Origin of the sequence: Streptomyces sp. NPDC014656, from assembly GCF_043084305.1 — a bacterium.
GTDB lineage: Bacteria > Actinomycetota > Actinomycetes > Streptomycetales > Streptomycetaceae > Streptomyces.
Window position 1 is genome coordinate 1 of sequence record NZ_JBIBZN010000021.1, and the last position, 55,409, is coordinate 55,409.

The 55,409-nt window shown below is 72.6% G+C and carries 53 protein-coding genes and 1 pseudogene (1 of these 54 running past the window's edge); 31 read left to right on the forward strand and 23 right to left on the reverse strand.

The annotated features are described in order from the left end of the window. The first annotated feature begins 418 nt into the window (after window positions 1-418). The 6 genes from ACF1ED_RS33435 to ACF1ED_RS33460 all read left to right on the forward strand — a co-directional run bounded on the left by ACF1ED_RS33435 (window position 419) and on the right by ACF1ED_RS33460 (window position 9,687). Entirely contained in the window at window positions 419-1,540 is a 1,122-nt protein-coding gene (locus ACF1ED_RS33435; protein ID WP_391766979.1) for a DNA alkylation repair protein, read from the forward strand. After that, entirely contained in the window at window positions 1,537-5,700 is a 4,164-nt protein-coding gene (locus tag ACF1ED_RS33440; protein ID WP_391766981.1) for an aminotransferase class I/II-fold pyridoxal phosphate-dependent enzyme, read from the forward strand. Before ACF1ED_RS33435 ends, ACF1ED_RS33440 begins: the two co-directional genes overlap by 4 nt. A 102-nt stretch (window positions 5,701-5,802) precedes the next feature. Further along, window positions 5,803-6,105, forward strand: a complete 303-nt coding sequence (locus tag ACF1ED_RS33445; RefSeq protein WP_355967335.1) for a hypothetical protein — start codon at window positions 5,803-5,805, stop codon at window positions 6,103-6,105. After that, window positions 6,102-7,271, forward strand: a complete 1,170-nt coding sequence (locus ACF1ED_RS33450; protein WP_391766983.1) for a class II histone deacetylase — start codon at window positions 6,102-6,104, stop codon at window positions 7,269-7,271. Before ACF1ED_RS33445 ends, ACF1ED_RS33450 begins: the two co-directional genes overlap by 4 nt. After that, complete coding sequence (locus tag ACF1ED_RS33455; protein ID WP_391766985.1) at window positions 7,268-8,098, forward strand: thioesterase II family protein; 831 nt, start codon at window positions 7,268-7,270, stop codon at window positions 8,096-8,098. The genes ACF1ED_RS33450 and ACF1ED_RS33455 overlap by 4 nt, the downstream gene beginning before the upstream one ends. Continuing rightward, window positions 8,095-9,687 carry an MFS transporter gene (locus ACF1ED_RS33460; RefSeq protein ID WP_391766987.1) on the forward strand — a complete coding sequence of 531 codons (1,593 nt, stop codon included), beginning with the start codon at window positions 8,095-8,097 and terminating at the stop codon, window positions 9,685-9,687. The genes ACF1ED_RS33455 and ACF1ED_RS33460 overlap by 4 nt, the downstream gene beginning before the upstream one ends. Before the next feature lie 68 nt (window positions 9,688-9,755). On the opposite strand, the gene ACF1ED_RS33465 is transcribed toward ACF1ED_RS33460, so the two are convergent. After that, entirely contained in the window at window positions 9,756-10,196 is a 441-nt protein-coding gene (locus ACF1ED_RS33465) for a VOC family protein (protein ID WP_391766989.1), read from the reverse strand. Between the two features lie 207 nt (window positions 10,197-10,403). On the opposite strand from ACF1ED_RS33465, the gene ACF1ED_RS33470 reads away from it, so the two are divergent. Then, complete coding sequence (locus ACF1ED_RS33470) at window positions 10,404-10,730, forward strand: VOC family protein (RefSeq protein WP_391766991.1); 327 nt, start codon at window positions 10,404-10,406, stop codon at window positions 10,728-10,730. Between the two features lie 19 nt (window positions 10,731-10,749). Here ACF1ED_RS33470 and ACF1ED_RS33475 read toward each other — a convergent pair whose 3' ends face one another. From ACF1ED_RS33475 to ACF1ED_RS33485, 3 genes are all read right to left on the reverse strand, one after another. Further along, window positions 10,750-11,340, reverse strand: coding sequence for a TetR/AcrR family transcriptional regulator (locus tag ACF1ED_RS33475; RefSeq protein ID WP_391767177.1), 591 nt, complete (start codon window positions 11,338-11,340; stop codon window positions 10,750-10,752). A gap of 994 nt (window positions 11,341-12,334) precedes the next feature. Further along, window positions 12,335-12,940, reverse strand: a complete 606-nt coding sequence (locus tag ACF1ED_RS33480; protein ID WP_391766993.1) for a TetR/AcrR family transcriptional regulator — start codon at window positions 12,938-12,940, stop codon at window positions 12,335-12,337. 69 nt (window positions 12,941-13,009) lie between these two features. Next, window positions 13,010-13,351 carry a hypothetical protein gene (locus ACF1ED_RS33485; RefSeq protein WP_391767185.1) on the reverse strand — a complete coding sequence of 114 codons (342 nt, stop codon included), beginning with the start codon at window positions 13,349-13,351 and terminating at the stop codon, window positions 13,010-13,012. Between ACF1ED_RS33485 and ACF1ED_RS33490 the strand changes: the two genes are divergently transcribed. Then, window positions 13,286-13,435, forward strand: a complete 150-nt coding sequence (locus tag ACF1ED_RS33490; protein ID WP_391767179.1) for a hypothetical protein — start codon at window positions 13,286-13,288, stop codon at window positions 13,433-13,435. The two genes, ACF1ED_RS33485 and ACF1ED_RS33490, sit on opposite strands and share 66 nt — an antisense overlap. A 163-nt stretch (window positions 13,436-13,598) precedes the next feature. Here the strand turns inward: ACF1ED_RS33490 and ACF1ED_RS33495 are convergent, their stop codons facing one another. The 4 genes from ACF1ED_RS33495 to ACF1ED_RS33510 form a co-directional block, all read right to left on the reverse strand. After that, window positions 13,599-15,197, reverse strand: a complete 1,599-nt coding sequence (locus ACF1ED_RS33495; RefSeq protein ID WP_391766995.1) for a succinic semialdehyde dehydrogenase — start codon at window positions 15,195-15,197, stop codon at window positions 13,599-13,601. A 24-nt stretch (window positions 15,198-15,221) separates the two neighbouring features. Further along, window positions 15,222-16,142, reverse strand: a complete 921-nt coding sequence (locus ACF1ED_RS33500) for an acetoacetate decarboxylase family protein (RefSeq protein ID WP_391766997.1) — start codon at window positions 16,140-16,142, stop codon at window positions 15,222-15,224. Window positions 16,143-17,140: 998 nt separating this feature from the next. Beyond that, on the reverse strand, window positions 17,141-18,388 hold the full coding sequence (locus ACF1ED_RS33505) for an NADH:flavin oxidoreductase/NADH oxidase family protein (RefSeq protein ID WP_391766999.1): 1,248 nt from the start codon (window positions 18,386-18,388) through the stop codon (window positions 17,141-17,143). Window positions 18,389-18,612: 224 nt separating this feature from the next. After that, a complete protein-coding gene (locus ACF1ED_RS33510) occupies window positions 18,613-19,587 on the reverse strand; it encodes an alpha/beta hydrolase (protein WP_391767001.1) in 975 nt (324 codons plus the stop codon). Between the two features lie 322 nt (window positions 19,588-19,909). On the opposite strand from ACF1ED_RS33510, the pseudogene ACF1ED_RS33515 reads away from it, so the two are divergent. Then, window positions 19,910-20,147, forward strand: a pseudogene (locus ACF1ED_RS33515) (DUF3533 domain-containing protein); the annotation flags it as partial. Window positions 20,148-20,230: 83 nt separating this feature from the next. Here the strand turns inward: ACF1ED_RS33515 and ACF1ED_RS33520 are convergent. Beyond that, window positions 20,231-20,833: a TetR family transcriptional regulator gene (locus ACF1ED_RS33520; RefSeq protein WP_391767003.1), complete on the reverse strand. Its 603-nt coding sequence runs from the start codon at window positions 20,831-20,833 to the stop codon at window positions 20,231-20,233. A gap of 209 nt (window positions 20,834-21,042) precedes the next feature. Between ACF1ED_RS33520 and ACF1ED_RS33525 the strand changes: the two genes are divergently transcribed. The 3 genes from ACF1ED_RS33525 to ACF1ED_RS33535 are packed head-to-tail and all read left to right on the forward strand — an operon-like array spanning window position 21,043 to window position 23,781. After that, window positions 21,043-21,759: a type 1 glutamine amidotransferase domain-containing protein gene (locus tag ACF1ED_RS33525; protein ID WP_391767005.1), complete on the forward strand. Its 717-nt coding sequence runs from the start codon at window positions 21,043-21,045 to the stop codon at window positions 21,757-21,759. Window positions 21,760-21,811: 52 nt separating this feature from the next. After that, window positions 21,812-23,245: an aldehyde dehydrogenase family protein gene (locus tag ACF1ED_RS33530; protein WP_391767007.1), complete on the forward strand. Its 1,434-nt coding sequence runs from the start codon at window positions 21,812-21,814 to the stop codon at window positions 23,243-23,245. Next, window positions 23,242-23,781 (forward strand): saccharopine dehydrogenase NADP-binding domain-containing protein, encoded by a 540-nt coding sequence (locus ACF1ED_RS33535; protein WP_391767009.1) that lies wholly within the window; start codon window positions 23,242-23,244, stop codon window positions 23,779-23,781. The genes ACF1ED_RS33530 and ACF1ED_RS33535 overlap by 4 nt, the downstream gene beginning before the upstream one ends. On the opposite strand, the gene ACF1ED_RS33540 is transcribed toward ACF1ED_RS33535, so the two are convergent. Further along, complete coding sequence (locus ACF1ED_RS33540; protein ID WP_391767011.1) at window positions 23,774-23,932, reverse strand: hypothetical protein; 159 nt, start codon at window positions 23,930-23,932, stop codon at window positions 23,774-23,776. The two genes, ACF1ED_RS33535 and ACF1ED_RS33540, sit on opposite strands and share 8 nt — an antisense overlap. A 228-nt stretch (window positions 23,933-24,160) precedes the next feature. Here ACF1ED_RS33540 and ACF1ED_RS33545 point away from each other — a divergent pair, with 228 nt between their 5' ends. Genes ACF1ED_RS33545 through ACF1ED_RS33560 form a run of 4 tightly spaced genes read left to right on the forward strand, consistent with a single transcriptional unit; the run spans window position 24,161 to window position 26,276 of the window. After that, window positions 24,161-24,760, forward strand: coding sequence for a sulfite oxidase-like oxidoreductase (locus tag ACF1ED_RS33545; RefSeq protein WP_391767013.1), 600 nt, complete (start codon window positions 24,161-24,163; stop codon window positions 24,758-24,760). After that, window positions 24,760-25,479 carry a ferredoxin reductase gene (locus ACF1ED_RS33550; protein ID WP_391767015.1) on the forward strand — a complete coding sequence of 240 codons (720 nt, stop codon included), beginning with the start codon at window positions 24,760-24,762 and terminating at the stop codon, window positions 25,477-25,479. Before ACF1ED_RS33545 ends, ACF1ED_RS33550 begins: the two co-directional genes overlap by 1 nt. 32 nt (window positions 25,480-25,511) lie before the next feature. After that, window positions 25,512-25,796: a DUF6510 family protein gene (locus ACF1ED_RS33555; RefSeq protein WP_391767017.1), complete on the forward strand. Its 285-nt coding sequence runs from the start codon at window positions 25,512-25,514 to the stop codon at window positions 25,794-25,796. A 27-nt stretch (window positions 25,797-25,823) separates the two neighbouring features. Continuing rightward, window positions 25,824-26,276, forward strand: a complete 453-nt coding sequence (locus ACF1ED_RS33560; protein WP_391767018.1) for a DUF5709 domain-containing protein — start codon at window positions 25,824-25,826, stop codon at window positions 26,274-26,276. 18 nt (window positions 26,277-26,294) lie between these two features. On the opposite strand, the gene ACF1ED_RS33565 is transcribed toward ACF1ED_RS33560, so the two are convergent. The 5 genes from ACF1ED_RS33565 to ACF1ED_RS33585 all read right to left on the reverse strand — a co-directional run bounded on the left by ACF1ED_RS33565 (window position 26,295) and on the right by ACF1ED_RS33585 (window position 31,817). Then, the gene (locus ACF1ED_RS33565) at window positions 26,295-26,729 is read right to left on the reverse strand and encodes a hypothetical protein (RefSeq protein WP_391767020.1); all 435 of its coding nucleotides are present in this window, start codon (window positions 26,727-26,729) and stop codon (window positions 26,295-26,297) included. Window positions 26,730-27,002: 273 nt separating this feature from the next. Then, entirely contained in the window at window positions 27,003-28,106 is a 1,104-nt protein-coding gene (locus tag ACF1ED_RS33570) for a phosphotransferase family protein (protein ID WP_391767022.1), read from the reverse strand. Beyond that, entirely contained in the window at window positions 28,103-29,341 is a 1,239-nt protein-coding gene (locus tag ACF1ED_RS33575; protein ID WP_391767024.1) for an acyl-CoA dehydrogenase family protein, read from the reverse strand. The genes ACF1ED_RS33570 and ACF1ED_RS33575 overlap by 4 nt, the downstream gene beginning before the upstream one ends. 28 nt (window positions 29,342-29,369) lie before the next feature. Continuing rightward, on the reverse strand, window positions 29,370-30,137 hold the full coding sequence (locus ACF1ED_RS33580; RefSeq protein ID WP_391767026.1) for an SDR family oxidoreductase: 768 nt from the start codon (window positions 30,135-30,137) through the stop codon (window positions 29,370-29,372). Window positions 30,138-30,140: 3 nt separating this feature from the next. Then, entirely contained in the window at window positions 30,141-31,817 is a 1,677-nt protein-coding gene (locus ACF1ED_RS33585) for a class I adenylate-forming enzyme family protein (RefSeq protein ID WP_391767028.1), read from the reverse strand. A gap of 187 nt (window positions 31,818-32,004) precedes the next feature. On the opposite strand from ACF1ED_RS33585, the gene ACF1ED_RS33590 reads away from it, so the two are divergent. Then, on the forward strand, window positions 32,005-32,631 hold the full coding sequence (locus tag ACF1ED_RS33590; protein WP_391767030.1) for a TetR/AcrR family transcriptional regulator: 627 nt from the start codon (window positions 32,005-32,007) through the stop codon (window positions 32,629-32,631). Between the two features lie 189 nt (window positions 32,632-32,820). Here ACF1ED_RS33590 and ACF1ED_RS33595 read toward each other — a convergent pair whose 3' ends face one another. Further along, the gene (locus ACF1ED_RS33595; RefSeq protein WP_391767035.1) at window positions 32,821-34,008 is read right to left on the reverse strand and encodes a PucR family transcriptional regulator; all 1,188 of its coding nucleotides are present in this window, start codon (window positions 34,006-34,008) and stop codon (window positions 32,821-32,823) included. 146 nt (window positions 34,009-34,154) lie between these two features. On the opposite strand from ACF1ED_RS33595, the gene ACF1ED_RS33600 reads away from it, so the two are divergent. The 7 genes from ACF1ED_RS33600 to ACF1ED_RS33630 all read left to right on the forward strand — a co-directional run bounded on the left by ACF1ED_RS33600 (window position 34,155) and on the right by ACF1ED_RS33630 (window position 43,360). Beyond that, a complete protein-coding gene (locus tag ACF1ED_RS33600) occupies window positions 34,155-35,642 on the forward strand; it encodes a long-chain fatty acid--CoA ligase (protein ID WP_391767037.1) in 1,488 nt (495 codons plus the stop codon). Between the two features lie 416 nt (window positions 35,643-36,058). After that, window positions 36,059-37,021 (forward strand): NAD(P)H-quinone oxidoreductase, encoded by a 963-nt coding sequence (locus tag ACF1ED_RS33605; protein ID WP_391767038.1) that lies wholly within the window; start codon window positions 36,059-36,061, stop codon window positions 37,019-37,021. Between the two features lie 827 nt (window positions 37,022-37,848). Beyond that, the gene (locus tag ACF1ED_RS33610; RefSeq protein ID WP_391767040.1) at window positions 37,849-39,048 is read left to right on the forward strand and encodes a S8 family peptidase; all 1,200 of its coding nucleotides are present in this window, start codon (window positions 37,849-37,851) and stop codon (window positions 39,046-39,048) included. 89 nt (window positions 39,049-39,137) lie between these two features. Further along, the gene (locus ACF1ED_RS33615) at window positions 39,138-39,929 is read left to right on the forward strand and encodes a YqjF family protein (RefSeq protein WP_391767042.1); all 792 of its coding nucleotides are present in this window, start codon (window positions 39,138-39,140) and stop codon (window positions 39,927-39,929) included. Window positions 39,930-40,051: 122 nt separating this feature from the next. Further along, window positions 40,052-41,134, forward strand: a complete 1,083-nt coding sequence (locus tag ACF1ED_RS33620; protein ID WP_391767044.1) for a sugar ABC transporter substrate-binding protein — start codon at window positions 40,052-40,054, stop codon at window positions 41,132-41,134. A 106-nt stretch (window positions 41,135-41,240) separates the two neighbouring features. Next, window positions 41,241-42,068, forward strand: coding sequence for an ATP-binding cassette domain-containing protein (locus ACF1ED_RS33625; RefSeq protein ID WP_391767046.1), 828 nt, complete (start codon window positions 41,241-41,243; stop codon window positions 42,066-42,068). Next, on the forward strand, window positions 42,065-43,360 hold the full coding sequence (locus ACF1ED_RS33630; protein WP_391767048.1) for a sugar ABC transporter permease: 1,296 nt from the start codon (window positions 42,065-42,067) through the stop codon (window positions 43,358-43,360). Before ACF1ED_RS33625 ends, ACF1ED_RS33630 begins: the two co-directional genes overlap by 4 nt. 206 nt (window positions 43,361-43,566) lie before the next feature. Here the strand turns inward: ACF1ED_RS33630 and ACF1ED_RS33635 are convergent, their stop codons facing one another. Continuing rightward, a complete protein-coding gene (locus ACF1ED_RS33635) occupies window positions 43,567-43,833 on the reverse strand; it encodes a hypothetical protein (RefSeq protein ID WP_391767050.1) in 267 nt (88 codons plus the stop codon). A gap of 78 nt (window positions 43,834-43,911) precedes the next feature. On the opposite strand from ACF1ED_RS33635, the gene ACF1ED_RS33640 reads away from it, so the two are divergent. Further along, entirely contained in the window at window positions 43,912-44,544 is a 633-nt protein-coding gene (locus ACF1ED_RS33640; protein WP_391767052.1) for a hypothetical protein, read from the forward strand. A 31-nt stretch (window positions 44,545-44,575) separates the two neighbouring features. Here the strand turns inward: ACF1ED_RS33640 and ACF1ED_RS33645 are convergent, their stop codons facing one another. Beyond that, window positions 44,576-44,848 carry a hypothetical protein gene (locus tag ACF1ED_RS33645; RefSeq protein WP_391767054.1) on the reverse strand — a complete coding sequence of 91 codons (273 nt, stop codon included), beginning with the start codon at window positions 44,846-44,848 and terminating at the stop codon, window positions 44,576-44,578. A gap of 232 nt (window positions 44,849-45,080) precedes the next feature. Between ACF1ED_RS33645 and ACF1ED_RS33650 the strand changes: the two genes are divergently transcribed. Further along, window positions 45,081-45,380 carry a DUF1876 domain-containing protein gene (locus ACF1ED_RS33650; protein ID WP_391767056.1) on the forward strand — a complete coding sequence of 100 codons (300 nt, stop codon included), beginning with the start codon at window positions 45,081-45,083 and terminating at the stop codon, window positions 45,378-45,380. Between the two features lie 85 nt (window positions 45,381-45,465). Here the strand turns inward: ACF1ED_RS33650 and ACF1ED_RS33655 are convergent, their stop codons facing one another. Continuing rightward, a complete protein-coding gene (locus ACF1ED_RS33655) occupies window positions 45,466-46,062 on the reverse strand; it encodes a CBS domain-containing protein (RefSeq protein ID WP_391767058.1) in 597 nt (198 codons plus the stop codon). A 188-nt stretch (window positions 46,063-46,250) separates the two neighbouring features. Between ACF1ED_RS33655 and ACF1ED_RS33660 the strand changes: the two genes are divergently transcribed. Further along, window positions 46,251-47,528: a YncE family protein gene (locus ACF1ED_RS33660; RefSeq protein WP_391767060.1), complete on the forward strand. Its 1,278-nt coding sequence runs from the start codon at window positions 46,251-46,253 to the stop codon at window positions 47,526-47,528. 103 nt (window positions 47,529-47,631) lie between these two features. Here ACF1ED_RS33660 and ACF1ED_RS33665 read toward each other — a convergent pair whose 3' ends face one another. Together ACF1ED_RS33665 and ACF1ED_RS33670 are read right to left on the reverse strand one after the other, a co-directional pair. Then, window positions 47,632-49,707, reverse strand: a complete 2,076-nt coding sequence (locus tag ACF1ED_RS33665; protein WP_391767062.1) for a discoidin domain-containing protein — start codon at window positions 49,705-49,707, stop codon at window positions 47,632-47,634. A gap of 133 nt (window positions 49,708-49,840) precedes the next feature. Then, window positions 49,841-50,434 carry a TetR/AcrR family transcriptional regulator gene (locus ACF1ED_RS33670; protein WP_391767064.1) on the reverse strand — a complete coding sequence of 198 codons (594 nt, stop codon included), beginning with the start codon at window positions 50,432-50,434 and terminating at the stop codon, window positions 49,841-49,843. A gap of 406 nt (window positions 50,435-50,840) precedes the next feature. On the opposite strand from ACF1ED_RS33670, the gene ACF1ED_RS33675 reads away from it, so the two are divergent. Then, a complete protein-coding gene (locus ACF1ED_RS33675) occupies window positions 50,841-51,596 on the forward strand; it encodes a DUF4352 domain-containing protein (RefSeq protein ID WP_391767066.1) in 756 nt (251 codons plus the stop codon). A gap of 207 nt (window positions 51,597-51,803) precedes the next feature. After that, complete coding sequence (locus ACF1ED_RS33680; protein WP_391767068.1) at window positions 51,804-53,207, forward strand: hypothetical protein; 1,404 nt, start codon at window positions 51,804-51,806, stop codon at window positions 53,205-53,207. A 23-nt stretch (window positions 53,208-53,230) separates the two neighbouring features. On the opposite strand, the gene ACF1ED_RS33685 is transcribed toward ACF1ED_RS33680, so the two are convergent. Then, on the reverse strand, window positions 53,231-53,419 hold the full coding sequence (locus ACF1ED_RS33685; protein ID WP_391767070.1) for a DUF397 domain-containing protein: 189 nt from the start codon (window positions 53,417-53,419) through the stop codon (window positions 53,231-53,233). Next, a complete protein-coding gene (locus ACF1ED_RS33690) occupies window positions 53,416-54,282 on the reverse strand; it encodes a helix-turn-helix domain-containing protein (RefSeq protein WP_391767072.1) in 867 nt (288 codons plus the stop codon). The genes ACF1ED_RS33685 and ACF1ED_RS33690 overlap by 4 nt, the downstream gene beginning before the upstream one ends. Window positions 54,283-54,481: 199 nt before the next feature. On the opposite strand from ACF1ED_RS33690, the gene ACF1ED_RS33695 reads away from it, so the two are divergent. Continuing rightward, the gene (locus ACF1ED_RS33695; RefSeq protein WP_391767074.1) at window positions 54,482-54,886 is read left to right on the forward strand and encodes an ATP-binding protein; all 405 of its coding nucleotides are present in this window, start codon (window positions 54,482-54,484) and stop codon (window positions 54,884-54,886) included. A 154-nt stretch (window positions 54,887-55,040) separates the two neighbouring features. Then, on the forward strand, window positions 55,041-55,409 hold the start of the coding sequence (locus tag ACF1ED_RS33700; protein ID WP_391767076.1) for a hypothetical protein. 876 nt of this gene lie beyond the right edge of the window; the window shows 369 of its 1,245 coding nt (coding positions 1-369); it begins with the start codon at window positions 55,041-55,043; its stop codon lies off the right edge, out of view.

A 55,409-nucleotide genomic window follows, 5' to 3' on the forward strand; every position in this document is an offset into this window, starting at 1 on the left:
TTGACGTCGTTGGCGCGTGCGTCGTGGCGGGGTGTTGAGCCGTCGTTGTGGTTGTCGACGTTGCGGCGTGGGCGGGTGGATCAGGCGGAGGTGTATGCGGCTGTGGCGGCGTATGCGGGTTCGGGTGCGGGTTCGGTGGACTGGGCTGGTGTGCATGCCGGCAAGGGCCATCGCACGATGACCCTCCCCACCTACCCCTTCCGCCGGCAGAGGTACTGGATCTCCCCGAACCCGAACGCGAACCCGAACGCACCCCAGCCCCCGATACCGACCCCGCCCCCGCCTTCGACCCCCGCCCGACCCTCGACCTCGACCCAACCCTTCCGTTCGGCCTCGGCCCCGACCCCATCCACCCCCGACCCCACTCTTCCGAACAACGTGCAACACCCGCACCACACGAACGAGAGGCACCAGCACCATGGCTAGCGAGTACGGACTGAAGCGTCATTTCAACGGTGAAGCGGCCCGCCTCATCGGCGGCAAGATCCGAGCCGTCCACCCCGGTTTCGACGTGGAGGACTACGCGGCCGAGACCGAGAAGCGCATCCCCGGACTGGAGCTGAAGGACCGGGTCCTGGTCCTCGCCGAAGGCCTGCGGACGCGGCTCCCCGAGGACTACACGAAGGCCGTGCCGATCCTCCTCGCCATCCTCGAGGACGAACTCTCCGAGGGCGAAGGCATGTTCAACAGCAGCTGGTTCCTCATGCCGGTGGCCCGCTACGTCGAGGAGTACGGCCTCGACCACCCCGAGCTGTCCCTCGACGCCATCGAGGAGATCACCAAGCGGCACACCGGCGAGTACGCCATCCGGCCCTACCTCGAACAGCACTACGAGCTGACGATGGAGAAGGTGGCCGGCTGGGCGGTCAGCCCCAGCCACAACGTGCGTCGGCTGGCCACCGAGGGCGTCCGCCCCCGGCTGCCCTGGCATCGCACGCTGGCCTTCTTCGTCAAGGACCCGCAGCCGGTCCTGGAGGTCCTCGAACCGCTGCGCAGCGACCCGTCCGAGTACGTACGGAAGTCCGTCGCCAACAACCTCAACGACATCTCCAAGGACCACCCCGAGGTCGCGCTCGCCACGGCGCTGCGCTGGCTGGAGGAGAGCCCCACTCCCGAGACCCGGTGGATCGTCAAGCACGCTCTGCGGACCCTCGTGAAGAAGGGCGACCAGCAGGCCCTGGGCCTGCTCGGGGCGACCGGCGGCGAGCACGTGCTGGTACCCCGGCTGCGGATCACCCCGGACGCGGTGACCGTCGGCGACACCCTCGTCATCGACTTCGACATCGAGAACACCGACGACCGACGGCACAGCATCGCCGTCGACTACGTGGTGCACCACGTCCGCAAGAACGGGCGCAGCATCCCCAAGGTCTTCAAGCTGACCACGCTCGAACTCGGCCCCGGCGAGAAGCGGACGCTGGAGAAGTCCCACCCCATCAGGGAGGTCCAGACGCGCGTGTACTACTCCGGCGAACATGCCGTCGACATCCAGGTGAACGGCCTCGTGCGGGCCACAGGAACCTTCGGGTTGCGTACGTGAGCGCCCGTCGGATCACCCTCAGGGCCGCCGATCCGCTGGTCGCCGACCACCGGATCGGCGGTGTCCCGGTCGTTCCCGCCGCCGCCCAGATCGACGCACTGCTCTCCGCCTGCGCCGCCGACCTGCCCGACCGGGTCTGGCAGCTGGAGCAGATCGCGTTCAAGACGCCACTGGCCGTCCCCGGCGCCGAGGCCGCCATCGAGGTGGCGGCGGCGGGGGAGGGCCGGCAGGCGGTCCGTTCCCTGCCGTCGGCGCCCGGTGCGGAGCCGGTCGAGCACAGCGTCGCCCGGGTGTCGAGCACCCCCTTGCCGCCGCCTCGCTACGTCGACGTGGCCGAGCTCGGGGCGGGCTGCGCACAGCAGGTTCCGCCGGCGGACATGGCCGCGTGGCGGGACGCGAGCGGCATCTCGTACGGGCCCGCCTACCGGGTCGTCCGGTCGGCGCACCGGGGCCCCGGTCGCATGCTGCTGATGCTCCGGGCCGAGGACAGGCCGGACGGCGGCGCGGTGCCCCCGTTCGTACCGCCACCGCTGCTCGACAGCGTCTTCCAGGCGCTCGGCATGCTCGACGACGGCTCGGCCGGCATGTGCCTGCCCTGGTACGTCGGTCGACTGGTGGCCCGCCGCCGGATCTCCGGTACGGTCTTCGCCCTGGTCGAGAGGGACGAGGCCGCCGACACCGGCGGCGCCGTCCGCGGCCGGGCCGTGGTCTGCAGCCAGCAGGGGGAGACACTCCTGGAACTGGACCGGATCACCCTCAAGGCCGCGGCCCCGGCGGCACCCGCCCCGGCCGGAGACACCGCCACCGCGCCCGTCCCGGCGCCCCGACCGGGCTCCCTCCCCGTGGCGCCTGTGGCGTCGGTGGCGCCTGGAGGGTCCGCGGTGTCCGCCCCGTCCTCGGCGCTCGCCGAAGGCGAACAGGCCGGGTCCGGGCGGACACGGGAGGCGTCCGGACGAGCGGTCCCGACGGTCGAGGCCCTCGTCTGGCGCGAGACGGCCCAGGGACCCGCCCGCCCCGACCCGGCGGCCGGTGCCGGGACGGCCGCCGGTACCGGCGGCCCGGCGGCCGGTGCCGAGCGCACCGTCCTGCTGGTGGCGGCACACGCGCCCCGTGAGACCGGGGGCCACCGCGTCCTCCACCTGACGCCCGAGCGGCTCGTCGACGAGGGCCTCGCCGCCCTGCCGGACGGCACCGTCCCCCAGGACGTCGTCTACGTGGCCCCCGACGGCCCGGCGGACGACGCGGCGGCGGCGACCAAGGCCCTCCAGGACGTCTTCGCGCTGGTCCGCCGGCTCGCCGCCCGCCCGCCCGTGCCCGACCTCCTGATCGTCACCGGCACCGCGCACGCGGTGACGGACGGGGACGAGGTCGACCCCTTCATGACGGCCCTGTGGGGCCTCGGCCGCACCCTGCGCACGGAGCACCCGCGCACCAGGGTCCGCCTGGCCGACCTGGGCCCCGGCCCGGACCGGGCCGGGGGAGCGGAGGACGTCGACGGGGCCTCGCTCTGGGAGGCGCTGCGCCGGAACGGCACGGAGCTCGCCCTCAGGAACGGCACCTGGTACGAGCCCTTCCTGCTGACGGCACCGCCGGCCCCCGCAAGCGAAGTGCGGTACCGGGGCGGCCGCTTCCTGATCACCGGCGGTATGGGCGGCATCGGCTTACGCGTGGCGGAGTTCCTCGCGGACGAGGGCTGCGCCCGGCTGACCCTGGTCGGGCGGACCGTACCCGCACGGGGCGAGGTGCGAGAGCGCCTCGACCGGCTCGCCGAGCGCTGCGACCTCCAGGTCGTCGCCGCGGACGTCCGATCCCTGGGGGAGTCGCTGTCCGGTCCCTTCGACGGGGTGTTCCACGCGGCGGGGGTGCTCCGCGACGGACTCGCCCGGAGCCTCATGCCCGACCGGGTGGACGCCGTCCTCGGTCCCAAGGTGGGCGGTGCGCACGCCCTCGCCGAGCTCGTCTCGGGCGGTGAACACCCCGCCTTCGTCGTCCTGTTCTCCTCGATCGCGGCCGTCCGGGCCAACCTCGGCCAGAGCGCCTACGCCGCGGCCAACGGCTACCTGGACGGCTACGCCGCCCGCAGACGGGCCGAGGGCCTCCCCTGGTACAGCCTCGGCTGGGGCCTGTGGACGGTCGGTATGGGCGAGAGCATCGCGCCCAGGGCTGCCGCGCACGGCGTCGCCGCGCTCACCGAGGACGACGGCATCGCACTGCTCCACACGGCCCTGGGCCGCCCACCCGCGCACTACGTACTCTCCGCCGCGAATGCGAAGGACGCATCCATGACTGCTGTCACGCCCGACGCCGGCCTCTGGCCGTCGCTCACCCTCGCCCTCGGCAAGGTCCTGCACCTCGACTCGGTCTCCGCCGAGGACGACCTGCTGGAGCTGGGCCTCGACTCCATGATGGCCGTCGAACTCGCGGCCTCGCTGGCCGCCGACGGGCTCGACGTGGACCCGATGGCGTTCTTCGAGCACACCCGGGTCGGCACGCTCCTCACGCACTTGGAGTCCCTCCCGCGCGCCGCCGTCCAGGCGCCGTCCCCGCCCGCACCCGCGCTCCGCGAGTCGCCCCACGCGGCCCCCGCCACTCCCGCCTCCCCGGCCCCGGCGACCGCCGTACGGGCGCAGGGTCGGCCGCCCGCACCGGAGCCGGATCCCGCCCGGGCCGCCAATGGCTTCGTGCCCGACTGGGACCGCTTCCGCCAGACGGAGCCCGCCCCGGCGGCCCCCGCGGCCCCGGCCTCCGCGCCCGCCCGCCCGCTGTCCCCGCACCCGCACGCGGGCCCCGCCATATCCTCCGTCCCCGCCATATCCTCCGTCCCCGTCACCCGGCCCCACCCCGCGGCCGTGCCCCACTACGCCGCCGCCCCCCACCCCGCCGTCACGCCCGCCCCCGGCACGAAGCCCCCCGCCGGGGCCCGCGTTCCCCGCCGCACCCTGCCCGGCCGGCTGGCCGACGCCCCGCAGGGCACCTTCCTCGACCGCCGTATCGACGCGCTGTCGGGCGACGACCGCGGGATCGTCGCGAGGGGCGAGTACTTCTACGAGCCCGTGATCGAGGAGGCGTCGGGCTCCCGCATCAAGTTCGACGGCCGCTGGTTCCTGAACTTCGCCTCGTACAGCTACCTCGGGCTGATCGGCCACCCGTACATCGACGACCAGGCGCTGCGCGCCGTCGAGCAGCACGGGACCGGCGCCCACGGCGTACGACTGCTGGCCGGCACCCTGCACCTGCACCGCGAGCTGGAGCTGGCCCTCGCCCGCTTCCTCGGCGCGGAGGACGCCATCGTGTTCTCCAGCGGCTACATGGCGAACGTGGCCACGGTCGGCGCCCTCGTCGGTCCGGGCGACACCGTGATCGGCGACGTCTACAACCACGCCAGCATCCTGGACGGGTACCGGCTGTCCAACGCCAAGGTCGTCACCTACGCCCACAACGACCTCGCCGACCTCGAACGCGCCCTGCGCAAGGCGGGGGACGGCGGGCGCCTGGTCGTCACCGACGCCGTGTTCAGCATGGACGGCGACGTGGCCGACCTGCCCGGCATCCTGGAGCTGTGCGAGCGGTACGACGCCCCTCTGATGGTCGACGAGGCGCACAGCCTCGGCGTGCTGGGCGACACCGGGCGCGGCATCACCGAGCACTTCGGCATCGACCCGGACCGCGTCCACGTCAAGATGGGCACGCTCTCCAAGACCGTCCCGAGTGCCGGTGGCTACGTCGCCGGCTCCCGCGACCTGATCTTCGCGCTGAAGAACAACGCGCGGGGCTGGATGTTCTCCGCAGCGGCCACGCCCGCCCAGGTGGCCGCCGCCAAGGCCGCCGTCGAGGTGATGGCCGCCGCGCCGTCCCTGCCGCGTGAGCTGCGAGCCAGGACCACCCGGTACCGGGACCAGTTGCACGCCCTGGGCTTCGACACGCTCGCCAGCGAGACACCCGTCGTGCCCCTGATCTGCTCCAGCGCCGACCAGGCCGTGGAGATGGCGCGGCTCTGCCAGCTGGACGGGCTCTTCGTCCAGCCGATCGTGTACCCGGCCGTGCCGCGGACCCTTCCCCGGCTGCGGACCATCGTCAACCTCAGCCACACCGAAGCCGACCTGGACGCGGCAGTCGTCACGCTCGAGAAGGCCGGCCGCGCCTGCGGCCTCGTCCACTGACCGACCACACCCGCGCGGCACCGTTCCCCGGCACGGGGGCCCCCGCGCACCCGCACCGACCGACGTACCGACCGATGCACCGCGAGCAAGGGGGATCAGACCATGACCGACACCACGGCGTTCTTCGGAGCGGTTCTGAAGACCATCGCCTCGACCCGCAACCACGACAGCGACCCGGCGGCGTTCGCGTCCGGAGTGGCGGAGCCGGCGGCGCGCATCCGCGCGCTGGAGAAGGAGATCGGCGAGAGGGGACTGACCCCCGCCGAGGCCGAGGAGATCCTCCGTCTGCTGGAGACGACGCTGCGCACCAAGCGCACACCCGACGAGGAGCGCGAGTACTACCTCCAGTACATCGAGAAGGTGTCCGGCGTCAGCCGCGCCTCGCTGGGAGTGTCCGGCTGGTGAGCGGCTCCCGACTCGCGTGGTTCAGCCACGAGATCTGCTTCTGGCACGACCCCGGCGCCGGCTCGGGATACGTACCGGTCGGGCCCGGCGTCGAACCGCTGCGGCAGTTCGCGGTCGACCCCGACCTGCGGCGTGCCGAGGGCCTGGTCAAGGCGACCGGGGTGATGGACCACTACACGGCCCACACCCCGGCGCCCGCCACCGACGAGGAACTGCTCCTCGTCCATGTCCCCGGCCACATCGACCGGGTCGAGGCCGCCTCGGCAGCCGGCGCCGGAGACGCGGGCGTGTACGCCCACGTCAATTACCACAGCGCGCGGGCGGCCAGGCTCGCCGCCGGTGCCTGTGTCCAGGCCGCGACAGGAGTCCTGGACGGCAGGTTCGACCGGGCCTACTGCCTGGTGCGCCCGCCCGGCCACCACGCCGAGCCCGACCGGGCGATGGCGCTGTGTCTCTACAACAACCTGGCGGTGGCGGCCCGCGCGGCGCGGCGCCACGGGGCGCGGCGGGTGCTGATCCTCGACTGGGACGTGCACCACGGCAACGGCATCCAGCGCACCTTCTACGAGGACCCCGACGTCCTGTACGTCTCCGTCCACCAGGACGGGCTGTTTCCCGCCGCGTCCGGTCTCGTCATGGAGACCGGCTCCGGCGAGGGCACGGGCAGCACGCTCAACGTGCCGCTGCCGGCCGGGTCGGGCCACGGCGCCTACCTCGCGGTCATGGAACGGATCGTGGAGCCGGCGGCCCGCGCCTTCGGCCCGGACCTGATCCTGGTCGCGGCGGGCGTGGACGCGGGAGGCCACGACCCCATGGGCCGGATGATGTGCACCAGCCGGACCTTCCACGCCATGGCCTCGGCCATGGTCCGGCTCGCCGACGAACTGACGGGCGGCCGGGTCGTGTTCGCCCACGAGGGCGGCTACTCGGCGTGGTACCAGCCGATGCTGGTGCTCGGCACGGCAACCGGGATCGCCGGTCTGCCGACGCCCGAGGACCCGTTCCTGCACTCCCTGGAGCACCTTCCGGGGCAGCGCCTCCAGCGCCACCAGGAGCGGGTGATCCTGCACCTGGAGAAGCACCACCCGCTGCTGGCCGGCGGCCCGCCGGCCGGACTGCCCGTGACTGCCGGACACGCCGTGTCCGGGGACGCGGGGACCGGATGACCGGCTGGTGGATGAAGGTGGGCGGCGGTGCCCGCCGTACCGCCGGGAGTGGCCCGGGGTACGCGTCCCGGGTCCGCCCGCGGTTCCGGGTGGTGGCGCTCCCGCACGCCGGGGGGTGGCCCTCCGCCTTCCGCTCCTGGTGGCAGGTGCTGCCGGAGGACGTCGAGTGCGTCGTGGCCCAGCTGCCCGGCCGGGGCGCGCGCATCGGTGAGCCGCCCGTGAACCGGGTGGAGCCGATGGTCGAGGCCCTGGCCGGCGAACTCGCCGAGCTGGAACCGCTGCCCTACGCGGTCGTCGGGCACAGCTTCGGCAGCGTGCTCGGCTTCGAGCTCACCCGCGCGATGGAGTCCAAGGGCCTGCCTCCGGTCCGTCTCGCGGTATCGGCGCGGCAGCCGCCGTGCTTCCCCAGCGAGCCGCCCTTCGCCCACCTCGGAACCGACGAGGAGCTGCTGACGCACCTGACGGACATAGGAGGGATGTCTCCGGGGGTGAGGGACCGCGCCGACCTGATCGGTCCGTCGCTCCGGGCGATCCGCGCCGACCTGGAGGCCATGGAGACCTACCGGCGTCCCCGGTCCGGGGTCGCCTCTCCGATCCTCGCCCTCGGAGCCGTCGACGACCCGGTGGTGATCGGCGACCGGATGCACCTGTGGTCGCTGGAGACCTCCGGGGCCTTCGAGTACCGCACCTTCACCGGAGGCCACTTCTACCTCTACACCCCTGCCCACGCGGCCGCCGTCACGGCGCTTCTGCTGCCCGCCCCGACCCCGCCGCTTCAGGCGGCGCCCCTCATGCCTCTGCCCGGTGTCCGCGCCGGGCAGCGATGAGTACGTCCCCGAAAGGAACACCGTTGACCACCGACGTCGACACCCCCGCACAGGCAACGCCACGTGAGTGGCTGGGTCTGGCAGTGCTGGCACTGCCGACCCTGCTCCTCTCCATCGACGTGAGCGTGCTGCACCTCGCCGTTCCACACATCAGCGCGGCCCTGGACCCCTCCGCCTCCCAGATGCTGTGGATCATCGACATCTACGGCTTCCTGATCGCCGGCTTCCTGGTGACCATGGGAACCCTGGGAGACCGCATCGGCCGCCGCAAGCTGCTGCTGATCGGCGCGGCCGCGTTCGGCCTCGCCTCGCTGGCGGCCGTGTTCGCCGACGGCCCGGTCTCCCTGATCGTGGCGCGGGCGGCGATGGGCCTCGCCGGAGCCACGCTGATGCCCTCCACCCTGGCCCTGATCATCAACATGTTCCAGGACGCGCGGCAGCGCGGTGTGGCCATCGCGGTCTGGGTCACGATGTTCTCCGTGGGCATCGCGCTCGGCCCGGTGGTGGGCGGTGCCATGCTGGAGTACTTCTGGTGGGGTTCGGTCTTCCTGCTGGGCGTGCCGATCATGGCGCTGCTCCTGGTGGCCGGTCCGATGCTGCTGCCGGAGTACCGTGACGAGGAGGCCGGGAGCCTCGACCTGACGAGCGTGGCCCTGTCGCTCGCCGCCATTCTGCCGGTGATCTACGGCCTCAAGGAGATCGCCAACGACGGGTTCGGTGCGGTGCCCGCCGCCGCCCTCGTCGTGGGCCTCGTCGTCGGTGTGCTCTTCGTCCGCCGCCAGCGGACCCTGGAGAACCCGCTGATGGACCTGGCGCTGTTCAGGACCGCCACTTTCCGCACCGCGCTGGTGACGCTGCTGCTCAGCATGCTGGTGGCGGGCGGCACGTACCTGATGGTGACCCAGTTCCTGCAGCTCGTCGGCGGGCTGAGCCCGATGAAGGCGGGCCTGTACCTGCTGCCGGCGGCGTTCGCGCTGATCGTCACCGCGGTGGTGTCCCCGATGGCGGCGAGCCGCTTCCGGCCCGCGTACGTGGTCGCGGTCGGCCTGCTCGTCTCGGCGGTCGGCCACCTGATGCTGAGCATGGCCGACAGCACCTCGGGCATCGCCCAGGTGGTGACCGGATTCGCCTTCGTGTACGCCGGTGGCGGCCCGCTGATCGCACTGGGCACGGACATCGTGGTCGGGGCCGCCCCGCCGGAGCGGGCCGGCGGGGCCGCGGCCCTCTCGGAGACGAGCACCGAGCTCGGCATGGCGCTGGGCGTCGCGATCCTCGGCAGCCTCGGCGCCGCCCTCTACCACGCGGGCGTCAAGGTGCCGGAGGGTGCGCCGGACCACGCCGGTGACACGCTGGCCGGGGCGGTCGACGCCGCGCGAGGCCTGTCCGCCGAGGCGGCCTCCGGGCTGCTGGCCTCCGCGCGTGAGGCGTTCACCGACGGCCTGAACGTCATCGGCGGCCTCGGGGCCGCTGTCGCGGTCGCCTCCGCCGTGCTGGTGGCCGCCGTCGTGAAGCTGCCTGCCACGGGTGGTCAGGCCGACGGGTCGGACGGCGCGGCGGAAGCGGCGCCGGTCGTGGGCGCGGAGAAGTGACGGCACGTCCCGCCCCGTAAGGGCGGCCCGAGTTCGGCCCGCGTCCCTGCTGGACGCGGGCCGAACTGTCATGCCCCGGTGCTGGAGCCGGCGGCGTACGCGGCGGCGTAGTCGGCCGTGGGAGGGATGGGCGTGATGACGTCCACCAGGACGCCGTCGGGGGCGGCCACGATGAAGTGGCGCTGTCCGAAGTCCTCGCTCCGCAGCTCCAGAGCGACCCGGAGCCCGGCGCGCCGCACCAGCCGCTCGTACTTGGCGTCCACGTCCGTCACCTCGAAGTTGAGGATGAGGCCACCGGCCGGACGGCGGTGGCCCTCGGGAATCGTGGGGTGGTCGGCGGATACCAGCGCCAGTTCGTGGAACGGCGGTTCGGGCCGGCGCAGGCTGACGTACCAGTCACTCGTATAGGTCGTCTCGAAGCCGAAGTGCGTGCGGTAGAAGGCCACGGCCTCTTCGAGGAGTTCGGTGCAGATCACCGGATAGAAGCTGGTCAGGGTCGAGGAGGTCATCGTGGCACCGTTCCGATCGAGAGATGCGTCCGTTCGGTTCCTCAACGATCCTCGCTCCCCGGCGTCACGCCAGGGCGTGTCCTGGGCGCCGCCCGCTCGTTGCCCTCTTAAGGGCGCGTTGACATACCTGCGGTACGCCCTTAGCGTCATTTGACCTACCGTTGGTATGTGAGCGGAGTCGTCTCGATGATAACCAGCCTGTGTCCGGTGATCTGCACGTCGCGCATGGACCAGACCCGCAGCTTCTACGGAAGGCTCTTCGGGCTCACCGTCGCCCGCGCGACCCCCTGGTACACCGCGCTGGCCCGGACGGGGGAGCGGCGCCCCACGCTCGCCCTCCTCGACCACACCCACCCCGCCCTGCCCGAGGCGTTCCGCACCCCGATGCGCGCGGTCCGGATCGCCCTCGACGTGGAGGACCGCCCCGGACTGTGGGAGAGCCTCGCCGCCGACGGAGCCGTACGGGGCGGAGACCCGCGGCGCGGTTCCCTCGTCGACCCCAACGGCGTCCGGATCGACGTCCAGGTGGTCTGACCCGCGACCCGGCCGGCCGTCACTTCGCCCGCAACGCCTCCAGGAGCCGCGTCAGCGCGAGCCGGGTGGCCTCGAGGTCGGCGGAGTCCTCCGACGAGGCCAGCCACAACGCGGCCTCGTTCATCGCTCCGGAGAGCAGATGTGTCAGCGGCGCCGCGGGCTGCGCCGGGATGACGCCCTCGGCGATCAGGGTGTCGAGGGCGTCGGCGAGGTGCCGGCCCGAGGTGGCCGCGGTCATCGCCCGCCAGCTCGGCCAGCCGAGCACGGCCGGTCCGTCCACCAGCATGACGCGCTGGACCGAAGGATTCGTGGTGGCGTCGAGGAACGCCTGGCAGCCCGAGGCGAGTTGGCTCCAGGAGTCCTCCTCGGCGTCCGCCGTCGCCGCGACGTACGCGGCCACCTCCTCCTGGACCTCTTCCAGCACGGCCTGGAAGAGGGCGCTCTTGCTTTCGAAGTGGTGGTAGAGCGCACCCTTGGTCACACCGGCCGCCTCGACGACCTGCGACAGGTTGACGGCCGCGTACCCGTGCGTCGAGAAGAGCCGTCGGCTCTCGCTCAGCAGGGTGTGCCGCGTCTGCTCGCGCTGCAGCGCCCGGACCCCACTTCCCATCATGCCCCCTGTTTCCCGCCTGACTAGCCGAAAGCTTGCCCATACGGTACTTCGTGACCCTGCGGGGAGGCAGATGGCTACGCGGGGTGGGACCGGCCGGGCGGCAGGAACTCATCGGCCGCGCGCGGTGGACCCCCGGGAAACGCCCGAGGCTGCAGCCGATCGGGTCAGCGCGACGGCCCATCGCCCCCGACAGCCGACGACCCTGGAGCCTGACGTCCGGACTCGGCCCCGGACCGTGTGCGTGGCTGCCTTCCGAACACGTCGGCGTGAGGTTGGAAAAGCTCGCTTTCAAGACCTACAGGCATCTGATGCCCGGGGCGATCGGAAGCGCAGCCAAGATCTTGGACATGGGGCCGGCGGCGCAGTCCGGCGCCGAGCGGCGCCTGTCGGGGCGTGAGGACCTGCGCCCGTCGGGGCGGCAGCAGGGAGCGGTCGGCGGGGGACCGGACGGCACACAGCCGGCGCGCACTCCGCTGGTCCGCAGGACGCCTGTCGTTCGGCTCGGCCCCGGCGCTCCACGGCCGACCCCTTGCCCACATCCTCCCCTCGACGCCCTCGGTGCCGTGGGGACCTGGCGTCGGACGAGCACGGTCGCAGACGAGCGTGGTCCCCCGCCGGTAGGCCCGTAGAGGCCGTCAGGCGCTGATGGCCGACCCGGCGGGCTCTCGTCCTCGGCCGGTTGTGCGTCGTCGTGCCAACTCCTGGGCGCGGGAGGTCGACGCCGTCGGTCGGGGCCACGGACGGCTCGCCGATGAGGGCCGGGTGGAGGTGACCGGAGCGGCCGGCACGGTCCGTACTCTTCGCGCCCGGCTCGCGGTCGTGGTCTGCACCGGCACGGAACCCGCCCTCCCGCCGGCCGAAGGGTTCGGCCGCGGACGTGACGCCGTCGTGTTCACCTTGGCCGGCCTGATCGCCGCGCCGACGCCGGACGCTCACCTACCGGTGAGGCCGTCCCCTCGGTCGTCGACACCGGGATTCCCGTCCCCCGCCGTCAGCCGGTCGCCATGGCCGACTGGACGGCGGGCGAGGCGGTGAACAGGGCGAAGACGGAGGCGCGGACCTGCTGGGCGACGGCCTCGGGGGTCGAGGCGTCGAGCTTGCCGTCGAGGTGGAGGAAGGCCAGGCCGTGGACGAGCGCCCACACCGTGGTCGCCAGGGCCTCGGTGTCACCGGTGCCGGGAAAGGCGTCCCGGACGATGCCCCGGACGTACGCGGAGATGGCCTCCGTGGCGGCGACGCGTTCCTCGCTGGTCGGGTCACAGGGCTCGGCGAACATGGCGCGGAACATCGCGGGGTGGTCGAGCGCGAACCGGACGTAGGCGACGGCGACGGCCGCCAGGTCGGCCGGCGCCGCCGGGGCGGGGTGGGCCGCCGACAGGTCCTCGGCGAGCTCCCGGTACCCCTCGGCCGCGACGGCGGAGACGAGCGCCTCGCGGTCGGCGTAGTGCCGGTAGGGAGCCGTGGCCGAGACGCCCGCACGCCGTGCCACCGCGCGCAGCGACAGGCCCGCGCTGCCGTCTTCCTCCAGCAGTTCCCGTGCCGCCCGCAGGCAGGCGGCCCGCAGGTCACCGTGATGGTACGTGCTGTTCTGTGACATGGGTCACTCTCGCTCTCCTGATGTGTCCACCGCTTATGTCGCGATTCTTATGTGAACGGTGCATACATCCTAAGCGATCGAAAGGGAAGAGGGAACCGGCGTGATCAGTGAGCTGTTCTCGCTGCTGCTGCTGCGCTCCGGGCAGGTGCTGAAGAACCGGATCGCGAAGGCCGCGAAGTCCGGCGGCGGGGTGGTCCGGATGCAGATCGACCACCCCGGCCGACAGGTCGCCTCCGCCGTGCCGGGTGTCGTGTGGGGGTCACCGGCATCGGCGTCAGCCTGGGCAAGCACGGCAGCCGCTTCGGCCGTCCGACGGCCATGACCCCGCGGCAGGTCGACGACACCGTGACCCGGTTCGCCGTCACCGCCCACCGTGCCGAGGAAGCCGGTTTCGACGGGGTGGAGATCCACGCGCCCACGGCTGCCTCCTGTCGCAGTTCCTTTCCCCTCCATCGCGTCTGGCTGACCACGACGAGGCGGACGGAGCGGGCGTGAGCCCCGGACCGGACCGTCCGGGGCTTCGGGCCGCGCACGTGATTCCTGGTGAGGGCGGTCCGCGGAACGCGGCTCGGACCGGTCCGTCCGTGGCGGGTGGGGCGACGGCGGACCGGCCGGAGCTCGTGTGCCCGGGCGGCGGCACGGCCGGGGCGATCGCCGTTCAGCGCATGCCGATCGCCTTCATGACCTTGAGCGCCCCGGTCAGCAGGCCGGCCCAGTTCTCGGGGGTGATGCCCTTCGGCGGGTAGAAGCCCTGGAGGCGCTGGTGGGCCACGGTCTGTGCTTCGGTGTACTTGAGGAGGCCCTCGGCTCCGTGGCGGCGGCCGAGGCCGGAGTCGCCCATGCCGCCCATGGGGGCGTCGATGCTGCCCCAGGCGGCGGCGAAGGCCTCGTTGACGTTGACCGTGCCGGCGTGCACGCGGGCGGCGACGGCCCTGCCGCGGGCGCCGTCGCCCGACCAGACGCTGGCGTTGAGGCCGTAGGCCGTGGCGTTCGCCCGGGAGACCGCCTCGTCCACGTCGCGGTAGGAGTGGACGGACACGACCGGGCCGAAGGTCTCGTGGTCGTACACCGTCATGTCGGGGGTGACGTCGGTGAGGACGGTCGGCTCGTGGAACAGCGGTCCGAGGTCGGGGCGGGCCTTGCCGCCGGCGAGGACGGTGGCGCCCTTGGCGACGGCGTCGCCGACGTGCTCGGTGACGGTCTTGAGCTGCGACGGGGTGGTGAGGCTGCCGACGTCGACGCTGTAGTCGTAGGCGGCTCCGATCTTCAGCTTCTTGGTCCGTGCCACGAACGCGGCGACGAACTCGTCGCGGATGGACTCGGCCACGTAGAGGCGCTCGATGGAGACGCACAGCTGGCCGGCGGACGGGAAGCAGGCGTTGACGGCGCCCTCGGCGGCCTTCTCGACGTCGGCGTCGTCCAGGACGATCATGGCGTTCTTGCCGCCGAGTTCGAGGGATGCGCCGATGAGGCGCCGGCCGGCGTCGGCGGCGATCTGGCGTCCGGTGGCGGTGGAGCCGGTGAACATCATGTAGTTCGCGTTGTCCATCAGGGCGTCCCCGATGGAGCTGCCCCGGCCGATGACCATCTGCCAGACGTCGGCCGGCAGCCCCGCCTCGTACATGAGGTCCATGGACCACAGGGCGGTCAGGGCGGTCTGGGTGTCGGGCTTCTGCACGACGGCGTTGCCGGCCATCAGCGCCGCGATGGTGTCGCTGGCCGCCATGCTCAGCGGGTAGTTCCACGGTGAGATGACGGTGACGACGCCCTTGGGGTGGCGCAGTTCGGTGGTGTGGGTGAGCAGGGGGATCGCGCCGCGGCGCCGCTTGGGGCCGAGGTACTTGCCGGCGTTGCGGGCGTAGTAGCGGGAGACGATGCCGATGTCGACGACTTCGAGGTGGGCGTCGCGGCGGGTCTTGCCGTTCTCGGCCTGCATCAGGTCCAGCGCCTGCTCCTGCCGGGCCAGGACGAGGTCGTGGTAGCGCAGCAGGATCCGCTCGCGCTCCGCGATCGGCGTGGCGGCCCAGGACTTCTGCGCGACGCGGGCCCGTCCGAACGCGGCCTCGACGTCCTCGGGGGTGGAGACCGGGAGGTCGGCCAGGGGGACGCCGGTGTAGGGGGCGTGGGTGGTGACGCGGGCGGCGTCCGGGGCGGCCGAGACGCGCGCGGTCAGCTGCTTCAGCAGGGCCGGGGTGAGGGACGCGGGCAGAGCCAGGCTGCGGGCGGCCGCGGGGCGGCCGGCGTGTTCGGTGACCATGACGGGACTCCTTGCTGCTCGCTGCTACTTGTTCCGGCTCTTGACCGAGGTGGGGACCGGCATGTGGAGGGCGGCCTGGCCCTCGGTCATGACGTCGAACTGGATGGTCCGCTTCGGCTTGAGCGAGCGCAGGTCGTCGGACATGCGGCCTTCGCCGAGCTGGAGGGTGATGCCGCTGGTGCTGCGTGTAGTGCCGGCGTTCAGCACGTTGGTCTGGTTCAGGGTGGAGTGCCAGGCGCCGTTGATCCGCGTGTACGAGGTGAGCGAGCCGACGCGCTCCCCGCTCGGGTAGGCCCGCTGGGCCGGGGTGTCCGCCAGGAGCGACATGTCGACTCCACCGGCGTCGTTGGCGACGCGGGCGGTCGTCCGGAGGTCGTCGATGTCGACGTCGAGCTCGGTGGTCCACTTGGGGAAGCCGTAGCCGTCGTGGCCCCGGACCTGCGCGATGTCCGAGTTCACCGGAAGGGACAGTACGTACGAGTCGAGGTGCTCGTTCTTCAGGCCGGAGACGAGGTCGAAGAAGCCGAGCTTCCCGTGCCGCGCGGGCTTGACCGCGATGCCGACGGCCGCCTCGGTGTAGAAGTCGATGTCGGCCACGTCGTAGCGGAAGAACATCACCGACACCAGGCCGAGGCCGGGCGCGATCTCCAGCGGCGAGAGCTCCTCGGGGAGCCGGGCGCGGATCGCCTTGGACGGCGCGACCATCGTGAGCCGGGCGGTGGAGATCGTGTAGTAGAAGTTCGGGGTGAGCGTCGGTCCGATCGGCGAGTCGACCTTGGTCTTGGGCAGCCGGCGGAAGAAGTCCACGCCGCTCACGCGCGGGTCGCGGGCGATCTCGTCCAGGTCGGGGTTCATCCGGTAGCGGTCGTACAGGCCGCCCTTCGGGACCGCGACCTCACGGCTGCCCAAGGTGACCTTGACGGTGTCCTTCTGCGTCGAAGACATGGAGGGGACTCCTTGCTAGCGATGTAAGCGGTGTATACATAACCGTAGGGGAAGATGTAAGCACCGTCAACAAGGGAAGGGGGATCTTTGCGGAAGGGCCTCGGGGGGCGGCGGAAGCGCTGTACGGCCGCGGCGCGCCCGGTCGGGGGTGCCCGGTCGGGGCGGCCGGGGCCGCGTCGTGCCTCCGGCCCGGCTTTCGAACCGCTCGGCGGACGGTCGAGAACGACGCGGCCAGGCCCCGCCGACAGCTGCCGGAAGAACCTGGCCTTCAAGGTGTACTCTCGGATGCCGGGAGCGGCGGCCCGAGCTCGTGTGGTCGTGGCCGCCCGGGCCTCACACGGGAAACCCGGACCGCCGCTCCCGCCGCGGTGGACCGGATGCGCCGAGCTGGTCACCCGGGACGGCGAAGCCGAGCGGGCGTGGCGGCCCCGCTGCCCGCCGGACGGCGATGGGCCGGTGAACTCCCGCCCGGTGTCCGGCGGTTCACGGTGAGGGGTCGCGCCGCCGCGAACCGCCCGACGCCGAACGGCCTTGCCTGAGCCGGCGGTACGCGGTGGACGGGATGCTGGACCGGACGGCCGTCACGGCTCCCGGCCGCTGCTCCGTCTCCGGATCGGCGGACGAGCGGGGATCGTCGTGCGCGGAGCCCGGAGGATCCTCCGGAGCGGCCCGGCTCTGGATCGGTTCTGGCATCGTCGCGCTCTCGTCTCGGGTTCGAGGGAGGCCGAGCTCTCCGGCCGCACCCTGTGGGGCGGACCTCTCGTGACCGGGGCCGCGCGCCCTGGTGCGGGGGTGCCGGTCGACGGGCCGCTGGTGCACGGCGGTCCGGGCACCGAAGCGCGTCTCGTACGGGCGCGGGGGCCTCTTGTGGGGAGGCGCCGAGGCGGGGGAGACGCCCCGGCGCGGTGATCGCCGCAGTCCGGGGAGGGTTCGGCAGGGGAGCCGGCGATGCCGCCGCGGGGCGACGGGCGCGTCTCGCGGCGGCATCGGCGACCGTGTCAGGCCTCGGCGCCCCGTGGCTTGGCGAGCCAGGCGCGGTAACTGCGCAGGGCGCGCTGCTGCTTGCGGCGCTCGGACACGAGGGCGATCGCCGGGTGGGTGCCGGGCTTGGTCTTGCGCCCGCGGGCGAGGCGGCGCATCTGGTGACGCACCTGGGCCATGCCGGCGGCGGAGGCGAGCGCCTTGTCGGACCAGGTCACCGCCCGCAGGGAGCGCTCGGCCTCGCGGCCCTGGCGCCAGCGCTCGGGGAGGTCCGGCGTGACGGCGAGGGCGGTGCCCATACCGAGCACCGAAACGCCGCTGTCGAGAACCCGTTCCGCCGTGGCGCGGCGGGTGATGCCGCCGGTGAGCATGAGGGGCAGGGGGCTGGTTTTGACGAGGTCCTTGGCGAGGTCGAGGAAGTAGGCCTCGCGGGCCTGGGTGCGGTCGTCGGCGGGGCGGCCGGTCATGGCGGGGCTTTCGTAGCTGCCGCCGGAGAGTTCGACCAGGTCGACGCCGAGGGGTTCGAGCATCCCGATCACCTGGCGGGCGTCATCGGCTTCGAAGCCGCCGCGCTGGAAGTCGGCGGAGTTGAGCTTGACCGCGACGGCGAAGGCGGGGGAGACCGTCGCGCGGACGGCGCGGACGATGTCCAGGAGCATGCGGGCCCGGTTCTCCAGCGGGCCGCCCCACCGGTCGGTGCGCTTGTTGACCAGGGGCGAGAGGAACTGTGACAGGAGGTAGCCGTGGGCCGCGTGGATCTCCACCCCGTCGAAACCGGCTTCCTCGGCGCGCCGTGCGGTCACCGCGTACCGGGTGACGGTCTCCTGGATCTGCTGGGGCGTCATGGCGGTGGGCTTGCCGAAGCGGCTGCTGTGCCTGCCCAGGCTGACGCCGATGTCGGTGGGCCCCCACACGACGCCGGGCATGTCGGAGGCGACCTGTCGGCCGGGGTGGTTGATCTGCATCCAGACCGCCCCGCCGCCGGACTTCGCGGCCTTCGCCCAGGCGGTGAACGGTTCCAGGGGGGCGTGCTCGTCGAGCACGACGCCGGCTGGTCCGGTCAGGGCCTCGGCGTGGACCATCACGTTGCCGGTGATCAGCAGACCGGTGCCGCCCGCGGCCCAGCGCCGGTAGAGCGACAGCAGCTGCCGGTCGGGGAGCTGGCCGTCGTCGGCCATGTTCTCCTCCATGGCGGCCTTCGCGATCCGGTTCTTGAGCACCTGCCCGGAGCGCAGGGTCAGTGGCGAGAACAGCTCGCTGGTCATCCCGATCTCTCTTCCCTCTCGATCACGTACGATGTTTGCACTACTTACATTAAAGCATCAATGTAATCATCGTAAACATTGAGGGGTGTGGGGTGGGTCGCACGGGGGCACGGTGAGCTCCGGCGCACCCCTGGGAACGGAAGGCCCGAAGCGCGGAAGGGCCCGCCCGCGCCGTCACGGCGTGGGCGGGCCCTTCCGCGCTCGTGCGCGGTGGCTGGTGCGTGTCAGTCGTCGTGGAGGGCGGTGCGGAGGAAGTCGACGGCGAGTTTGCGGGCGACGTTGGCGGCGCGGGTGTCGCGGAGGCTGTCGAGGAGGAGGAAGTCGTGGACCATGCCCGCGACGCGGACGGAGGTGACGTCGACGCCGGCTTCGCGGAGCTTGTTGGCGTACTGCTCGCCCTCGTCGCGCAGGACGTCGGCCTCGTCGGTGATGACGAGGGTGGTGGGCAGCCCCTTGAGCTGGTCGAGGGTGGCCCGCAGGGGTGAGGCGTGGTGCTCGGCGCGCTGGGCGGGGTCGGTGGTGTAGGCGTCCCAGAACCACTTCATGCCGTCGCGGGTGAGGTAGTAGCCCTCGGCGAACTGGAGGTAGGAGGGGGTGTCGAAGTCGGCGTCGGCCACCGGGTACAGCAGGCACTGGGCCTTGAGGTCGATGCCGCCGCGTTCCTTGTTCATCAGGGCGAAGACCGCGGACATGCATCCGCCGACGGATTCGCCGGTGACGGCGATGCGGGAGGTGTCCAGGCCGTGTTCCGCGCCGTGTTCCAGGACCCACTGGCCCACCGCGTAGTTCTGCTCGACCTGGGTGGGGTACTTCGCCTCGGGCGCCCGGTCGTAGACGGGGAACACGCCCGCCGCTCCGGCGCCGACGGCGAGTTCGCGAAAGAGCCGGTCGTGGGTCTTGTCGTCGCCGAAGACCCAGCCGGCGCCGTGGATGTAGAAGACCACGGGCAGCGGGCCGGTGGCACCCTTCGGGCGGATGATGCGGGTGCGGACGGTGCCCCACTCGCCGGCGTCCACGTCGACCCACTCCTCGTCGACCTCCGGTCGGGGCACGCTCTCGTCGCTCTGCAGGCCGAGGAGGATCTCACGGCCCTTCTCGGGCGGGACCTCGTAGATCCTCGGGTGGGGATCCGTCGCGTCGCACAGCTCCTTCGCGGCCGGCTCCAGGTACGGCGTGATCGGAGGAGGAAGCTCAGTCATGTCCACTCCATGTCGCGAGCACACGGGTGCCCTGTTCCTGCGGCCCTGTCGGCCGCGGACGGTGGTCCCCCCGCCCGGGCGTTCACGCCCGCCTTTCATCGTTCGTGCCCCGTCCGCGCTCCGCAACCGGGCCGCGGGCCCTCCGGTGCGGTGCTCCTGGAGTGCCGTCCGGCAGCGGTCCGACCGGCCTCGCCTCCACTGCGCCGGATGCCGTGCACCCTGTTCCCGGCATCCGTTCGGGTGCCTTCATCCCGCGCGCGCCCGGACCGTTGGGTGCGTGAAAGGGAGCACCTCGTCCGAAGTGAAGGACGTGGTGACCCGGTGCGCCTCGATCCTGGTGATCGGCGCCGGCGCGCGGCCGGCCAACCGGACCCGGGCGGCGACCCGCCCGGGCGCGATGACACTGGTCTCGCTCGTCGGCGGACCGGGCGGTGCGCTCGTGGTCGGGCCGGTTCTGGGCGCGGTGCCGGGCGCTGTGGGGGCTGGGCGCGCTGATCGTCTTCGCGGTCGGCGCCACCACGCCGGCCCTCCAGGAGCTCTTCGGCACCCCCGGCGTCGGAACCGGGCCCGGCCGGCGGGGACCCGCGCGGCGCTGCCGGCCGAGCCGCGCCCGGGGCGTAGGCCCGGAGGGGGGCCGGGTCCTTCAGGCGTCGGGGAACCGCACGAACCCGAACACGTCGTCGACGAGTGCGGCGAGGGAAGGCCCCGGATCGCCGTCGGACCAGCGCATCAGGGCGACGTCGAAGCAGCCCAACGCCGTGTTGATCATCGTCTGGGTCATGAGCCGCGCCTCGGGGGCCTCCTGGCCGAGCCGAGGCGTGATCGCCGGTACGAGGGCGTCGGTCCAGGCCAGGTGCTTCTCCAGGTAGCGCGCACGGAGCCCGGGCGTGTGGCAGATGACGCGGGTGGCGCGCTTCCAGTGCCCCGTGTCCTCGTCCATCTGGACGGCTGCCGCCCGGAAGGTGCGGCGCAGGGCCTCCCACGGGGGGTTCCCGTCGAGATGGCGGAGCAGTTCGGCGCGCACTTCCTCCGCGGAGGGGATGCGGTCGCCGAAGACGACGTCCTCCTTGTTGCTGAAGTAGCGGAAGAAGCTGCGCTGGGAGATGCCCGCGGCCGCGACGATGTCGGCCACGGTGACCTGGTCGAAGCCGCTGGTGTCGAAGAGCTCGAGCGCCGTGTCGGTCAGGGCCTGGGTCACGGCTTGGCGGGTCTTCATGCGCAGGCCGGGCGTGGTGGTCTCCCTCATGCGAAAAGGCTATCAGTGCCAAACTTGGCAGCCTGTGTCAGGCGTGGCATACACTGCCATCATGAGCGCGCCGCCTCCGCCGAGAGGCCGGTCGCCCGGCCCCCGCCCGGAGCGGATGATGACTTAGGGGGCTTTGCGCCATGTTTCGCCGGATATGACAGCCGCCCTCCCGTGAGCGGAAGGCGGCGTCCGGACAGGAGGAGGTCGTTGTGACGAAGGTGTTGTTCGTGGTGTCCGCGGCGGACCGGTGGACCTTGCGGGGCGGAGAAGTGCATCCGTCGGGGTACTGGGGTGAAGAGCTGGCGATGCCCCACAAGATCTTCTCGGCGGCGGGGTGGGAGATCACCATCGCGACGCCGGGCGGGAAGGTCCCCACCTTGGACCGGCTGAGCATGGGGCGGACGGCGGGCCGGCCGTCGAAACTGCGCGAGGTGGCGGCCTATCTGGAGTCCATCCAGGGGGAGCTGAACAGCCCCCGGGTCCTGGCGGACGTGGATCCGGACGACTTCGACGTGGTGTTCTACCCGGGCGGCCACGGTCCGATGGAAGACCTGTCGGTGGACCCCGTGTCGGGTGCCCTGATCACGAGGGTGCTGCGCTCGGGGAAGCCCCTCGCGTTGCTGTGCCACGCGCCGGCCGCGGCGTTCGCGGCGCAGAACGAGGACGGCTCGTGGCCCTTCACGGGATACCGGATGACGGGGCTGTCGAACCTGGAGGAGAAGTTCAACAGCTTCGGCCGCAAGGCGGCGTGGCTGCTGGAGGACCGGCTGCGGGAGAGCGGTGCCGAGTACTCCAAGGCACGTCTGCCCCTGCGGCCGTACGTGGTGGTCGACCGCAACGTGTACACGGGGCAGAACCCGCCCTCCTCCGAGCACCTCGCCAACCGCCTCGTCGCCGACGTGAACGCCGCGGCGACGGCCCGCTGACCCGAACCCGGCACCCCGCCGTGCCCCGCCACCGCCTGGAAGGCACACGCCCATGACCGGCACCGCCGCCCCCGCCGCACAGCAGGACCAGGACATCCAGGAGACCGTCCGGCGCCTCCGGGCCGCCTTCGACACCGGCCTCACCCGTCCCGCCGCCTGGCGCCGACGCCAGCTGCACGCCCTGCGACGCCTCCTCAGGGACAACACCACGGCCATCGAGGAGGCCCTCTACGACGACCTGCGCAAAGGCCGTACGGAGTCGCACCTCACCGAGATCGGCGGGGTCCTCGCCGAGGTCGAACACGCCCTGTGCCACCTCGACCGCTGGATGAAGCCCCGCAGGGTCGCCGTCCCCCTGAACATCAAACCGGCGACGGCCCGGATCCACCCCGAACCCCTCGGCGTCTGCCTGATCATCGCGCCCTGGAACTATCCGCTGACGCTCACGCTGAACCCACTGGTCGGGGCGCTGGCCGCCGGCAACGCCGCCGTCGTGAAGCCGAGCGAACTCGCCCCCGCCACCAGCAGGCTCCTCGCCGCCCTCCTGCCCCGTTACCTGGAGGCCGTGGCCGTCGTCGAAGGAGCGGTCGAGGAGACCACGACGCTCCTCGCGCAGCGCTTCGACCACATCTTCTACACCGGCAACGGCACGGTCGGCCGCATCGTGGCCGCCGCCGCGGCGAAGCACCTGACCCCCGTCACCCTCGAACTCGGCGGCAAGTCACCCGTCTTCATCGACGAGACCGCCGACATGGCCGTCACCGCGCGCCGGCTGGCCTGGGGCAAGTTCACCAACGCCGGCCAGACCTGCGTCGCGCCCGACTACGTCCTCGTCACCCACGCCGCCCGCGCGCCCCTGCTGGCGGCGCTGCCGGAAGCCATCCACCGGATGTTCGGCGCCGACCCCCGCACCAGCGCCGACTACGGCCGCATCGTCAACGACCGTCACTTCCGGCGTCTGACCGGACTCACCGCGGAGGGAGACCTCCTCACCGGCGGCGTCTCCGACGCCGCGGAACGCTACATCGCCCCCACCGTGCTGACCGACGTGGCACCGGGCGCACCCGTCATGACCGAGGAGATCTTCGGCCCCATCCTCCCGATCCTGACCGTACGCGGCGTCGACGAGGCCATCGACTTCATCAACGCCCGTGACAAGCCCCTCTCCCTGTACGCCTTCACCCGCGACAAGGCGGCCCGCCAGGCCCTCCTGGAGAAGACCTCCCCCGGCGGACTCGTCTACAACGCGCCGATGATTCACCTGGGCGTCCCCGACCTGCCGTTCGGAGGCGTCGGAGAATCCGGCATGGGCGCCTACCACGGCAAGGCGTCCTTCGACACCTTCAGCCACCGCAAGCCGGTCCTGACCAAGCCCACCCGGCCCGACACCCTGCGGCTGATCTACGCACCGCACAGCTCCCGGTCCTTCGCCTTCATCGCCAAGGCCGTCGCCCGCACCCACCCGCTCCGGGGAAGGAAGCGATGAACAGCCGCGTCATCCTGCTCGGCGCCACCGGTTACACCGGAGACCTCGTCCTCAACGCCCTGATACGCAGAGGAGTCAGGCCCACCCTCGCCGGACGCAACCCCACGGTCCTGACGGCCCTGGCCGAACGCTCCGGTGGCCTCGACCACCTGGTCGTCGACGCTGCCACCCCCGACGGCCTGGGGAAGCACCTGCAACGCGGCGACGTCCTGATCACCACCGTCGGCCCCTTCGAACGCTTCGGATTCCCCGTCGCGCGGGCCGCCGCGGACGCGGGCGCCCACTACCTCGACTCCAGCGGAGAAGTCGGCTTCGTCCGCACCCTGCGCGACCGGCACCACCAGCGCGCCCGCGAGACCGGGGCCGTGACGCCGCCCGCCTTCGGCTACTTCGCCACCGGACCCATCTGGCGCGGCATCAGCCAGGGCACCCGCACCACCATGCGCGACGGAATCACCCTGCCCTCGGCGCGCCGGCGGCGTCGCGTGCTCGTGGAGGAACGCACCGCGTCCCGCGTCCGCCGCTTCATCATCTGAGCCGCCGGCGGTCCCCCACCCGCCCGGGCGGCTTCCGTACCGCCCCGGTGGCCCAGCAGACGAGGGCCATGCGGGCGCCGGCGCGGCGCGGGGTGTCCCGCGTGTGCCGGACGACGCCGGGCACGGCGCCGATCGGCACGCCCTCGCTCACGACCAGGACCCGCACACGCCGGGTTGCACGTGCGCGGCGGGCGGGGATCATGGAGAGGAAGGCGACGCGGCCAGCAGCGCCCCCGGTGGCGCGATCACGCAGCCGTCCGCATACGCCCACCGCGCCCCAAGACGCCTGCACGTGCCCGTACGACCGGTGCGCCCGAGGCTCGGGCCGACCTCGACGAGGAGCGGGTGCAGGCGGACCTCGCGCGAGAGGAGCGACCCCATGGGCAGCTTGTCACCGGGGTTCCACGGGAGGACCCACGCGTTCGAGGGGCGGCTCCCGCCAGGCCAGTACCCGACGGAATCGTTCCCCGTCCTGTCCGCGGGGCCCACCCCGCACGTCCCCACCGACCGGTGGTCCTTCACCGTGACCACCGAACTGGGGGAGAGCCGCACCTGGACATGGGACGAGATGACGGCCCTGCCCCAGGAGGAGCCCACCGTCGACATCCACTGCGTCACCCGCTGGTCGAAGTTCGACACGCGCTGGCGCGGGGTCTCCCTCGACGTCTTCCTCGACGGGGTCGAGACCGCCGCCGACTTCGTCGTCGCCGAATCCTTCGACGGCTACACCACCAACCTGCCGCTGGAGGACGTCACCGGCGGCAAGGCATGGCTGGCCCACACCTACGACGGCTACTCCCTCTCCCCGGACCACGGCGGCCCGGCCCGCCTCGTCATCCCGCACCTCTACTTCTGGAAGTCGGCCAAGTGGGTCAAGGGCCTCATCCTCACCCCGGACGACGAGCCCGGCTTCTGGGAGTCGGCCGGCTACCACGACTACGGCGACCCGTGGCGCGAGCAGCGCTACTGGAGCGACTGATGCACGGCTGGCGACGGGCCCGCCTCACGGAGCGGGCGAAACAGACGGCGACCGGCCGCACCCTGACGTTCGAGGTCGCGCAGTGGCCGGGACACCTCCCGGGGCAGCACGTCGACATCAGACTCACGGCGGACGACGGCTACCAGGCGGTGCGCAGCTACTCGCTCGCTGCCCCCGCCGGCACCGGCACCGGCACCGGCACCGACACCATAGAACTGGGGGTCCAGGCCACTGCCGGGGGCGAGGTCTCCCCCTACCTGGCCGACGATCTCCCCGTCGGCGCCGAGGTCGAGGTCAAAGGACCGCTCGGCGGCTGGTTCGTATGGACACCGCAGGAACCGGGCCCCCTCCTGCTCGTCGCCGGAGGGTCCGGCATCGTGCCGCTGATGGCGATGCTGCGCGCCCGGTCCGCGTCGCCGTCGGACGAACCCTGCACCCTGCTCTACTCCGTCCGCGGCCCGGACGACGTCTGGTACACCACCGAACTCGACGCCCCCGCTCCCCACGTCCACGTCCGGCGCCTCTACACCCGCCTGGCCCCGGACGGATCCGAACGACCCGCCGGCCGCATGACCGCGCTCGACCTGCCGCACCCTCCCCCCGCCCCGGAACGCCGCTGCTACGTCTGCGGCCCGACCGGATTCGTCGAGCACGTCAGCGACCTCCTTCTGACCACCGGGTACGCCCCCCACCAGATCCGTACCGAACGCTTCGGCTGACGCCCCGCGCCCCCACGGTGAGGAACCCCGCCATGAACGAGCACCCCCTCCACCTCGACGGCAACGCCCTGGCCGGTCCTCTGGGAGAGGTCTTCACGATGGACCCGACCACGGCCTGGCGCCTGTGCCCCTCCTGCCGTCTGCCGGCGACCATGGCCCAGCTGCACGTCTACGGCCCCGACCCCGGACTGACCGCCCGCTGCCCCGGCTGCGCCGCCGTCGCCCTGCGGGTCGTCACCCAGCCCGAGCACCTCTGGCTCCAACTGGGCAGTGGGGCGGGTGCCTTCCGCTTCATCCGCCCCCACGTCACTCCGTGAACCAGCGAGGAACGAGGGGAGTCGCACATGAGCAGGCACGATCCGTGGGGCGACGACGTCTACCAGCCGGACGGCAGCGAGGTCCAGGACGACGCCGGTGTGCTGGACTACGAGGACACCCTCGAGGCGTCAGGGGGAGATCCGCTCGACGCGGGGTACTCGCCGCCCGAACGCCCCCTGGGCATCGAGCACACGGGGGTCACCGCGGCCGAGCGGCTGCGCGGTGAGTCACTGGAGGAGCGCCTCGCGGAGGAGGAACCCGACCTCGCGCCGCCCGAAGGCGACGGAATCGGCGACGCGACGGACACCGACGGCGAACTCCTCGACGACCAGGTCGGCGGCCGGCGAGCCGGCCGCCTCGTGTCCGACGACCAGGGGACCGGCCCCGCCCCTCCGGAACCGCACGCCCGCGACCTCGGCATCGACGGCGGCGCGGCCTCCGCCGAGGAGGCCGCGATGCACATCGTCGACGAGGAATGAGCCCGGCGCGCCCGCCCGTCAGGCGTCCGTGCCCTTCTGCGTGATGGCGTAGGTCGAGACGTACGAGGTCCAGGTGTGGTGGGCCGCGGTGATGCCCGAGGTCATCATGATGACCAGCAGGACGGCGCGGGCCACCTGCCCCTTGGGCAGCGGCCGGGCCTCGGCGCCCGACCGCTCCTCGGCGAACACGTCGCTCTCGTCCATGCCGCGCCGCAGGTAGAGCGCCGCCAGAGCCAGGAAGGCGACCAGGACGAACGGGACGCGCCAGCCCCACCGGGCGACCTCGCCGTCGGAGAGGACGGACGTCACGACTCCGCCCACCGAGAAGGCGAGGGCCGACCCGCCGAAGATCGCGACGAAGACGATGCCGCCCAGCGGGCGCATGAGGAAGCCCACGGCGAAGACCGCGAGGGTGGACAACAGCGCGGACACGCTGTCGGACGCGTGGAACACGGCGGTGGCGATGAACGGCGCGAAGACGGCGTAGGCGCTCCGCTCGTACCACTCCAGAACGTTCCCGACCGTGCCGGCGACGAGGGATCTCCGCTTCGACCGCAGAGCGGGGCTCGGCTCGCTCCTCTCCCGGTCGTGGTTCCGTGCTCTGCTTGCGCGTTGCTCACGTGCGGCTCCTTCACTGTTTCCGGGCAGGGGAAAGCGGGACACGGCGTTCTGGGCAGCGGGCAGGTGCGTGAACGGCTGTACGGGAACGAGACCGGGCGCCGGGCGTCAGGGCCGAGGCGCTGCGGACAGGCCGGCGTGGTGCGCGGCCCGCTCCAGCAGCCGGGGGACGCCCGTTCCGAGTGAGGGTCCGAAGGCGGTGTCGTGGGGGCGCTCGCCGCGCTGCCAGCGGGTGTGGATGGCCTCGCAGAAGATCGCCGCTTTCCACAGGGCGAGGGTCTGGTACCAGGGGAGCGGGGTGAGGTCGAGGCCGGTGTGGTGCTGGTAGCGCTCGGCAAGTTGCCGCGGGGTGAGGTAGCCGGGGGAGCGGGTGACGGTGGTGAGTTCGAGGGGGGTGGCGGGGCGGCCGGCTTCGGAGTAGGTGGCGGTGAGGTATCCGAGGTCGGCGAGCGGGTCGCCGAGGGTGGCCATCTCCCAGTCGAGGATCGCGAGGACCCGGGCGGGGGCCCGGGGGGCGAACATGAGGTTGCCCATGCGGTAGTCGCCGTGCACGACCGAGGCCGCCTGGCTGGTCGGCAGGTTGCGGGCGAGCCAGTCCGCGAGGTGTTCGACGGCGGGCAGGTCGCGGGTGGCGTTGATCTCCCACAGGCCGCGGAAGCGTTCGACCTGGCGCCGGAGGTATCCGTCGGGGGAGCCGAGGGAGGCGAGTCGTCCTTCGGTGACGTCGAGGCCGTGCAGGGTGATGAGGGTGTCGACGACCGCCTCGCTGGTGGCGCGGCGCTGGTCGGCGGGGGAGAGGTGGGGCGGGGTGGTGTCGGTGATGACCGTGCCGTCGATCCGGGACATGAGGTAGAACGGCACGCCGAGGAGGGCTTCGTCCTCGCAGACGGCGAGGATCTCGGGCACGGGCACCCCGTGTTCGCCGAGGATCTTCTGGATGCGGGCTTCGCGCACCATGTCGTGCGTCGACCTCGGCAGCGGCGGGCGCGGGCCCCGGCGCAGGACGACGGACTCGCCGCCGCGTTCGAGGAGGTAGGTGACGTTGGACTGGCCGTCGCCGATGCGCTGCCAGGCGAGCGGGCCGTGGCCGATGCCGTGGGCGTCGAGGAAGCCGGTGACGGCGTCGAGGACGAGCAGCGGAGGGCTGTCGAGACGGCTGGCCTGATCCCGGCTCGCGACGACTTCCACGCCGTCGGGGACGGTGTGCGTCACGCGTTCCCACCCTGGCTGATGAGGGCGTCGCCCCGGTACGGTTCCCCGGCCCGGACGGCGGCGCCGCGGGCGGCGGAGGCCCGGCGGGCGATGGCCCACCGGTGGGTCTCGTTGGAGCCGTCGTAGATGCGGAACGGGCGGACCTCGTTGAGGTACTGGGCGAGGGGGAGTCCGTCGGAGACGCCGTCGCCGCCGCAGATCTGGATGGCGCGGTCGATCACCCGGAAGACCGCCTCGGAGCAGTGGACCTTGGCGACCGAGGACATCGCGGAGCCCGCCTTCGGGTCGCCGTGCAGCAGGGCGGCCGTCTTGGTGATGATCGCGTCGGACGTCTCGATGTCGATCACGGACTCGGCGATCAGGTGCTGCGCCAGGCCGAGCGTGTCGATCGGACCGCCGAACAGCTCCCTCCTCGCGGCCCGGTCCAGCGCGATGTCGTGCGCCCTGCGGGCCAGTCCCAGCCACCGCATGCAGTGCGTGAGGCGGGCGGGGCCGAGGCGGACCTGGGCGTAGCGGAAGCCGAGTCCGACCTCGCCGAGCACCGCGTCGTCGGGGACGAAGCAGTCTTCGAGGTACAGGTGGGGGTGGCCGCCGTCGATGGCGCGGTCGACGGTGTGGATCGCCTCGCCCACCCGGATCCCGGGGTTCGTCAGGTCGACGAGGAACATGGTGGCCCCCTCGGGGGCGCCGTCGACGGCCGGGGTGCGGGCCATGACGATGCAGAACGCGGCACCGATGGCGCCGCTGGTGAAGCGCTTGTGGCCGTCGACGATCCAGCCGCCGTCGGCGCGCACGGCGGTGGTCCGCAGCGCGGCCGGGTCGGATCCCGCCCCGGGGTGGGGTTCGGTCATGCCGAAGCACGACCGGACGTCCCCCGCCGCCAGGGGCGCGAGGTAGCGCTTCTTCTGTTCCTCGGTGGCGATGAGGTGGAGCATGTGCATGTTGCCCTCGTCGGGGGCCATGCAGTTGAGCACGCTGGGACCGATCGGCGAGTAGCCGGCCTCCTGGAGCACCGGTGACCAGTGCGCGGGGGACAGGCCCTGCCCGCCGTACTCCCTGGGCACGAGCGGCGCGAAGACGCCGGCCTCCTTCGCCGCCGTCCGCAGCCGGTCGCGGGTGGCCTGGTCGAGGCGCCCGCCCGGGGCGGGTTCGGCGCCGATGACGGTCTCCCGGATGAACCGGCGCGTGCGCTGCCGCAGTTCCTCTGTCTCGGGAGGGAGATCACTGAAGGTCATGACGGTCCTTTCGGGGACGGCGGGGTCGTTACGCGGTGCCGCCGGCGACCGTGAGGCCGCCGTCGACGGTGAGGACGTGGCCGGTGACCCAGGAGGAGTCCTCCGAGGTCAGGTACGCCACGGCGGAGGCGATGTCGGAGGGGACGCCCAGGCGGCGCAGGGGGTAGTCGGCGGCGACCTCGGTTTCCCTGCCGTCGTACAGGGCTTCGGCGAACCGGGTCTTGACGACGGCGGGGGCGACGGCGTTGACGCGGATCTCCGGGCCGAGTTCGACGGCGAGGGTCCGGGTCAGGTGGGAGACGGCGGCCTTGCTGACTCCGTAGAGGCCGATGCCGGGTGACGGGGTGTCGCCGGTGACGGAGGAGAGGTTGACGACGGTGCCACGGCGTTCGGTGAAGCCGAGCTCGGGGTGGGCCACGGCGTCCTGTACCCAGGCGAGGGTGGCCAGCACGTTGACCTCCAGCACCTTGCGGGCGACGTCGAGGTCCAGGCCGACGACGGGGCCGTAGGCCGGGTTGATGCCCGCGTTGTTCACCAGGACGTCCAGCCCGCCGAACTCGCGCGCCACGGTGTCGAAGACCTCACGGCGGTGCTCGGGGTCGTCCGCCCGGCCGGCGACGGTGACGACACTGCCCGGGGGAAGCGTGGCGGCGGCCTCTTCGAGCGGTCCGGCCTTGCGCGCGGTCAGGCAGACCCGCGCCCCTTCGGCGACGAGGCGTTCCGCGACGGCGAGGCCGATGCCGCGGCTCGCTCCGGTGACGACGGCGGCGCGGCCGGCGAAGCGATTCCGGCTCATGGATCAGTCCTCCTTCGAGGGCGACGCCGCTCCGGCGTCGCGGAGTTCGGCGCGCCGGATCTTGCCGCTCTGGGTCTTGGGCAGGTCGGACAGGAAACGGATCGCGCGCGGACACTTGTAGACGGCCAGCCGCTCGCGCGTGAACGCGATCAGTTCCTCGGCCGTGGCGTTCAGACCGGCCTTGAGGGAGACGTAGGCGACGACGGTCTCGCCGCGGTAGGCGTCCGGCTGCCCGACCACCGCGGCCTCGAGCACCGACGGGTGCTCGTACAGCGCGTCCTCGACCTCGCGCGGCCACACCTTGTACCCGGACACGTTGATCTGGTCCTTGAGCCGGTCCACCAGGTAGACCCAGCCCTCCTCGTCGATCACCGCGACGTCGCCGGTACGCAGCCGGCCCTCCGGCATCGTCCGGCGCGTGACCTCGGGCTTGCCCCAGTACCCGGGCACCACCTGCGGCCCGCTCAGTTCCAGCTCACCCTGCTCCCCGTTCGGCACCGGACCGCCGTCCGGGCCCACGACCCGCGCCGTGAGGTGCGGCAGGGGTTTGCCGATCGACAGCGTCCCGCTCGGCGCATGCACCGGCGCCCGCTCGCCCGGTGGCACGGCGATGACGGCGGACGTCGTCTCGGTCATCCCGTAGCCGTTGTGGAGGTAGACGCCGAACCGCTCCCGGAACCGCTCGACGGTGGCCGGCGGGATCGGCGCGCCGCCCGAGTACAGGGCCTTCGCCGTGGCGAAGTGCTCCGGTCCGGCCTGCGGCAGCTCGTAGAGCGCGTGGTACGCGGTGATGGAGCCGATCGTGTAGGTCACCTCGTGCTCGGCGAACGCCTCCAGGGCGACCTCGGGGTGGAACCGGCCCGCCAGGACGAGCGTGGTGTCGGTGAGCAGCGAGAGCGTCGCGTTGACCACCGCCCCGGTGATGTGGAACAGCGGGGCCATGGCGAACACGACGTCGCCGTCGCCCACCCCCATCCAGGACGCGCAGGTCTCCACCACGCTCAGCACGTTGCCGTGGGTGTTCATGGCACCCTTCGGCGGTCCGGTCGTCCCCGAGGTGTACGTCAGGAACGCGACGTCCTCACCGGTCAGCTCCACGGGCGAGGGGCCGCGGCCTTCGAACTCGCCGATCAGCGCCGCCAGGTCGCCGTCCGGCGCCGGTGCGTGGCGCTGTGCCGTCGTGAAGACCCGCGGATCGTCGCGGTACTGGTAGTCCAGCGCCGACGTGCTGACCAGCCACCGCACCGGGCTGCCGGCCAGCGTGCCGAGCGTCTCGTGGACGTCCTCGTCCGCGCAGACGACGCCGACCGCCCCGGCGTCGTCGACGATCCGGCGCAGCTCCTGGCGCCGGTACATCGGGTTGAGTCCCAGTGCCGTGGCCCCCAGCTTCCACAGGGCCAGCAGCACCAGCGCGTACTGCGGGACGTTCTGCAGGTACACCCCGACCCGGTCGCCCCGGCCGGTGCCGCGCGCCTCGAACGCGGCGGCCAGGGCGTCCGACGCCGCGTCCGCCTCCCGCGCGGACAGGGCACCGTCGAAGAAGCGGAGCGCGACGCCCTCCGGGTTCCTCGCCACGCGCGCCTTCCACGCGGCCACGAGCGAGCCGGGAACCGCCTGGGCGTCCGCGTCGGAGCAGATGGGGGGCCGTACGCCCCGCCGGGGTTCCTCATCCACCGTCATGTGCTGTCCTTCCCGTCCACATCGGCCCTGGACGTATGGATACCGAGCGGTCGCTCGGCTACCGAGCGATCGCTCGGTAAAGTGAAGGGTGGCGCCGGGAGCATGTCAAGAGGTGGGCCGCGGAGTGGGATCCGCCCGGCGCTGCATACTGTGCCGACACGGCGAAGATCCGGGGGAGAGGAGCACTGTGGAGAAGACGCGAGCCGAAGCGGGCTGGAGGTCGTACGAGAGCAGCCCGCTGCCGCCGATCCTCGACACCGCACTGGCCTGTTTCGTGGAGCACGGCTACCACGGCACGTCGATCCGCGAGGTGGCCGCACGCGCGGAGCTCTCCGTGCCGGGGCTCTACTACCACTACCCCTCGAAGCAGGCACTGCTCGTCGCGCTCGTCTCCCACGCCATGGACGACCTGTGGGAGCGCAGCACCGCGGCTCTGGAGGAAGCCGGCGACGACGTCCAGCGACGCCTGGACGTGCTGGTGGAGTGCCTCGTCCTGTTCCACGCGCACCGCAGGGACCTGGCGTTCATCGCGTACAGCGAGATCCGCAGCCTCACCGGGGAGGTGCGGAGCACCTACATCGGTGCCCGTGACCGCCAGCAGCGGCTGATGGACCAGGTGATCGAGGACGGTGTCGCGCGGAAGGTCTTCACCACCGAGTACCCGCGTGAGGTCAGCAGGGCGATCGTGACCATGTGCACGGGCGTCTCCCAGTGGTACCGCGCCAAGGGCGAGCACAGCCCCCAGCAGTTGGCGGAGCGGTACCGGGCCATGACCCGCATGACGGTGGGCGCGCCGGTCGAATCCCGGCCCTGACGGCACGGGTCGCCGCGCACGGAGAGGGCGGGCCACCACCGCGCGCGGAACCGGGCTCCGGCACACGGTGGCGGGGTCGGGGGCTCAGGGGACGGTGAAGGGCCGGGACGCGCGGGTGAACGCGCTGACGGCTCCGGGCCCCGTCCTGCGCCTCCTCCGGGACGAGGAGGCGCAGGGTCTCCTCGTGTCTCAGGAACCACGGGGCCGGCGGTCGGAGCCCAGGGGGCCGCCGACCGCCTGGAGCGCGGCGCCGATGTCCGCCGTCGCCCGCGGATCGGAGAGCAGCCGGCCCGTCAGCTCCTCGACGCGGCGGAGCCGGTAGCGCACGGTGTTGGGATGGACGAACAGGCTCGCCGCCGCGGCGTCCGTCGACCCCCCGGAGGCGAACCACTGCTCCAGCGTCCGCAGGAGACGGGACCGCTCCGCGGCCGGCAGGTCGAGCACCGGCCGGAGGGTCACCTCCACCAGATGGGCGGCCTCGACCGGCGCCGCGGCGACGACCATCGCCAGGGGGTTGTCGTCGAACCGCGCCACCCCGGGCCCGGCGCCCGGCAGCCCGGACAGGGCGAGGCGCGCGAAGCGGAGGGCCTGGGGGGCGTCCCGCAGCGAGTCGAAACGCGGACTGAACCCCACGCGGGCACGGCTCCGCCGCAGGATGCGCAGACAGGCGTCCTCCGACCGCCCCGACGGCAACGCGACCAGAGCGAGCTGCTGGTCCGGCAGCAACCTCCAGGCGGAAGGGACGTCCGCGCTCCGCAGCGCCGCCTCCACGCCCGCGAGGGGTTCCTCGCCCGGCGCCGCGGCCTCCGCGACGGCGACCGCGAAGGGCCCCTGTTCCGGCAGGCCCAGCTCGCGAGCCGCCTCCCACAGCGTGCCCTCCGCGATGATCCCGGTGAACAGCGCCTCCACCAGGGCGGACCGCCTGGCCAGCCCCCGCGAGGTCAGCTCGGCCGCCGTCTCCCGGTAGGTCACGGCCACCGCCTCCGCGTACCGGCCGAACAGCACCCAGAACTTCGCGGACTCGGACACCAGCAGGCCGTCGGAGACGTCAGGACGCGTCCGGGCCTCCCCGACGATCTCGGTCCACAGCAGCCCCGACCCGATGCGGTACGCCCGCAGGGTGTCGGCCAGGGGGACGCCCTGCTCCGCCCGGGCCCGCCCGGTCTCCCGTGCCGCCTCCGCCTCGGCGGGGTCTTCCCGGTCGAGGTGCTTCAGTACGAGCTCCGCGTTGGCGGCGCAGGACTCCCGCAGCGACTCCAGGGAGATCAGTGCCTCGTCCTGGTACGCGTCGACCTCCGACCGGATGCGCGAGGCCATTCTCTCGGCCAGCTCGGGAAGCCTCGCGTGAAGCGCCGCGGCTACGCCTGAAAGGTTCATGTCCGCAGCATAGCCACGGGGTTTTGTTCCCACGGACAATCTGCGGGGCCGAGCGCTGTCCCGCCGGCCATAGGGTGAGCGCCCTGAGGGACTGCAAGATGTCTGCGATGTAAACATCCGGTGATTCCGTGTAACGGAGGCGGGTCATGGCCAATCTGGCAGGGTTCCTCGTGGAGACGGCCGGGCGGCAGCCCGAGCATCCCGCGCTGCGGCTGGGGGGGCGGGTGATCACCTACGCGCAGCTGGACGAGCACAGCGCCCGCGCCGCCGCGCTGCTCCGGTCCGAGGGAGTGGAGCCGGGCGACCGGGTCGCCCTGATGCTGCCCAACGTTCCCGAGTTCGTCGTCCTCTACTACGCGGTCCTGCGGGCGGGCGCGGTCGTCGTTCCGATGAACCCGCTCCTGAAGACCAGGGAGGCCGAGTTCCACCTCGCCGACTCCGGCGCGGTGCGGCTCTTCGAGTGGCACCAGGCGCCGGGTGAGGGCGCCAAGGGCGCGGCGGCCACCGGGGTGCGGTACACGGCGGTCGAGCCCGCGACGTTCGCCGCCGAGCTGGCCGGGCACGAGCCGCTCGCCGGGGTCGCCGACGTGGACGGCGACGACATGGCCGTGCTGCTCTACACCTCCGGGACCACCGGCCGCCCCAAGGGCGCCGTCCTCACCCACGCCGGCCTGCGGCACAACACCGAGGTCAACGGCGTCCAGATCCAGCGGATGACGCCGGACGACGTGGTGGTCGGCTGTCTGCCGCTGTTCCACATCTTCGGGCAGATCTGCACCATGAGCGCGACCGTGCGCAGCGGCGCCTCCCTCGTCATGATTCCCCGGTTCGTACCGGGAGACGTCCTGGACGCGATCGCCCGCCAGCGGGCCACCGTCTTCGAGGGCGTGCCGACCATGTACGCGGCACTGCTGCAGCACCCGTCGGAGGCGGACGTGTCGACGCTGCGGATGTGCATCTCCGGCGGCGCCTCGCTGCCGGTCGAGATCCTCCACGGCTTCGAACGCCGCTTCGGCTGTTCGGTGCTGGAGGGCTTCGGGATGTCCGAGACCAGCCCGGTCGTCACCTTCAACCACCCCGACCGGCCCCGCAAGGCCGGCTCCATCGGCACCCCCATCCGCGACGTCGAAGTGCGCCTGCTCGACGACGAGGGGCACGACGTGGCCCCCGGCGCGATCGGCGAACTGGCCGTGCGCGGACCCAACGTGATGAAGGGCTACTGGAACCGGCCCGAGGACACCGCGGCCGCCATCCCCGACGGCTGGCTGCGCACCGGCGACCTCGCCCGCGCCGACGAGGACGGCTACCTCTACGTCGTCGACCGCAAGAAGGACATGATCATCCGCGGCGGCTACAACGTCTACCCGCGCGAGATCGAGGAGGTCCTCCACGAGCACCCGGCCGTCGCCCTGGCCGCCGTGGTCGGCGTCCCGCACGCCGAGCTGGGCGAGGAGGTCGCGGCGGCGGTCGTCCTGCGTCCCGCCGCCCAGGCCACGCCCGAGGAGCTGCGGGAGTACGTCAAGGAACGCGTGGCGGCGTACAAGTACCCCCGCCGGGTGTGGCTCGTGGACCAGCTGCCGCTGGGCCCGAGCGGCAAGATCCTCAAGCGGGAGATCGCCCTGCCGACGCCCTGACGGTCGCGCCCCCTTCCCCGACCGCCGCCCCCGACCGCCGCCCCCATCCGCCGCCCCGGCCGCCCGCAGACCTCCCGGCTGGGGCGAGGGCCCCTCGCTCGGCGGATCGGTCGGGTTCGAGGTGGGCTCCGGCGTCGGGGTCGGCTCCGGGGCCGGGGCCGGGGTCGGGTCCCGACCGGCGGGCGGGTTCCGCCGCGCCACAGGGCAAATGTTTGCACTGCTCACTCCTCTCGGTTAATGTGAGTGGTGTACACATTGAGCTCCCGGTGATCCGGCTCCGAACGGACCACCGCTCCCCGCGCCGGAGGCCGTACTTCCGCCCGGCGCGGAGCGCCGCACCCTTCTCCGGGGCGGGACCGCCGTACCTTCCTCGGTGGCGGGAGCCCTCTCTCTTCGGTCGTGGGAACGGAGTTGTCGTGAAGGCTGTGACGATCACGGAGCATGGTGGTCCTGAGGTCCTGCGGTGGGTCGAGGTCGAGGACCCCACGCCCGCCGCGGGCGAGGTGGTGGTCGACGTGGTGGCCGGCGCCCTGAACCGCGCGGACGTCATGCAGCGACGGGGGCTGTACCCGCTGCAGCCGGGCTGGTCGCCGTACCCGGGGCTGGAGGTCTCCGGCCGGATCGGCGCCGTCGGGGAGGGCGTGACCGGCTGGCGGGTGGGCGACGAGGTCTGCGCCCTGCTGACCGGCGGCGGGTACGCGCAGAAGGTCGCCGTACCGGCGGGGCAGCTGCTCACGGTCCCCGAGGGGATCGGGCTGACGGAGGCGGCGGGCCTGCCGGAGGTGACGGCGACGGTCTGGTCGAACATCGTCATGACCGCCGGCCTCAAGGCGGGGGAGACCCTCCTGGTGCACGGTGGCGCCGGCGGCGTGGGGACGATGGCGATCCAGATCGCCAAGGCCCTGGGCGCCCGCGTGGTGACGACGGTCGGCGGAGCGGAGAAGGCGGCCCAGGCGCGGGAGCTGGGCGCGGACGTGGCGATCGACTACCGGACCGAGGACTTCGCCGAGCACGGGCCCTACGACGTGATCCTGGACGTCGTGGGCGGGGACTACCTGGAGCGCAACGTGCGCTCCCTGGCGGCCGACGGCCGGCTGGTGGTGATCGGCCTGCAGAAGGGGCTGGAGGGCCGACTCGACCTGGCGGAGATCGTCTTCAAGCGGGCGTCCGTGCACGGCACGACGCTCCGGACGCGCTCGAAGGAGTACAAGGCCGAGGTCGTGGCCGAGGTGCGGAAGAACGTGTGGCCGATGATCGAGGACGGGACGGTGAAGCTGGTCATCGACCGGACCGTGCCGATGGCCGATGCGGCGGAGGGGCACCGCCTGATGGAGGCCGGCGGCCACCTCGGCAAGATCCTCCTCGTCAACGACGCGTAGCCGGGGGCCGCGAGGCCCCGCACGGCGCACGCGGCGTCCAGCGGCCCGGCGGTGCCGCGCTCGACGTCTCGCCGGGGGAGGCGGCCGAGGGCCGGCTTCCCTCGGGACGGGCCCGGCCGGACGCCCGCCCGATCGGGCCGCCGCCGTGGGAACTTCGGGCCCCGCCACCCGTGCGAGCGCGGTGACGGGATGCCCGAGCGCGCCGTGGACGGCGGCGTCCACCGCGAGGCCGGCGCCGCCGAGTGCGGCACCGCGCCCGGCGGACACCGGCGTGAGCACGTTCGACGTCCCTCGCTGCCTCCGCCGGCGCGAACCGGCCCGCGCCGCTCGTGAGCACGCCGAGCGGTCGAACCGTTCCCTCCTGGTGCGCGGGGGCCGAGCGGCACGGGCGTCACCCGCCGCATCTCGGCGCTCGGCGTCACCGGCACCCTGTGCCTGTCGCCGCGGGAGACCGGGGAGCCGGATCGAGCCCCGGCCGTGAGGGCGGCCCCCGCGTGATGCGACGCCCGGAGCGGCTGCCGGCGTACGGCTTCCGGGTCCTCGGGATCACCCCCTACCTCGCCGTGCGCGCCGGTCCGGACCGCCATAGGGCCGGGGGCGGACGCCCCTGCCGGGCCCCGGCTCCCGCCGGCGTGAACGTGCTCATTTCACGGGGGAGTTCGTGAGGGCCCGTGCGCGAGGTGGAGGCGATGCGGAGAGGATTTTAAGAAACCTTGTTGAATAACCCCGTACCCCGGGTTCGGACTTGATTTGCTCCTGCCAAGCCGCACAGGGTTCTCTCGAACGTTTGACGCCCCACACGTCAACACGAGGAGAGATCCCCTTTCATGGCAACTCACAAGCGATCCCACGGTCTTCGCAACGCGGCCATAGCCACAGGTGTGGCCGCCGCGACCGCTTCCGCGCTCTTCGCGAGCGGTCTCGCCGGGGCGGCCGCCCCGGCCGAAGGGACCGTGCACGGCCTCGGCGCCCCGGGTGCCGTCGCCGGCAGCTTCGTCGTCATCCTCGACGCATCCGCGAACAAGGCGGAGCTCGCGAAGAAGTACGGCGGCACCCTCCAGCGCTCCTACGGCTCGGAGGTCAACGGCTTCTCCGCGTCCGGTCTGAGCGTCGACGAGGCCAAGCGCCTCGCCGCCGACCCCGCCGTCGGGACCGTCGTGCAGAACAAGCGCTTCACCATCAACGAGACGCAGGAGAAGCCCCCGTCCTGGGGCCTGGACCGGATCGACCAGGCAGAGACGGCCGCCGACGAGAAGTACACCTACCCCGACGGCGGCGGCGAGGGCGTGACCGCGTACGTCATCGACACCGGCGTCCGGATCTCGCACCAGGACTTCGGCGGCCGGGCGAGCCACGGCTTCGACGCCGTCGACAACGACGACACCGCCGACGACGGCAACGGCCACGGCACCCACGTCGCGGGCACGGTCGCGGGCACCGCCCACGGCGTCGCCAAGAAGGCCAAGATCGTGGCCGTCCGGGTCCTCGACGACAACGGCTCCGGCACCACGGAGCAGGTCGTGGCCGGCATCGACTGGGTCACCCAGCACCACTCGGGCCCCTCGGTCGCGAACATGAGCCTCGGCGGCGGCGCCGACGAGGCCCTCGACGCGGCCGTCAAGCGCGCCGTCGACTCCGGCGTGACCTTCGCGGTCGCGGCCGGCAACGAGACCTCCGACGCCGGACAGGGCTCGCCCTCCCGGGTCCCCGAGGCCCTCACCGTGGCGTCCAGCACCAAGGACGACGAGCAGTCGGACTTCTCGAACTTCGGCTCCGTGATCGACCTGTACGCCCCCGGCTCGGAGATCACCTCGGCCTGGAACGACAGCGACACCGGCGTCAAGACCATCTCGGGCACCTCGATGGCCAGCCCGCACGTCGCCGGTGCCGCCGCCCTGTACCTGGCGGGCCACCCGTCGGCGACGCCGTCCGACGTCGCCGCCGCGCTGACCGGCGGCGCCACCGAAGGAGCGATCAAGAACCCGTCCTCCGGGACGGCGAACAAGCTCCTGAAGGTGACGCCGTAGTCGCGACGCGTGACTGAGCGATGAGGGGGTGGCCTTCCGCCGCGGGGAGGGCCGCCCCCTTTCGGGATCCGGTGGCGGATACTGCTGCGATGCCGCAGACGCCGCCCGCCGCGCAGCCCGAACCGGTCACCCCCGACCCCCCGCACCGCACGGACCGCACCCTGCTCACCCAGTCCTGGCTCGACCTGGCCTTCCTCCACTGGGCCGTGGAGCCGGCCGCCGTGGCCCCGCTCCTGCCGGCCGGCACGGTGCCCGACACCTTCGACGGTGTCACGTACGTGGGGCTGGTCGCGTTCCGGATGCACCGGGTCGGCTGGTTCCGGCTTCCCGGCATTCCCTACCTCGGGACGTTCCCCGAGACGAACGTCCGGCTCTACTCCGTCGACGGGCACGGCCGGCGCGGCGTCGTCTTCCGCTCCCTCGACGCCTCCCGGCTGCTGCCCGTCGCCATCGGCCGGTGGGCCTTCCGGCTCCCCTACGTCTGGTCCCGGATGAGCGTCCGGAGCGACGGTGCCACCCTCACGTACAGCAGCGACCGCCGCTGGCCCGGCCCGCGCGGGGCCCGCAGCGCGATCAGCGTGGAGATCGGCGAGCGCGTGGCGGAGCCGACGGACCTGGAGCACTTCCTGACCGCACGCTGGGGCATGCACAGCTCCTTCGCGGGCCGGCCGCTCTACCTCCCGAACACCCACCCCCGCTGGCCGCTGCACCGCGCCCGGCTGCTCGGCTGCGACGAGACCCTGCTCACCGCCGCGGGCCTCGACGCGCCGTCCGGCCCGCCCGTGAGCGTCCTGTACTCGCCCGGGGTCCCGGTCCGCTTCGGCGCCGCGCCGCGCCCGCCCGGGGCGTCCGTGCCCCGGCAGCGGCGGGGCGGGTCCTGAGGCTCGGGAGGTCCCGCCCGCGGGTTGGGTCTAATGTCGAGGGATAGGCCGAAGGTGCGCTCGCGCCCCCGCGGCCGCGCAGGTCGCGGGGGCGGGTCGAGGGCGCGCGAAAGGAGCCTCCCATGACCCGTACATTGCGAGGCGCGATAGCGGTGGCCTCGACCGTGGCCCTGTCGATGGGCGTGGTGGCGACGGCGACCGGCACGTCGCCCGGTCAGGCGAAGCAGGACATCAAGATCGGACTGCTGCTGCCGGAGAGCAAGACCACACGGTACGAGAAGTTCGACCGGCCCTACATCGAGCAGAAGATCAAGGAACTCGCCCCGGACGCGCAGATCGACTACTACAACGCGGCGGAGAGCGCGACCACCCAGCAGCAGCAGGTCAACACCGCCCTCGCCAAGGGCGACCAGGTCCTCATCCTGGACGCCGTGGACGCCAAGTCGATCCAGTCCTCCGTGGAGAAGGCGAACAAGGCCGGGGTGAAGGTCGTGGCGTACGACCGCCTCGCCCAGGGCCCGGTCGACGCCTACGTCTCGTACGACAACCGCAAGGTCGGCGAGCTGCAGGGCAGGGCGCTGCTCGAAGCGCTCGGCGACAAGGCGGAGAGCGGCGAGATCGTGATGCACAACGGCTCGCCCACCGACCCGAACGCCGCCGAGTTCAAGGCGGGCGCGCACTCCGTCCTCGACGGCAAGGTGAAGATCGGCAAGGAGTACGACACCCCCAACTGGGACCCGAACAACGCCAACCAGCAGATGTCCGGTGCCATCAGCGCGCTCGGCAAGGACAGGATCGTCGGGGTCTACTCGGCCAACGACGGACTCGCCGCCGGCATCGCGACCGCCCTCAAGGCCGCCGGCATGAACGTGCCGCTGACCGGCCAGGACGCCCAGCTCGACGCCATCCAGCGGATCCTGCTCGGCACGCAGACCATCACGGTCGAGAAGCCGTACAAGCCGGAGGCCGACATCGCCGCCACGATGGCCGTCGACCTCGCCGAGGGCAAGCAGCTGCCCGAGGACCTGACCCCCGTCACCGTCACCAGCGGCAGTGGCCAGAAGGTCCCGGCCACGCTGCTGACCCCGGTCGTGGTGGACAAGGACAACATCAAGGACACGGTCGTCAAGGACGGGCTGTACACGGTCGACGAGATCTGCACCCCGGCCTACGCCGACGCCTGTGAGGAAGCCGGACTGAAGTGACGCGTTCCCCGTGACGCGTTCCACGTCGTGACGCGCTCCATGCCGTGACGCGCTCCGCGCGACGCGCGTGCCGGTACGCGCTCCGCCGAGGAGGCGGTGGTCGAAGGTGACCGAAGCACCTGTGCTCAGCCTGCGGGGGGTGTCCAAGAGGTTCGGCGCGGTCCAGGCCCTGTCGGACTTCGATCTGGAGGTCCACGCCGGTGAGGTGGTCGCCCTGGTCGGCGACAACGGCGCCGGCAAGTCGACCGCCGTCAAGGCGATCGCCGGGGTGAACCCGCCCGACGACGGCGTCATCGAGTGGCAGGGCCGGCCGGTCACCATCCACCGGCCCCACGACGCCCAGAGCCTCGGCATCGCGACCGTCTACCAGGACCTCGCGCTCTGCGACAACCTCGACGTCGTCGGCAACCTCTTCCTCGGCCGGGAGCTGCGCCGGTTCGGCGTGCTCGACGAGGTCCGCATGGAGCGGCGGTCCCGCGAACTGCTCGACACGCTCTCCATCCGGATCCCGTCGGTGCGCATCCCGGTCGCGTCGCTCTCCGGCGGCCAGCGGCAGACCGTGGCGATCGCCCGCTCGCTCATCGGCGACCCCAGGATCGTCATCCTGGACGAGCCCACCGCGGCGCTGGGCGTGGAGCAGACCGCCGAGGTCCTCGACCTCGTCGAACGGCTCCGCGAGCACGGGCTCGGCACCATCCTGATCAGCCACAACATGGTGGACGTGATGGCGGTCGCCGACCGGATCGCGGTGCTGCGCCTCGGCCGCAACAACGGCTTCTTCGACAAGCGTTCCACCACCACCGAGGAGATCATCTCCGCCATCACCGGAGCCACCGACAGCGCCGTCACCCGGCGCCAGGCCCGCAAACGCGAGGAACGCGACGAACGGGAGGGGCGCGAGGGGCGGGAGGCACGCGGGGAGGGGGCGTCATGAGAAGCGCCGGGGACGAGGGCCGTGCGCCCGAGCCGGGCGACGCCGCAGCCCAGCGGACGGCCCCCGAGGCGACGCCGGCCGTCGACAGCCGGCTGATCGTCCGCGAGGAGGGCTTCCGCGGCTACGCGGGCGAGTTCCGCCGCAAGCTGCGCAGCGGCGAGCTCGGCTCGCTGCCCGTCGTCGTCGCCGTCGTCATCATCTGGACGGTCTTCGGCAGCCTGGACAGCGCCTTCCTCTCCGCGCAGAACCTGTCCGACCTCAGCCAGCAGATCGTCGGCACCGGCATGATCGCCGTCGGCATCGTCTTCGTCCTCCTGCTCGGCGAGATCGACCTCTCCGTGGGCTCCGTCAGCGGACTGTGCGCGGCGGTCTTCGCCGTCCTCAACGTCATCAACGGCATGAACCAGTGGCTGGCGCTGCTCGTCGCCCTCGCCGGGGGAGCGGCGGTCGGGCTCGTCCACGGCTTCTTCTTCGCCAAGGTCGGCGTGCCCGCCTTCGTCGTCACGCTGGCGGGCAACCTCGCTTGGAACGGGCTGATGCTCCAGGTGCTCGGCACCAGCGGCACGGTCAACATCCCCGGCGAGAGCGTCGTCGCCGAGCTCTACTCCACGATCTTCGAGAGCCCGGTCGCGGCCTACGCCACGGCGGCGGTCGGCGTCGGGCTCTTCCTGCTCGCCTCGCTGCTCGACGCCCGGCGCAGGCGGGCCGCGCGGGTGCCGTCCCGCCCGGTCGCCGAGATCGTGCTGCGGACCGTCGTCCTCGCGGCGATCGCCTTCGCCGCCGCGTACGTCCTCAACCGGTACCAGGGGCTCCCGCTCGCGCTGCTGATCTTCCTGGTCCTGCTGGTGGTCCTCGACTTCGTGCTCCGGCGCACCCGCTACGGGCGCCAGATCTTCGCCGTCGGCGGCAACATCGAGGGAGCGCGACGGGCCGGCATCAGCGTGCCGTTCGTCCGGATGAGCGTCTTCACCGTCTCGGGCACCATGGCGGCCGTCGGCGGCCTCTTCCTCGCCGGCCAGATCCAGTCCGCCAGCCAGACCTCCGGCGGCGGCAACCTCCTCATGAACGTGATCGCCGCCGCCGTCATCGGCGGGACGAGCCTCTTCGGCGGTCGCGGTTCGGTCTGGTCCGCGCTGCTCGGCGCGCTCGTCATCGGCTCCATCCAGTCCGGCATGAACATCATGGGCGTCAGCAACGCCGTCCAGTTCATGATCACCGGTTCGGTCCTGCTCGCCGCGGTGGTCGTCGACTCGCTGTCCCGCCGCAGCCAGAAGGCCGCGGGCCGCGCCTGACGGCGCCCGCCCTCCGCGGCCGTCGGCGTCAGCGGCCGGGTGCGCCGAGGCCGAGGACGACGCGGCCCGCGTGGCGAACGCCACCATGCCGGTCGCCGGCTTCAAGACCTTCACGGACAGCCCGTCCCCGGCGTCGACGGGCCCCTCGCCCGCGCGTGGCGCCCGGTGGTTCCGGGCGGGCCCGCGCCGGACGCGCCGGTCCGCCGCTACGGCGTGAGCCACCCCCGCAGGAGTCTGCTGACGGCGGGCATCGAGACGTAGGTCATGAGGACGTTGAAGACGCAGGCGGTGACCGCGCTGGTGAGGAGGAGGGGCAGGCCGGTCAGGTGCGGGATCAGGAAGAGGCCGCCGAGGACGGAGATCGGGTAGATCGCGAGCGTCGCGCTCACCGCCATCTTCCAGCGGGGCGGCGCGGGCACGGGCACGACGGGCGGTACGGGGCGGGCGGCGGTTCCCGCCCGGTGTGCCGACACCCGCCCGGTGTGCCGACGCCCGCCACCAGTCGACAGTAATAACTGTCGAAAAGGGCAAGCGACAGCTAAGCTTGTCGCATGAGTGATGTGAACGGACCGGGGATCCCGACCCCCGACAAGACCGACGACACCTTCTGGACCGCCTTCTCGACCCTGGTGGAGCCCCCGTGGCGCGAGCCCACCCAGGACGACGCCTTCACCATGGACGAGCGGGTCCTCGACGCGGTCCGGGCGCTGGCGGAGGGGATCTCCACCCGCCTGCTGGCCTACCGCGCCGCGGGGAAGCCCGGCGATCCGGTGCTGATGGCCGCCCCCGACGTCCAGCTGGCGCTGCTGCGGGCCCTGTACGAGGCCAAGCGGTCCGTCGACCGGCTCGCGGAGTCCGCCGCCACCGTGGCGGGCCGCAGCGGCGCCAACTACGCCCAGCTCGGCGCGGCCTGGGGCGGCATCAAGCGCCAGTCCGCCCGGCTCAAGTGGCCCCACGCCGTGGTCAGGAAGTCGGCCGCCGAGTCCATTCCGCTCCACTACGCGGGCGGCACCGCCGTCGTGCACCACGACGTCGACGCCGACGCGTGGTGGTACGTCGCCACGGGCGCGGACCAGCGGGAGGAGGAGTCCGAGCCGGTCCACGGCACCTACGCGGAGGCCATCGCGGGAGCGACCGAGTTCCTGCTCGCCCACACCGTCCCGGACGGCGAGCCGCCGCACTGAGGCCGCCGCCGGGCCGAGGCCGCCGGCACCCTCAGAGTCCGCCCCGTCCGTCGTCCCGGTCGCCTTCCGCGCGGCGCCCCTTCTGCGACGGCGGCGCGGGGTAGCGGGACAGCAGGGCGTCGAGCTTCGCGAGGCCGGCGGCCGTGGCCATGAGGACGAGCGCGGTCGCGGCGAGACCGACGGCGACGTGCGGTCCGCTCGCGTTCAGGAGCACCCCGATGCCCAGGCTCGCGGGGACGCCGAGGCCGGCGACGACGACCTGGAGCACCTCCAGCCGTCTGCGGGCGCCGAACCGGCCGGCCATAGCGGTACCCCTTCGCCGTGAAGTGTCCGTGCGGGGGTGGTTCCCGCGCCGCCCGTGCGGAACACGCGCCTCCACGCGCCGTCCGCGCCCGTCCGGTGCCGTTCACGCCCCCGCCATCCGCCCGTCCCCGTGCGTCCGGGTCCCGGCGGGCGGATCCTGGAAGGGACGGGGGAGCGGCGCCCCGGCGCCGTGGGGCACCGGCGGCGCCGACCGGCGTGCGAGGAGGCAGACCATGACGCGGAACCTGGAGTGGAGGGTCGGCCTGGAGCTGAGCGAGGAATCGGGCCGCACCGAGGCCGAGGCCCGCCTCGACACGGGCACGGCCACCTTCACGGGGCACGGTTCGGCCCGCTGCAACCCGGCGGACACCGACGTGCCGGCGATCGGCGACGAGCTGGCTGCGAGCCGGGCCATGAAGGACCTGGCGGGCAAGCTGATGCGCGAGGCGAACCGGGAGATGGAGGCGGTGGGCGCCGGGACCGTACCGGCGCGCACGGGGCCGGGATACGGCTGGCCGGAAGCGGTCTCCTGAGGGGCCGCCTCCGTGCGCGCCACGGCCCCGGGCCGGACACCGGTCGGCCCGGGGCCGTGGCGCGCCGGGGCGCGGGGGTGCCCCCTCACTCCTGAGGCGGCTCCACGACCAGGTGGTCCACCACCTCGACCACCCCGTCGACGGACTCGCACAGCCGCACCAGCGTGGGTCCGAGGTCCTTGCGGGCCAGGGTGCCGCTGAGGGTGACCCGGCCCTCGTGGACGTCGATGTGGACGGCGGCGGGGGAGAGGCCGAGGATGCGGATCACCACGTCCTCGCGGATCTCCTCCTGGATCGAGCGGTCGCGCCGCAGGAAGAGCTGGAGCAGGTCGCTGCGGCTGAGGACGCCGATGAGCCGCCCGCCCGCGTCCACCACCGGCAGCCGCTTGACGTGGTGGCGCTCCATGAGCCGGGCCGCCTCGATGGCGGTCCAGGAGGGCCGGGCGGTGTGCACGGGGCTGGACATCATGGCCTCGGCGGTGCTGGGGCCGTCCTTGGCGGTGTGCCGGCGCAGCAGGTCGGCCTCGGAGACCACGCCCACGGGCCGGTTCTCCTCGTCGACCACCGGGACCGCCGTGATGCCGTACTCGTCGAGGAGTCGCGCGATCTCCTTGAACGGCGTCCCGCGCTGGACCGCGACCGCCGTGGGGGTCATCAGGTCCGCGACACTGCGGTTCCTCATCGTCCGTTCCGTCCCTTCTGCGGGTGAAGGTTCCATGATCCCGCATGGTGCGGGGGCGGGGTGCCGGAGGGTGGGGGAGGAGCGGGGGAACAGGGGTGCGGAAGACGTCTTGTGGGCGCGGCGGGTCCGTGGTTACCTGCGGGTTACCTCCGGTAAGTCGCTGTCCCCACACGGAAGAAGGCTGCCCCATGCCCTCGGCTCGTACGACCCGGACCCGCCGCCTCGCGGTCGCCCTCGCCGCCTCCCTCACGGCCTCCCTCGCCCTCCTCGCCCCGGCCGTCGCCGCGCCGCCGGACACCCCCTCCCGCGCCGCCGGCGGACCCCTGCGCGAGGTCATGTTCGTCGGCAACAACTGGGACGGGACCGCCGATGTCATCGCCTCCGGCGGCGACTTCCACCGCGTCGGCCGGGTGAACGTCGTCCCCGACAAGGAGGAGCGCCTCCGGGAGATCTACCTCAACCCCGTCAAGCTCGCCTTCTTCCTGGGCGTCCGCAGCGGCCCGGGCGAGGGCCACGACCAGTTCGTCGACGACATGTACGCCACCCCCGACGGCACCGCGATGGTCGTCTCCCGCCCCAGCTTCGCCGACGTGGTCTCCATAGACCTCCGCACCGGCAACGTCAACTGGCGCTTCCCCGTGGCCGGTTACCGCTCCGACCACATGGCCGTCTCGCCGGACGGCACCCGCGTCGCCGTCTCCGCCTCCACGGCCAACACCGTCCACGTCCTCGACATCGCCACCGGCCGCCAGCTCGGCAGCTTCAAGACCGGCGACAAGCCCCACGAGAACGTCTTCACCTCCGACGGCCGCCTGTGGAACATGTCCATCGGCGAGGTCACCACGGCCCTCGACGCGTCCTGGCTCGACTGGACCAAGGGTGACCGGAAGATCACCGTCGTGGACGCGACCACCTTCGAGACCGTCCGCGTGATCGACATGCGCTCCCGCCTCGACGCCTTCGGCCGCGACGACCTCTCCGACGCCGTCCGCCCCCTCGTCTTCACCCCCGACGAGAAGAAGCTCTACTTCCAGGTCTCCTTCCTCAACGGCTTCCTGGAGTACGACGTCGACACCGACCGCGTCACCCGCCTCAAGGCCCTGCCGGGCAGCCCCACCACCGACCCCGACCGCACCACCTGGGTCAACGACTCGCGCCACCACGGCCTTTCGATCAGCCCGGACGGCAGCAAGCTGTGCGTCGCCGGCACCATGGACGACTACGCCACCGTCGTCGACCGCGCGACCCTGAAGCAGGGCCCGCTCGTGCCCACCAGCAAGCCCTACTGGGCCACCGTGAGCGGCGACGGGAAGTCCTGCGTCGTCTCCGAGAGCGGCGCCGACCGCGTCAGCGCCATCGACTTCGCCACCGGCGAGCGCGTCGCCTCGGTGGAGGTCGGCGACCACCCCCAGCGCGTCAGGCTCGCCCGCGTACCCGCCGACTGGACGTCCCCGGCGGCGGACTGACGCCACACCGGAAGGCCCGACGGCCCGCAGGGGCCGCGGGAGCCGGAGGGGCCGGCCGGATCACCGTCGATCCGGCCGGCCCCTCCTCGCCGTCCGTGCCCGCTCAGGAGCGGGCGACCGTCACCTCGTGGAGCGAGTAGCCCCACTGCGTGGCCCGCCGCTCCCCGTGGAAGCGCACGTAGCGGGCCGGGGTCGACTCGAAGGCGGCCGTGTCGTAGCCGCCGTCCCCGGCGTCCGTCGACCAGACCGTCCGCCAGGCCGAGCCGTCCTCGGAGACCTCGATCCGGTACTGGCGGGCGTGGGCCCGCTCCCAGTCCAGGGTCACCCTGCCGACCCGCCGGACCTCGCCGAGGTCCACCTGGAGCCACTGGTCGTCCGACCAGTCGCTGGCCCAGCGGGTGCCGGTGTCGCCGTCGAAGGCGCGTCCCGGCGCGTAGCTGGTGAACGGGTTCCACTCGGCGGAGCTGGCCGAGGCGGGCACGCCCGCCGCGAGGTTCTCGCCCGGCTCGTGCCGCTCGGTCGCCTTCCAGGTCCGCAGGTAGGACTCGGCGCCCAGCGCCAGGTCGCCGATGACGTCCGGGCCGCCCGGGGTGAGCCGGATCTGCTCGATCCAGTCCGGCACGAGACCGGCGTGCGCGGCGCCGTCCGTGTTGAGGTCCCAGGTCCGCTCGCCCGTCACCTGCCGGTCGAGGACGGTGCCGCCGTCGAAGCTGCGGTAGGGGTACTTCACCGCGTTCGGGGCGTCCGCGCCGACCGGGCCGGGCCAGCCGCCGACGCCGTTCATGTCGGTGCCGTACCCGAGGCCGACGCCGTACTTGTCGCGCAGCGCGGCCTTGCCGTTCGCCTCGCCGATGAAGCCGCCGGCGCTGTGCATGTACGGCGCGGTGAAACCGCCCAGCCTGTACAGCCGCTCCGTCCAGTCGAGGTCCATCCAGCTGTGCGTGGACAGCACGCCCGGATACTCCTCGGCCTCCAGCATGTCCAGCGCCCGCCCGGCCGCCTTCACGCTCATGTGGTCGAGCTCCAGCATCATGCCCCGGTCGATCATGCCCTTCAGCGCGTACTCGCCGAGCCGGGTCAGGCCCCGGGTGTTGCAGCGCGCGTCGGAGGCGTAGCTCGGCACGCTCACCCCGGCGGGCAGCTTCGCCGCCATCGCGGGGGGCGCGGTCAGCCCGATCGGGTTGTCCTGCTGCGGGCCCGCGCACCGTTCGGTCGCCCAGAAGGTGCCGGTGGACAGGAACTGGCCGATGTTCACCGCGACGCCGGTCGTGCCGGAGTCGAAGCGGACCCCGCACAGCGCGTTGTCGAACTTGTGGCACAGGAACATGCTGCGCACGCCGAGCCCGTACAGCTCGTCCAGGCCCCGGTCGATGTCCGCCTGGTCGCACTGGGCCACGTCGAGGATCTGCTTGCAGCCGAACGGCTCCGAGGTCTCCACCCCGAGGACGACGGCGAGCTTGCCCGCCTCGATCACCGACCGCGCCTGGTCGGCGCTGGTGACGATGCGGAACCAGCCCTTGCCCGGGCCGCCGAACAGCGAGTCGACGTAGTCCTGCATCTCGTAGGTCTTGCGGGCCTCCAGGCGGATGGCCTCCATCTCGTCGCAGCCGCGGTCCCGGGGCATGATCGAGCACAGCAGCCCGTTGGAGACCAGGTCGTTGACGAGCACGCGCTGGCCGCCGCGCCAGGCGCGCTCAAGCCAGGCGTAGTAGTTCTGCTGGTGCGTCAGCGAGTCGTGGGCCGGCCAGTCGGCGAAGGTCGGCCAGCCGTCGGGGTCGTGCTTTCCGTTCGCGCCGCCGGTCAGGTTCTCGAAGAGGGCGCCCGAGCCGTCCGGGTAGTGCTCCGGACAGTCCTTGAGGGCGTCGGCCGCGCCGCCCGTGGAGAAGGGCTTGCCGCAGATGAGCCGGCCGCCGAAGCCCTCGTTGGACATCACGTGGTTGTGCGCGTCGACGAAGCCGCGCACCCGGCCCTGGGCGTCGGTGCCGGTGAACGGCGCGCCCGTGGCGTTGACCTGCGAATCGGTGGCCGGCCGGGCGGCCGGCTCCCACCAGGGGGAGCCGGCGGCGGGGACCGGCGCGGCGCCGAACAGCACGGCGGCGAGGGCGAGGAGGAGGGAGACGAGGCCGAGGCGCCGCGTCCCGAGGAAGGGGGATGTGCTTCGTGTGGTGCGTGGGGGCATGGTCGCGAAGCCTCCGGTCGGTGAGGGTGTACCGGGCGCCCCGAGGATCGCGGTGCGGAAGGACCGAGTCAAGAGTCCGGGTCAAATGACCTACTGATGATCGGGGAGCCCCGCCCGCCGTCCCCTCCGGACGTCAGCCCTCGATCAGCCGAACCAGCTGATCAGCCGTCAGTTCCAGCTGCTCCAGGGCGGCTTCCTCGTCCCGCAGCACCAGGTACTGGAGCGTCATCCCGTCCACCGCCGCCGCCAGGTGGCGGGCCAGCACCGGCACCGGAACCTTCGGCTCCGCCCCGCGTACCGCCCCCACCTGTTCCACCAGCGCCGTCGCCGACCGCACGTACTGCTCGTACTGCGCGCGGGCCAGGTGCTCGAAGCCCGGCTCGCGCAGCGCGTACTGGGTGAGGTCGTAGGTGAGCATGTGATGCCCCGGGTGCGCGGTCACGTCCTCCCAGTACGCCCGCAGCGCCGCCCGCACCGTCTCGCGCAGGGTGGCCCGCGGCTCGACCGCCTTCATCACCCGCGCCACGTAGTCGCCGATGATCGTCTCGATGGCCGCTTCGAGGAGCGCCTGCTTGGAGTCGAAGCAGTAGTGGAAGACGCTCAGCGAGACACCGGCCTCGGCGGAGATCGACCGCGTGGTGGTCCTGGCCACCCCGTCCCTGGTCATCGCCCTGATCGCCGCCTCGACCAGCTGCCGGCGTCGCTCCGCCGACGGCATCCGCGCCATGCTTCCTCCTCGGGTCAAGGCGTCAGGGTAACCGCAGCCCTCCGCCCGTCGGGCGGCACGTCGGCCCCGCGGCGGCTCCGCCCGGGGGATCCCCGCCGGCAGCGGCGGCTCGCCCGTGCCCTCGCATCCGAAGCGCAGCTCGTGCCGGGCGCGGGTGGCCGGCACGTAGTGGGTCATCCGCGGCGCGGCCGAGGCGGGATCGGTGCCGGCGTCCACGTGCGCGTCCGGCACGACGGCCAGGGCGGAGCCCAGCCCCTTGGTGCCGGCCCGGTAGGGAACTTCCGTGTTGGCGGTGTAAACAGACGTATCCTCAGACGCGGAGTCGCAGGGGCGTGTACGCTTCCCGCGCCGGAAAGACCCCGCCCGCCCCCTTCCGTACGGGCCCGCTCCGCAGGAGTCTTCTCTCATGATCCCGCCCAAGCCCACCGACGCCCCCACGCTCCCCGCCGCCCCCGCCCCCCACCCCGCTCCCGTCCCCGGCCCCCGCCCCTCCCGCCGCACTCTCGTCTTCGTGGCCGTCTGGACGGTGCTCGTGGCCGGAGTGTCCTCCGGGATCACCGCCGCCCTGGTCGGGGGAGACGGCGGCGCCGTCGTCGAGGGCGCCGCCGCGCCGACGGCCGGTCCGTCGATATGGCAGGACACCCGCAGCCACCCCGCCGACCCGCCGGCGGAACCGGAGCGGTCCCCGAGCCCGTCGTCCGGCGCGAGGAGCTTCGTCATGGGGGAGAAGGCGAAGAGCGGCGGGGCGACGGTCGTCGTCAAGAAGGTCACCGAGGCCGCGACGGTCACCCTCGACGACTACGACTCCGAGGACGTCCTCAAGGCCGGCGCGGGAGCGAAGTTCGCGATCGTGGAGACGACCGTGCACAACGACGGCAACGACTCCTTCGACCCCGTCTGCGGCGGCGGCATCTCGCAGGGCCTCATCGACGCCGAGGGCCGGAAGTTCGACGTCATCGACGAGGTCTTCATGGTCAAGGCCAACCGCGCGGCCGACGCCTGCGGCGAGGAACTCCAGCCCGGCTTCAAGCGCGAAGCCGTCTTCGTCTACAAGTTCCCCGCCGACGCGACCCCGGCCGAGTGGTCGTTCTCCGGCTCCCGGGGCATGACCGAAGGCGACGTGGCCGTCGTACGCCTCGGCACCGGCACCACGTCGAGCTGACGGCACAAGGCTGACGCCACGGGGCTGACGCCACGGGGCGGGGCGCGCTCCCCCGCGTACGGGAACGCGCCCCCGGCCCCGCCGACACACGCTTGTACGATCCCCAGGTCACAGGCCCTTCCTCCCCTCCCGCCCGTGTCCCGCCCCACCGCCCCACCGCCTTGCCCCCCGCTGAGCATGACCGCCCCGATCGCTGGATGAGCCACCGTGACCGACCGCACCGCCTTCGCCCAGGAGGCCACCCCTTCCGAGACGCGCGCCGACCGCAGGCGGCTCGTCGAGTCCGTCCGGGCGCACCGGCGACTGCTCGCGGAGCGGGGGCCGTTCGAGGTCGCGGACCGGCGGCGGCTGAACCGCGAGGCCCGCGAGCGCGACCGGGTGGAGGCGCGCCACGGCAAGGAGCTCCAGCGCGTCCACGAGAAGCGGATCAAGCGCGAACGGTCGCTCACGAGCAGCCTGAACGGCCTGGACGGCAAGCGCGAGAGCCAGGAGCGCAAGGCGCTCGCCGTGCTGCGGCGCGAGTCGGTCGAGCAGGCGCTCCGGAGCACCCGCCTCGACGCGGGCCAGGTCAACGGCATCGGGAACGGCCTCGTCCGCGACCTCGCCGCGCAGGGGATCAGGACGGCCGCCGACTTCCGGCGCGTCTCCTGGGGCAAGGCCCCCAACGGCAAGGGCGGCGAAGTGCTGTACATCCACCGCACCCAGGGCCGCAAGGTGCACATCAACGGCATCGGCGAGCACCGGGGCCGCCCGCTCGCGGAGTGGCAGCGCCAGGCCCTCGCCCGCGCGCAGGCCCGCGCCCCGCAGGAGCTGCCGGCGGACCAGCGGCACCGCATCGCCGAGATCATCGAGGAGGAGCGGGTCCGCCTCCAGGCCGAACTGGCCGAGGCCCCCCGGGCCGCCGAGGCCGCCCGCGCGGAGGCGGCACGGCGGTACGAGGAGGAAGCGGAACGGCTCGCCGCCGCCGAGCGGGAGGCGGCGGAGGAAGCCGTACGGCGCCGGGCCGGGTTCGACACGATGGCCGAGGAGCTCCTCGCCCTCCAGGCCGAACTGGCCGCCCACGTCGACCGGTTCGGCGATCTCGGCCTGCGCGACCGCCGCGCCCGCTCCCGGGCCCTCCGGCCGCTGCCGGCCGTGCCCGTGATCCCCGCCCCCCGGACGCCGGAGCCCTCTCCGCGCCCCGCCGTGGACCTCGCCAAGCAGGCCGGCGCACCCGGCGTGCCCGGCGCACCCGGCGTCCGGCCGGGCCTCGGCTGGCTCGTCCCCATGGTCTTCTTCGGGCTGACGGCCGTCCTCGGCCCCGGCGATGACGCCGCAGCCCCCCTGTGGCTCAGCATCTCGGCCCGGCTCGCCTCCCTGGCCGTCCTCGCGGAGCTGCTGCGCCTGTGGATCCCCCGGCGGCGCTGGCGCACGGCGGGCCCCCTGCCGGCCGGTACGGGCCAGCTGGCGGGCGCCGTCTTCCTGGCGCTCTTCTCCGCGAGCATGTTCGCCGACCCGGAGCACGCGGCCGGCGGCGCCCCCTGGGCCCTGGCCGTCGTGTCGGTACTCCTCCTGCTGGCAGGTACCGCCCGCCGCGCGGGCAGCGGGAGGCCGGGCGAGACCTCCGACTGACCGCGCGCGGCGGACGGGCCCCGCTACTTCTCCGAGGTGAAGGAGACGAACCGTCCCCAGCCCTCGCGTCCGACCGCGAGGGAGGGAAGGTTCACGTCCTTGGAGTCCCGGATGTGCACGGCCTGTCCGGCGATGGCGACCTCGACGCAGCTGTCGCCCTGGCTGCCGCTGTAGCTGGACTTGAACCAGGCGAGTTCCTTCGTGGCGGTCATAGCTCTCCTCGCAGTCGCTCCAGCAGGCCCCGAGATTCCATGGGGTTGAGGGCCTGCGAGCGCAGTGTGTCATAGCGCTGGTGGAGCAGTCTCACCTCTTTGGGGTCGTTGATCAGCCGCCCGTTCTGCTGTCCTTCGGAGTACCCGAGTCGTCGTCCGTCCGGGGTCTCCAGCAGTTGGATCGCCCCATCCAGGCAAGCGTGCAATCCCGCTTCCAGCGGCACGACTTGCAGCGTCACGTTGCGAGGGGCGCTGGCCTCCAGGACGTGGTCCAGCAGCTCCCGCATCTCCTCCGCGCTGCCGAACCGGCGCCGGAAGACGTGCTCCTCCACGATGAAGCTGAACGGCACCGTCGGCCGCTCCAGCAGCATCCTCTGTCGCTTCTGCCGAGCGGTGAGCTGGGTGTCCAGCTTCCGGTCGGTCAGCAGCGGGATCGTGCCCTCGAACACCGCCCTCGCATACGCCTCCGACTGCAACAGCCCCGGCACCAGCCGGCACTCGTACGTGCACAGGCTGACCGCCACCTTCTCCAGGCGGGCCCAGCGCCGGAACCACACCGCGAGCCCGGCCTCGGCGCGGGACAGGAAGGGGGCCGACCGGCGCAGCGCCCCCGTGTTCCCCAGCGCCGCGTCGCCACGGTCGACGAACGCCTCGTCCGGCATCCGCCGCCCCAACTCAACGGACTCCACCGTGTGTTTGGAGAACCGGACCAGCTCCGCGAACTCGGCCCGGCTGAGCCCCGCGTGTTCGCGCAGGGCCTGGACGACGGCGCCGAACGTCCGCAGACTGTCCGACGGATCGGGTTCCCGCTCCCCGTCGTCGGTCCGCTCCGCGTCGTCGCCCTCGGCCTCGACGATGCTCATACGCCGCCACCTCCACGTACACCCGCGGCAGCTCCCGCGGTCGGCCTACTGAGCGTGACGGCGCGTGGTCCGTACTGTCCACCCTGGGCGCCCGTACGCTGACAGCGCGTACGGGGCGCGGCTCTCGCGCGGGCCGACGGACGGCCGCCACTGTGGCCCCATGGAACAGACGACACCTCAACTTGTCACCCCCGTACGCATGTTCAGTCAGCTGATCTCGTCGACCCGGCGCGGTGCCCGGCTGGCCCGGCTGCTCACGATGACGGAGCTGTACTTCTGGGGTGCTCCGCAGGACGTCACGGAGCGTGCCGAACAGGTCGTCGCGGAACTCGCCGCGAACGCCGTGCTGCACGGCCGGGTCCCGGGCCGGGACTTCCGGCTCGGTCTGGCGTTGGAGGCGGGGACCGGCGCGCTCCGGATCGAGGTCACCGACGCGCGCGGCGAGCGGCTGCCGGCCGTCGCGCCCCGGGGCGGGGGTGACGGAGGCAGGGGGCTGCCCCTGGTGGCCGCTCTGGTGGACCGCTGGGGCGTCGTCCCGTGCCCGCCCGGTGGCAAGACCGTGTGGGCGGTGCTCGACCCCGGCCCAATGACCCCGAACGAGTGACGGCGATACGCCCGATCCGTCGATCACCGCGTGTCAGACTGGACTTACCGACCGTCACGGCCGTGCGAACGCCGGTGATGAGTCGTCAGTTCACGTAAAGACCCCCGCGACGCTGGAACGTCCGGGGGCACGACACCAGGAGCACTACCTCCCGATGCGGATTCATCGTATCCCGAAGCACGACCGCGAGTTCGTCGTCATCGCCAACAAGGCGATCCAGGACCCCCGCCTGTCGCACACGGCCCGGGGCATCCTCGCCCTCGTCCTCTCCCTCCCCGACGGGGTCAGGGAGAACGCCCGCACCCTCTCCGACAATTACCCGCAGGGCCGGCGCGCGGTCGAGGGGGCCGTCGCGGAACTGCGCCTGTTCGGCTACTGGGTGACCCAGACCGCCCCTGACGAGCGGACCCGCCAGATCGTCTCCACCATCGACGTGTACGAGCTGCCGCCCGCCCCGGACTCCGCCGCAGCCTCCGCCCCGGTACCCGGCGACCCGGTTCCCGCGGAGCCGGTTCCCACCCGT

Coding starts and splice junctions, on each gene's coding strand:
- ACF1ED_RS33435 (WP_391766979.1), top strand. CDS start 419: ATGGCTAGCGAGTACGGACTGAAGCGTCATTTCAACGGTGAAGCGGCC.
- ACF1ED_RS33445 (WP_355967335.1), top strand. CDS start 5,803: ATGACCGACACCACGGCGTTCTTCGGAGCGGTTCTGAAGACCATCGCC.
- ACF1ED_RS33455 (WP_391766985.1), top strand. CDS start 7,268: ATGACCGGCTGGTGGATGAAGGTGGGCGGCGGTGCCCGCCGTACCGCC.
- ACF1ED_RS33460 (WP_391766987.1), top strand. CDS start 8,095: ATGAGTACGTCCCCGAAAGGAACACCGTTGACCACCGACGTCGACACC.
- ACF1ED_RS33465 (WP_391766989.1), bottom strand. CDS start 10,196: ATGACCTCCTCGACCCTGACCAGCTTCTATCCGGTGATCTGCACCGAA.
- ACF1ED_RS33475 (WP_391767177.1), bottom strand. CDS start 11,340: ATGGGAAGTGGGGTCCGGGCGCTGCAGCGCGAGCAGACGCGGCACACC.
- ACF1ED_RS33480 (WP_391766993.1), bottom strand. CDS start 12,940: ATGTCACAGAACAGCACGTACCATCACGGTGACCTGCGGGCCGCCTGC.
- ACF1ED_RS33495 (WP_391766995.1), bottom strand. CDS start 15,197: ATGGTCACCGAACACGCCGGCCGCCCCGCGGCCGCCCGCAGCCTGGCT.
- ACF1ED_RS33500 (WP_391766997.1), bottom strand. CDS start 16,142: ATGTCTTCGACGCAGAAGGACACCGTCAAGGTCACCTTGGGCAGCCGT.
- ACF1ED_RS33505 (WP_391766999.1), bottom strand. CDS start 18,388: ATGACCAGCGAGCTGTTCTCGCCACTGACCCTGCGCTCCGGGCAGGTG.
- ACF1ED_RS33510 (WP_391767001.1), bottom strand. CDS start 19,587: ATGACTGAGCTTCCTCCTCCGATCACGCCGTACCTGGAGCCGGCCGCG.
- ACF1ED_RS33520 (WP_391767003.1), bottom strand. CDS start 20,833: ATGAGGGAGACCACCACGCCCGGCCTGCGCATGAAGACCCGCCAAGCC.
- ACF1ED_RS33530 (WP_391767007.1), top strand. CDS start 21,812: ATGACCGGCACCGCCGCCCCCGCCGCACAGCAGGACCAGGACATCCAG.
- ACF1ED_RS33535 (WP_391767009.1), top strand. CDS start 23,242: ATGAACAGCCGCGTCATCCTGCTCGGCGCCACCGGTTACACCGGAGAC.
- ACF1ED_RS33545 (WP_391767013.1), top strand. CDS start 24,161: ATGGGCAGCTTGTCACCGGGGTTCCACGGGAGGACCCACGCGTTCGAG.
- ACF1ED_RS33550 (WP_391767015.1), top strand. CDS start 24,760: ATGCACGGCTGGCGACGGGCCCGCCTCACGGAGCGGGCGAAACAGACG.
- ACF1ED_RS33555 (WP_391767017.1), top strand. CDS start 25,512: ATGAACGAGCACCCCCTCCACCTCGACGGCAACGCCCTGGCCGGTCCT.
- ACF1ED_RS33560 (WP_391767018.1), top strand. CDS start 25,824: ATGAGCAGGCACGATCCGTGGGGCGACGACGTCTACCAGCCGGACGGC.
- ACF1ED_RS33575 (WP_391767024.1), bottom strand. CDS start 29,341: ATGACCTTCAGTGATCTCCCTCCCGAGACAGAGGAACTGCGGCAGCGC.
- ACF1ED_RS33580 (WP_391767026.1), bottom strand. CDS start 30,137: ATGAGCCGGAATCGCTTCGCCGGCCGCGCCGCCGTCGTCACCGGAGCG.
- ACF1ED_RS33585 (WP_391767028.1), bottom strand. CDS start 31,817: ATGACGGTGGATGAGGAACCCCGGCGGGGCGTACGGCCCCCCATCTGC.
- ACF1ED_RS33595 (WP_391767035.1), bottom strand. CDS start 34,008: ATGAACCTTTCAGGCGTAGCCGCGGCGCTTCACGCGAGGCTTCCCGAG.
- ACF1ED_RS33600 (WP_391767037.1), top strand. CDS start 34,155: ATGGCCAATCTGGCAGGGTTCCTCGTGGAGACGGCCGGGCGGCAGCCC.
- ACF1ED_RS33610 (WP_391767040.1), top strand. CDS start 37,849: ATGGCAACTCACAAGCGATCCCACGGTCTTCGCAACGCGGCCATAGCC.
- ACF1ED_RS33615 (WP_391767042.1), top strand. CDS start 39,138: ATGCCGCAGACGCCGCCCGCCGCGCAGCCCGAACCGGTCACCCCCGAC.
- ACF1ED_RS33620 (WP_391767044.1), top strand. CDS start 40,052: ATGACCCGTACATTGCGAGGCGCGATAGCGGTGGCCTCGACCGTGGCC.
- ACF1ED_RS33630 (WP_391767048.1), top strand. CDS start 42,065: ATGAGAAGCGCCGGGGACGAGGGCCGTGCGCCCGAGCCGGGCGACGCC.
- ACF1ED_RS33640 (WP_391767052.1), top strand. CDS start 43,912: ATGAGTGATGTGAACGGACCGGGGATCCCGACCCCCGACAAGACCGAC.
- ACF1ED_RS33645 (WP_391767054.1), bottom strand. CDS start 44,848: ATGGCCGGCCGGTTCGGCGCCCGCAGACGGCTGGAGGTGCTCCAGGTC.
- ACF1ED_RS33650 (WP_391767056.1), top strand. CDS start 45,081: ATGACGCGGAACCTGGAGTGGAGGGTCGGCCTGGAGCTGAGCGAGGAA.
- ACF1ED_RS33655 (WP_391767058.1), bottom strand. CDS start 46,062: ATGAGGAACCGCAGTGTCGCGGACCTGATGACCCCCACGGCGGTCGCG.
- ACF1ED_RS33660 (WP_391767060.1), top strand. CDS start 46,251: ATGCCCTCGGCTCGTACGACCCGGACCCGCCGCCTCGCGGTCGCCCTC.
- ACF1ED_RS33665 (WP_391767062.1), bottom strand. CDS start 49,707: ATGCCCCCACGCACCACACGAAGCACATCCCCCTTCCTCGGGACGCGG.
- ACF1ED_RS33670 (WP_391767064.1), bottom strand. CDS start 50,434: ATGGCGCGGATGCCGTCGGCGGAGCGACGCCGGCAGCTGGTCGAGGCG.
- ACF1ED_RS33675 (WP_391767066.1), top strand. CDS start 50,841: ATGATCCCGCCCAAGCCCACCGACGCCCCCACGCTCCCCGCCGCCCCC.
- ACF1ED_RS33685 (WP_391767070.1), bottom strand. CDS start 53,419: ATGACCGCCACGAAGGAACTCGCCTGGTTCAAGTCCAGCTACAGCGGC.
- ACF1ED_RS33690 (WP_391767072.1), bottom strand. CDS start 54,282: ATGAGCATCGTCGAGGCCGAGGGCGACGACGCGGAGCGGACCGACGAC.
- ACF1ED_RS33695 (WP_391767074.1), top strand. CDS start 54,482: ATGTTCAGTCAGCTGATCTCGTCGACCCGGCGCGGTGCCCGGCTGGCC.